The following is a 57492-nucleotide window of genomic DNA, read 5'->3' on the forward strand; positions in this document are numbered from 1 at the left end:
GCGCCGGATGTGTCGCGCCCCAACCCCTGACCCCGCCTGATGCGCCCGTGGACATCATCGTCCCCGTCTATCGCGGGCTGCAAGACACGCGCCGCTGCATCGAATCGGTGCTGGCCAGCGGCTGCAAAACAGCCTGGCGGCTCATCGTCATCAACGACGCCAGCCCGGAGCCGGAGCTGGCCGAATGGCTGCGCGCCAAGGCCGCCAGCGAGCCGCGCATCACCCTGCTGGAAAACGAGCAGAACCTGGGCTTTGTAGGCACCGTCAATCGCGGCATGGCCCTGTCTGATGCGCATGACGTGCTCTTGCTCAACAGCGACGCCGAAGTGGCTGGCGACTGGCTCGACCGCATCCGCGCCGCCGCCTATGGCGACCAGCGCGTGGCCACCGTCACGCCCTTTTCCAACAACGCCACCATTTGCAGCTACCCGCAGTTTTGCAAAGACAACGAGCTGCCCGCCGGCTACGACACCGCGCGGCTGGACGCCCTCTTTGCCCGCGCCAACGCCGGCCAGGTGGCGGACGTGCCCACCGGCGTGGGCTTTTGCATGTACATCCGCCGCGCCGCCTTGCAGGCCGTGGGCCTGTTTGACGAAGAGCACTTCGGCAAAGGCTATGGCGAAGAAAACGACTTCTGCATCCGCGCCGCCCAGGCGGGCTGGCGCAACCTGCACGCGCTCGACACCTTCGTGCGCCACTTTGGCGGCGTGAGCTTTGGCGAGGCCAAAAGCCCGCGCGAGCGCGCCGCCATGCAAACCCTGCGCCGCCTGCACCCGCGCTACGAGGGCGATGTGCTGCGCTTCGTGCAGGCCGACCCGGCCCGCCCCGCGCGCATGGCCGTGGACGTGGCCCGCATCCTCGCGCCCAACCAGGAGGGCCAGCCGCGCCCCGTCATCCTTGCCGTGCTGCACGACCGCCAGGGCGGCACCGAGCGCCACGTGCACGAGCTGGCCGCCGCCTTGCGCGAGCGCGCCCAGTTCATCGTGCTGCGCCCCCTGCCCGGCCAGCGCGTGAGCCTGCGCCTGCCCGATCCGGATGAAGGCTTCGAGCTGGTCTTTTCCTTGCAAAGCGAATACCCGCTGCTGCTGGACGTGCTGCGCCAGTTCGGCGTGTGCCACATCCACTACCACCACCTGCTGGGCCACGGCGACGAAGTGCGCCGGCTGCCGCTGCGCCTGGGCGTGGGCTACGACTTCACCGCGCACGACTTCTACCTCATCTGCCCCGAAATCACCCTCACCGGCCCCGACGGCCGCTACTGCGGCGAAGACGGCCCGCCCGGCGGCAGCCCCGCCGCGCTGGCCGCCTGGCGGCAAAGCCACATCGCTTTTGCCAACCAGGCGCGCTACCTCATCGGGCCGGGGCGCGACGTGCTCCAACGCCTGGCCCGCTACCTGCCCGGCGCCCCCCTGCGCCACGTGCCGCACACCGACATCGACCCCGCCCGCCCCCTGCCCGCGCCGCACCCCAAGCCGCTGCAAGGCGGCCGCCCGCTCAAAGTGGCCGTGGTCGGCGCGCTCAGCGCCATCAAGGGCGCCGACGTGCTGGAAGACGTGGCCGCCGCCGCCCGCAAAAGCGGCGCACCCGTCGAATTCCACCTCATCGGCTACGGCTACCGCACCCTGCGCGCGCGCCCGCGCACCCACCTCACCGTCTATGGCCGCTACGAAGAAGCCGACCTGCCCGCGCTGCTCGACTGGCTGGCGCCCGACCTCGTCTGGTTCCCCGCCCAGTGGCCCGAAACCTACAGCTACACCTTGAGCGCCTGCCTGCAGGGCGGCTGGCCCGTCGTCGCGCCTGATCTGGGCGCATTCGCCGAACGGCTGCAAGGGCGCGGCTGGACCTGGGTGCAGCCCTGGGACCAAACACCCGCCCAGTGGCTGGCCTTCTTTGAAGACATCCGCCAGCGCCACTGGCTCACCGGCCAGGCCCCGCAGCCTTGCGCCGCCGCGCAGCCCGAAGAAGCCACGCACCACATCCCGCCCGCGCCCGAGCGCCCCGTGGACTGGTATCTCACCGACTACCTGGCCCGCCTGCCCGCCGTCCAGCCCCGCCCCGGCGGCCCCGACCGCGCCGTGCTCGAAGCCCACCTGCCCGCCACCGGCCAGGCCAGCGGCCCCCGCAGCGCCGCCCTGCGCCTGCTCGCCTGGCTGCGCAGCCTGCCCGTGCTCTCCAGCCTGGCGCGCGCCGTGCCGCCGCACTGGCAAAGCCGCATCAAAAGCTGGCTGGTGAAGTAAGAAGCTGTTCAGAGCCGGGCCGCAAGGAGCAAAGGCCCGGGAACTGAGATGGCTGCACGGCGCGGAGAGATATCCGCGAATCAGCATGGGCAAGGCTGAATGGGCTGCGTCCTGCTTCAGCAGTATCTTTTGCTCTGTTATCCATAGCACAATGTCCTAGTGGATATTGCGCGAAATGGTGTTTCCTGCCCTTAAATTCGCTCTTCTTTTTGATGTATTTGGGCAAGTCCGGGCAGGCGCTCACATCCGCCAGTCGCCATACCCCAGCGTTGCGTAGATATTGATGGCCATGACCGCCAGCAGGCCCAGCGCGCCAACCAGCATGGCCCAGACGCCCGGCTTGCTCTGGCGGTATGAAAAGCCGCCCAGCAGCAAAAGGCAGCAGATGCTGACGGCGGCCATATTGAAGTGCAGAAGGTGCATGGCAGCTCTCCTCGTTTTCCATGAATGGATTGAATGCGCCCATTGTGGCCCCCGGCAGGCGCTGCCGGGCCGCATGGCAAACGGGCTGCGGCAAAGGCCAGCAGCGGGCCTGGCCCGCAAGGCGCGTGATGCCAGGCCGTGGGGAAACCCTGCCCGCGCGCGCCCTTTCCTTTTCTGCGGGCGCAAAAAAAGCTGCCCGCAGGCAGCTTTGGGAGTGGGGCGGAGCCGGGAAAAAGCCCGCAAAAAAGTCCTTAATTGCGGGACTTGTCCACCAGCTTGTTGGCCTTGATCCAGGGCATCATGGCGCGCAGCTGCTCGCCCACGATTTCGATGGGGTGCTCGGCATTGAGGCGGCGGCGGCTTTGCAGCGTGGGCGCGCCCGCCTGGTTTTCGAGAATGAAGCTCTTGGCGTATTCGCCGGTCTGGATGTCTTTGAGCGCCTGGCGCATGGCGGCCTTGGTGGCTTCGGTGACCACGCGCGGGCCGGTGACGTATTCGCCGTATTCGGCGTTGTTGCTGATGGAGTAGTTCATGTTGGCGATGCCGCCTTCATAAATCAGGTCCACGATGAGCTTGAGTTCGTGCAGGCACTCGAAGTAGGCCATTTCCGGGGCGTAGCCCGCTTCCACCAGCGTTTCAAAGCCAGCCTTGATCAGCTCCACCGCGCCGCCGCACAGCACGGCCTGCTCGCCGAACAGGTCGGTTTCGGTTTCTTCGCGGAAGCTCGTTTCGATGATGCCGGCCTTGCCGCCGCCATTGGCCATGGCGTAGGACAGGGCCAGATCACGCGCCTTGCCGCTGGGGTTTTGGTGCACGGCAATCAGGTGCGGCACGCCGCCGCCTTGCTTGTAGGTGCTGCGCACGGTGTGGCCGGGGGCCTTGGGGGCGACCATCCACACGTCCAGATCGGCGCGGGGCGCCACCTGGCCGTAATGCACGTTGAAGCCGTGCGCGAAAACCAGCGAAGCGCCCTGGCGGATGTGGGGCTCCACTTCTTCGCGGTACACCTTGGCGATGTGCTCGTCGGGCAGCAGGATCATGACCACGTCCGCCTGGCGGACGGCTTCGGCCACTTCGGCCACTTTCAGGCCCTCGCGCTCGGCCTTGGGCCAGCTTGCGCCGCCCTTGCGCAGGCCGACCACCACGTTCACGCCGCTTTCGTGCAGGTTTTGCGCGTGCGCATGGCCCTGGCTGCCGTAGCCGATGATGGCCACCGTTTTGCCCTTGATCAGGCTCAGGTCGCAGTCTTTGTCATAAAACACTTTCATGGATTTTCTCCTGGTTTGAATGGATTGATTTTCACGGGAAATCCCGTCATGAAACGGCATTTTCTGCCGCCGGTTTTCCGCTCATGGCGTTTTGCCGCCTTTTCATGGCGCGGCTGGCGGCTGGGGCTGGCCGCCCAGCTTGCGGTCGATGGATTGCAGGGCTTCGTGCATTCTGAAAAACAGAATCAGCCATTCAAAGAATATGCGCACGACAAGCAGCCCCAGGCACAGCATGACAATGCCATACCAAAAGCTGCCTTTGAACATCTGAATAAAGGACGAAACAATGACGAAGGCCGACAACAGCAGATAAACGCCTTTGGCAATCAGCGGCGTGACCATGACTTTGAAATCGAGAATATCCCGCATCTTTAATCTCCAGGTTGGTGAAAAACCGGCCGTGGGATTGGTTTGTGATTTTCTTGATTCATGGCGGGCCTTCACACCCGCAAAACGCGCTCGCCGCGCCCGATGCCGCTGGCGCCGGTGCGCACGGTTTCCAAAATGGCGCTGCGCTCAATGGCGTTCAAAAAGGCGTCGTTCTTGGACTGGTTGCCCGTGAGTTCGATGGTGTAGCTCTTGTCGGTCACGTCGATGATGCGGCCTCGGAAGATGTCGGCCATGCGCTTCATCTCTTCGCGCTCCTTGCCGATGGCGCGCACCTTGACCATCATGTGCTCGCGCTCGATGTAGCCGCCTTCGGTCAGGTCGATCACTTTCACCACTTCAATCAGGCGGTTCAGGTGCTTGGTGATTTGCTCGATCACGTCGTTGGAGCCGCGCGTTTCGATGGTCATGCGCGAGAGGCTGGCGTCTTCCGTGGGCGCGACGATGAGCGATTCGATGTTGTAGCCCCGCGCGGAAAAGAGGCCGACCACGCGCGAGAGCGCCCCGGCTTCGTTTTCAATGAGAACGGCGATGATGTGTTTCATGGTGTCTGGTTCCTCTGAAGGCCGCCGGCGCTGGCCGAAGCGCCTTGCGCTGGCGCGCCGCTGGCTTGTGGGTCATGGCCTGCGCGCGTCTGGCAAGGCCGCGCCGCAGGCTGGCAGGCCGCAGCTTCAGGCCGCGTCCGTTCTCAGCATCATTTCCGTGATGCCGCGCCCTGCGCGCACCATGGGAAAGACGTTTTCCGTGGGGTCGGTGCGGATGTCGAGAAAGACGGTGCGGTCGCGCAGCTTGCGCGCTTCGCGCAAGGCAGGCTCCACGTCTTGCGGGCGTTCGATGAGCATGCCCACGTGGCCGTAGGCTTGGGCCAGCTTCACGAAATCGGGCAGCGCGTCCATGTAGGTGTGGCTGTAGCGGCTGCTGTATTCAATTTGCTGCCACTGGCGCACCATGCCCAGGTAGCGGTTGTTCAGGGCAATGATTTTCACGTGCGCGTCGTAGTGCTTGCAGGTGGCCAGCTCCTGGATGTTCATCTGGATGGAGCCTTCGCCGGTGATGCAAAACACTTCGCTGTCGGGCCGGGCGATCTTGATGCCCACGGCAAAGGGCAGGCCCACGCCCATCGTGCCCGCGCCGCCGGAGTTGATCCAGCGCCGGGGCTCGTCGAATTTGTAGAACTGCGCCGCCCACATCTGGTGCTGGCCCACGTCGCTGGTGATGTAGGCGTCGGCGCCGCGCGTCATGTTCCACAGCGTCTCGACCACGTGCTGGGGCTTGATGACTTCGGTATTGGCGCGGTCGTATTGCAGGCAGTCGCGGCTGCGCCACTGCTCGATTTGCTTCCACCAGGCGTCCAGCGCGGCCGCGTCGGGCCGGGCCGGGTTTTCGCGCAGCATGGCAATCAGCTCCGAGAGCACTTCCCTGGCGTCGCCCACAATGGGCACGTCGGTCTTGACGCGCTTGGCAATGCTGGAAGGGTCCACGTCAATGTGGATGATCTTGCGCTCTTGCTGCGCGAAGTGTTTGACGTTGCCGATCACGCGGTCGTCAAAGCGCGCGCCCACGGCCAGCAGCACATCGCAATGCTGCATGGCGTGGTTGGCCTCCAGCGTGCCGTGCATGCCCACCATGCCCACAAAGCGCCGGTCGGTGCTGGGAAACGCGCCCAGCCCCATCAGCGTGGCGGTCACGGGCACATTGAGCAAGTCTTCCAGCTCGCGCAGCTGCTGGCAGGAATTGCCCAGCAGCACGCCGCCGCCCACGTAAATCAGCGCCCGCCTGGCCGACAAAAGCAGTTGCAGCGCCTTGCGGATTTGCCCCGCGTGGCCCTTGCGCACGGGGTTGTAGGAGCGCATCGAAACGGACTCGGGGTAGCCCGTCCAGAGCGTTTTGTTGAAGGAAACGTCTTTCGGAATGTCCACCAGCACCGGGCCGGGGCGGCCTGTGCGGGCGATGTGGAAGGCTTTTTTCATCACATCGGCCATCTGCCGCACATCCTTGACCAGAAAGTTGTGCTTGACCACGGGCCGCGTCACGCCCACGGCGTCGCACTCCTGGAAGGCGTCTTGCCCAATGAGCGGCAGCGGCACCTGCCCGCTGATGACCACCAGCGGAATCGAATCCATGTAAGCCGTGGCGATGCCCGTGATGGCATTGGTCAGGCCGGGGCCGGACGTCACCAGCGCCACGCCCACCTCGCCCGTGGCGCGCGCGTAGCCGTCAGCCGCGTGCACGGCGGCCTGCTCATGGCGCGTGAGGATGTGCTGGATGCTGTCTTGCTGGAACAGCGCGTCATAAATGTGCAAAACCGCGCCGCCCGGGTAGCCAAAAATCTGCCTGACGCCTTCGGCCTGCAAGGCCTTGATGAGAATTTCCGAACCGCGCAGCTCCTGCGGCGCGCGCTCGGACGTGTCAGACGTGCATGAGTCCATCGTGATCAACCTTTCGGAAATTTCAGTCGAGAAAAACCTTGGGTGCCCCTTGCCAGCCCTTGTGGGGCCGCGTCAGGACTTGAGGCCAGCGGCCATGGGCGGGCATGAGTGGCGCCGCCGGGCCGTGACCCGTTTGCCTTGTGTATGTGCAGCCGCGCATTATGGCACCGCCTCCTGCGGCCAGGCCGGGCGGCGGGGCTTGGCCAGGCCGGTTCATCGCCACAATCGCCGTCTTTGCCCAGCCTCTCGCTTTCGCCTGCCCGCCCATGCCGCCCCTTGCGCCTTCCGTTGATTCAGCTTTTTCTGGCAGCCAGCCCGCCGCGCCACGCCAGGCATGGTGGCAAATGGCGGCGCTGGCGTGCCTGCTCTGGGCATGGATGTCCACCGTGGCCAATGGCAATCTGGACAGCCAGTTCGACATGCTGGAGAACTACGCCTGGTCGCAATCTTTCCGCTGGGGCACGCACAAGCACCCGCCGCTATTTGCCTGGGTGGTGGGCGCGTGGTTCGCGGTGTTCCCTCAAACGGACTGGGCCTACCGCCTGCTTTCGTACGCCAATGTCTGGGTGGCGCTGGCCGGAGTGGCGGCGCTGGGCCGCCGCCTAGGGCTGGGAACGCTGGCGCAATGGGGGGCGCTGCTGCTGCTGTGGAGCTTTCCCTACACCACGCTGGCGGGCAAGTTCAACGCCAACAGCCAGCTTCTGCCGTTGTGGCCGTGGACAGCGGCGCTGCTGCTGGCCAGCTGGCGCGCCAGCGGCTGGCGCGGCGGCTGCGCCAGCGTCTTGCTGGGCCTGCTGGCAGCCGCCTGCATGCTGGGCAAGTACTACAGCGGCGTCTTCCTGGCGGGCCTGCTGGCGCCTGTTTTTTTGCACCCGCAGGGGCGGCGCTGGCTGCTCACGCCCCGGCCCTGGCTGGCGCTGGCCGTGTTCGCGCTGGCGCTGTGGCCGCATCTGGACTGGGTGGCGCAACATGGCTGGGCCACGCTGGCCTACGCGGCCGACCAGAACGGCGGCCAGACGGTATGGCGTCACGTGCTGCGCTTCGCGCTCTCGCCCCTGCTGTACTGGCTGCCCGCCTGGCTTGCGCTGTGCCTGGCGCACGCCGCAGCCGGGCGGCGCGAGGCCGGCGGCTGGCGGAGCGCGGCAGTCCGCGCGGCCTGGCAAAGCTGGCGCCCGCAAGGCTGGGGCGACACGCTGTTCTGGCTGGCTTTCGCCCCCTGGGCGCTCACATTGGGCTTTGGCGTGGCGGGCGTGGCGGAGCTGTCCATCCCCTGGGCCATACCCATCGGCTATGCCTTTTCTCTGCTATGGCTGCGCAATTTGCGCGCGCTGGACGCAGCGGCGCTGAACACGGCGCTGGCGCGCCTGCAACGCGCCTGGTGGCCCGCGCTGGCCGTGGCGCTGGCGCTGGCGCTGGGCGTGGCCGCCTTCAGGGCGCTCACGGGGCAGGCCGACTACTACCGCCCCTCGCGAGAAGCGGCGCAAGCCATCGTGCAGGACTGGCAGGCCCGCCATCCTGGCCAGCCCCTGCACTGGGCAGGCGGCGAATGGGCGGAAAACGCCATGCTCGCCTTTTACGCACAGCCCCATCTGCACACCGTGCCCGGCCTGCCTGACAGCCTGCCCGCGCGCCTGACCTGGCCTGGCCCCTGGCAAAGCCTCAATGGCCTGCTGCTTTGCCCGCTGGGGCCGCTTTCACAGGCTCCGCAGCCTGCCGCCGTGCCAGCCACCCAATGCGTGGCGCAAGCGCAAGCCTGGCTGGCCGCGCGCGGCCAGCCCGCCGCGCCGCGCGTACTGACCGCGCAGCGCCACGGCTGGGCCTTTCCCCGCGCCATGCCGTTCGCCTACGCGGTGTTTGACGTGCCTGCGGCAACGCCCGCCCCCTGAAAAGACAAGCCAGGCTGCACTCACAAGATGAGCCAATCAGAGAGGTCATGAACACCTGCCTGCGCAGTCTCTGCTGAACCCTTTAGCTATGGTTTTTGATAGCAAGCCCCTTCATCCGCCCCTGCCATGACCGAGCCTGACCGCAACGCCGAGCCGCCACAACGATTGGAACAACTGGATCGCCTGCGCGAGCTGGCGTGCAGGCGCGAAAGCGCACGCGAAGCAGGCAATGCCCCCCCGCCCGCCGCCCGCCCCGGCTGGCGCTTTTTGCGGCATCCGGCACACTGCATCGCCCTGGGCTTTGGCTCCGGGCTGGCGCCCGTGGCAGCGGGCACGGCAGGCACGCTGTGGGCCTGGGGCGTTTGGGCCTGGCTGATCGCGCCCTGGCTGTCAGCGCCCGCGCAAGGGGCGCTGGCAGCAGCGGCGCTGCCGCTGGGATGGTGGGCCTGCGCGGTGACGGCGCGCAAGCTGGGCCAGCCTGATCCGCGCGCTATCGTGTGGGATGAAGTGGCCGCTTTCTGGCTGGTGCTCTGGCTCATTCCTGCGGCCTGGGGCTGGGCTTCTCAAGCCGTGGCCTTCGCGCTGTTCCGCTTGTTTGACGCTGCCAAGCCCGGCCCCGTGCGCTGGGCCGATCAGCTCTTTCATGACCGGGGCGGCTGGCTGGGCGCGCTGGGCATCATGCTGGATGACCTGGTGGCCGCTGCCTGCACCTTGCTGGCTGTGGCGCTGGCCGCGCGCGCAGGCTGGCTGCCGTTGCACGTGTGAGGCTGCGCGTGCAGCTTGGGGCTTTTGCCTTCATTTTGCTCCTCTATCCATAGCATAATGTCCTGGTAGATATTGCGCGACCGGTTATTTAAGGCCCTTTGATTAGCTCCTTTTTTTGATGCCAATGCAGCCTCTGCTGCGGATGCTCCGCCCAGTGGCGGCGCTGCGCCCGAGCTTTACCTGCGCTTGACGGGAAGCCGCGAGAATCCGCGCCTTTCCGGGCTTTGCCCAGGCGGCCTTCTGCGGCGGCCTTTCTCTTTTTTCCCGCCATGAAAAACATCCGCATCGCCCTTTGGGCCGTTTTGCTGGGCCTGACGGGCCTGTGGCTGCTGGCCGATACGCTGTGGCCGCAGCCGTTTCACTACTTCACCTTCCGCTCGGTGGCCGTGCAGTGGACGGGGGTGCTGGCCATTGGAGCGATGAGCGTCATCCTCGTGCTGGCCGCGCGCCCGGCCTGGGCCGAGCGCTGGCTGGACGGGCTGGACAAGTCCTACCGCCTGCACAAATGGCTGGGCATTGCGGCGCTGGCCGCTTCGGTGGCGCACTGGTGGCTGGCGCTGGGCACCAAGTGGATGGTGGGCTGGGGCTGGCTGGTGCGCCCCGAGCGCGGGCCGCGCCCGAAGGTGACCGATCCGGTTCAGCTGTGGTTCAACAGCCAGAAAGGGCTGGCCGATACGCTGGGCGAATGGGCCTTTTACGGCGGCGCGGCGCTCATCGTGCTGGCGCTCATCAAGCGCTTTCCCTACCGCTGGTTTGCCAAAACGCACACGCTGCTGGCGGTGGCGTATCTGGCGCTGGTGTATCACTCGGTGATTCGCACGCGCTTTGCCTACTGGGCGCAGCCGGTGGGCTGGGTGGAGGCGGCGCTGATGCTCGCTGGCAGCGTGGCAGCGCTGATGGTGCTGGCCGGCCGCGTGGGCGCAAAGCGCCGGGTGCAGGCCACGGTGCAGGCCGCCGACTGGCTGGCACCCATACAGACGCTGCGCATGCGGCTGGCCGTGCCGCCAGGCTGGGCGGGGCACGCACCGGGGCAGTTCGCCTTTGTTTCTTTCAGCCGCGCCGAAGGGGCGCACCCGTACACCATCGCCTCGGCGTGGGACGGGCAGCGGCGCGAAATCACCCTTCTCGTCAAGGCCCTGGGCGACTACACCAGCCGCCTGCACGAGTGGCTGCGCCCGGGGCAGCGCGCCACGCTGGAGGGGCCGTATGGCTGCTTCACGTTTGAAGACGGCGCGAGCGCGCAAATCTGGGTGGGCGCGGGCATCGGCATCACCCCTTTCATGGCGCGCATGGAACACCTGGCGCGGCTGCGTGATGCGAGTGATGCTGCGGGCAGTGCAGGCGATGCAGGCGATGCAGGCGATGCAGGCGATGCAGGCGATGCAGGCGATGCAAAAGGCGCGCAAAACATCCGCCTGTTCTATTGCGTGCAGCAGCCCGATGCCGCTTTCACCAGCGAGCTTCAGGCCCTGGCCGCCCGCGCGGGCGTGACGCTGCACGTCATCGCCAGCCAAAGCGAAGGCCGCCTGACCGCCCAGCGCCTGCGCGAGCGCGCGCCCGAATGGGCCACGGCCAGCGTGTGGTTCTGCGGCCCCACGGCCTTCGGCCAGGCGCTGCAACGTGAGCTGACGGCCGCCGGCCTGCCCGCCGGGCGCTTTCATCAAGAGCTGTTCGAGATGCGCTGAAAAAACGGGCCGCTCCGTCCATCAGGCAAGATCAAAAACAGGAGCAAATTCAGGGGGCTTGAAATACCGCCTCGCGCAGCTTCCACTAGGACGTCATGCTATGGATACAGGAGCTGAATAACCGGCCAGCCGTGCCTATCCCGCCACGCCAGCGCGGCAGGTACGAGAGCGGGCATTGCAGGTGCCAGACGCTGAACAGGCTCTCAAATCCCGCGCGCGCGGTCTTCGTGAAAGCGCCGCACGAACTCGCCGAAGGCGCCTGCGTCAAGCGCGGCGCGCATTTCGGCCATCAGGTTCAGGTAGTAGTGCAGGTTGTGCACGGTGGCCAGCATGGGGCCGAGCATTTCGCCGCAGCGGTCCAGGTGGTGCAGGTAGGCGCGCGAAAAGCCTTCGCGTCCGCCTTCGGCCCAAGGCACGCCGCTGCTGCCCGCGCAGGCGTGGCAGGTGCAGGTTTCGTCGATGGGGCGCGGGTCGGCCTTGTGGCGGGCGTTGCGGATTTTCAAGTCGCCAAAGCGGGTGAAATAGTGGCCGTTGCGCGCGTTGCGCGTGGGCATGACGCAGTCGAACATGTCCACGCCCTGCTGCACGCCGAACACCAGGTCTTCGGGCGTGCCCACGCCCATGAGGTAGCGCGGCTTGTGCGCGGGCAGGCGGTGCGGGGTGTGGGCGGTGATGCGCTGCATGTCTTCCTTGGGTTCGCCCACGCTCACGCCGCCCACGGCGTAGCCGGGAAAGTCCATGGCCACCAGGGCTTCGAGCGACTCTTGCCGCAGGTGCTCGAACATGCCGCCTTGCACGATGCCAAAGAGCGCGTTGGGGTTTTGCAGCCGCGCAAACTCGGCCTGGCAGCGCCTGGCCCAGCGCAGGGAAAGCTCCATGCTGGCGCGCGCTTCGCGCTCGGTGGTGACGTGGCCTTTGGTTTCGTACGGCGTGCATTCGTCAAACTGCATGACGATGTCGCTGTTCAGCACGGTTTGAATCTGCATGCTGATTTCGGGCGTGAGAAACAGCCGGTCGCCATTGACGGGGCTGGCGAACTTCACGCCTTCTTCGCTGATCTTGCGCATCTCGCCCAGGCTCCAGACCTGAAAGCCGCCGCTGTCGGTGAGGATGGGCTTGTGCCAGTTCTCAAAGCCATGCAGGCCGCCAAAGCCTTGCAGCACGTCCAGCCCGGGCCGCATCCACAGGTGAAAGGTGTTGCCCAGGATGATTTGCGCGCCCATTTCATGCAAGCTGCGCGGCATCACGCCTTTGACGGTGCCGTAGGTGCCCACGGGCATGAACACGGGGGTTTGCACCACGCCGTGGCGCAGCACAAGGCGCGCGCGGCGGGCGTGGCTGGCCGGGTCTTGCGCCAGCAGCTCGAATTGCAGCATGGCGGCTTTACGCGGCAGCAGGGGCGCCGGCCGGCGCGGCCAGGGGCTTGCGGGCGATGACGATGAAGCCCGGCAGGGCCTTGCCGCCTTCATTGCGCAGGCTTTCCAGGTGTTCAAACTGCACTTCGTCAAACCCCGCCTCGCGGCACTGGCGCTCCACGGCGCTGGCCTTGTGCGCGTAGCGGTTGCTGCCTGGGCGCAGCACGAGATCGGCTTCGTCCTCGCTGGCGGCTTCGCAGGTGAAGATGAAATGCCCGCCCGCTTTGAGAATGCGCAAGGCGTTGGGAATGACGGGGGCCAGATCGCCCACGTAAACCAGCGCATCCAGACAGGTGATGACTTCGTAGTGGTCGGCTGGCGTGTCGCGCAGCGCATCCAGAATGTTCACGTGGTGAAAGCGCGAATAAACGCCGTGGCGGGCGGCCTGTTCAATCATCTTCTCGGACAGGTCCACACCAATCAGGTGGCCGTGCAGGCGGCCCAGGTACACGCCCAGCAGGCCCGTGCCGCAGCCCAGGTCCAGCACGTTGAAGCGCCGGTCGGGCCGCAGCGCCAGCAAGATTTGCGCCACGCGCTCGGGCGCGCGGTATTTCAGGCCGCCGACCAGGTGCCGGTCAAAGCGCTGCGCGTAGTCGTCAAACAAGCCTGTCACCGAAGCTTCGGGCTGCGTTGCCGGCGTCTGGCCGTGCGCCACGGCATGCCAGTAGCGCATCTGCTCATCATCGGGGTTGCGGATGATGAGCACATCAGCCAGGCGCTGGGCTTCGCTCTGGTCGCCCAGTTGCAAGGCGCAAGTCAGCAGGTTTCTCAGCGCGTTTTCGTTGCCGGGCTGAGCTTGCAGCACCCGGTTGTATTCGTCTTGCGCCTGCTTGTATTGCCGATCGCGGTACAGCATGCCAGCGTAATCCTGCCGAAGCGGGTGGTTTTGCGGGTCAAGCTGCAACGCCGTTCGTGCCCAGGTCAGGGCCTGCTGCCCGTCGCCAGCCACCTCAGCCACGTTGGCGGCGGAGTGCAGCACACGCGGCTCTTTCGGCGCCAGCGCCACGGCGTGGCGGGCGTGTTCCATGGCTTCGCTGAATTGCCCTTGGGCGGCCAGTTGCAGGGCCAGCTCGGTGACGGCCACGAACCAGCCCGGCTCCAGCGCCACGGCGCGGCGCGCGGCCTGCACGGCGCCCGCCAGATTGCCCGCCTGCTGCGCCAGGCGCACGCCCATCAAAGCCACCCGCACGTCCTTCGGATGCTGCGCCTGCGCCTCAGTGAGCGCCTGCGCAGCTGGCTGCAACAGCCCTTGCGCAATCCATTGGCCGATTTTCTGCAGGCGCTGGGTGAATGGGTCGTTTCGAATCTGGAGGCTCATGGCGCAACTCTGGAATGGGCAAAGCCGCGAATTATCCAGTGCCAGCCAGGGCGCTGCTAGCATTTCCGCTTCGCTTTCACCCCGCTCATGAAAGGCCCGCTCATGCCCATGCGCTTGTTGCGTTTTCCCGCCCTTGCGGCCCTGGTCAGCCTGGCTGCCAGCCTGCCTGCCGCAGCTGCCGCGCCTGAAAGCGCGGCTTCGCGCATCACCCGCGTCACGGTCTATCCGGGCGCGGCCGTTGTGGAGCGCGCCGCGCCCGTGGCCGCTGGCGCACGCCGCGTGGTGTTTGAATGCCTGCCTGCCAAGCTGGATGAACAAAGCCTGACAGCCAGCGCCAGCGCGGCCGTGCGCGTGGGTGAAATCAGCGTGCAAACCTTGCCGCGCGAGCAGGCAGCGGCCTGCGCCAGCCCGCTACAGGAACGCATTCGCGAGTTGCAGGACAAGATCGCCGCCGCTGATGCGGAAAAAGAAGCGCTGGACTTGAGCGCCGAATACCTCAAAGCCGTCATCAAAGCCGTGCAGGCCGCGCCAGACGGCGGCGAGCGCGCCCCTGCCAACGCCAGCGCCATCACCGCCACGGCGGAAGCCCTGCGCAAAAGCGGGCAGGACAACGCCCTGCGCGCCCTGCAACTGGATCGCCGCAAGGAAGACTTGCAGCGCCAGCTCAAGCCCCTGCTGGCCGAAAGCCGCCGTCTGGGCGGCAGCCGCGTGACCACCGTCACCGTGACCCTGGCCGCCGAAAAAGCGGGCGAGGCGCGCCTGAGCTACCAGGTGCGCGGCCCCGGCTGGCAGCCGGGCTACCGCGCCGCGCTCGATCCCGCAGGCCCCGGCGTGAAGCTGGAACGCCTGGCCCTCGTGGCGCAAGACACCGGCGAAGACTGGCAAGACGTGGCCCTGACCCTTTCCACCGGCCAGCCCGGCCGCGCCACGCAGGCCGAACTGCCCCGCCCCTGGACGCTGGACATCAGCCAGCCCGAACTTGAGCGCGCCCGCAGCGCCAGCTTCAGCGGCCGCTCCTACTCTCTCGCAGTGGAGCCTGCCGTGATGTCCCAGGAAGCCAGCGCTGAAGAAGCCGGCAGCGCCCCCGAAATGCCCCGCTTTGAAGTGGAAACCACGGACCGCGCCTACGCCACCGAATTCAGGGCGCCGCAACGCATCACCGTGCCCGCCAGCGGCGAGCGCGTCACCCTCACGCTGGGCAGCGTCACTGTGCCGGCGCGGCTCATCACCCGCGCCGCTCCGGCGGTGGAAGAAGCCGCCTACCTCATTGCCGAAATCACCCCGCCCGACGGCATATGGCCCGCCGGCCCCATGCAGCTCACGCGCGACGGCGCGCTGGTCGGCAGCGGACGGCTCGACTTTTCCCAGCCCGCGCCCATCGCCCTCTCATTCGGGCCTGACGAGCAAGTCAGCGTCAAGGCCGAAGCGGCGCAAGACAGGAGCGGCACCACCGGTTTCATGGGCAGCAAGGGCGAGCGCAAAACCCGCCGCGCCTTCAGCGTGCAAAACCGCCGCAAAACACCCATTGAGCTGCAAGTGATTGACGCCGCGCCCGTTTCCAAAAACGAGCGCATCACCGTGCAATCGGCCTACACGCCCAAGCCCGCTGACACTGCCTTTCTCAAACAGCCCGGCCTCATCCTCTGGCAGCAAAGCCTGGCCGCCGGCGCCACGGTCAGCTTCAGTGCCGAACACACCATCCAATGGCCCAAAGACGCGCAAATCGACGAAAGGCAATGAACGGCCCGGGTCATGGCAATCGTCAGCTCCTCTATTCATAGCATGACGTCCTAGTGGAGATTGCGCAGAGCGGCATTTATTGCCCCCTGTATCTGCTCCTGTTTTTGCTTCAGATCAAGCCTTCGAGCGGCTGCTTCGGGCTGGGCGGCGCTCATGCCGGGGCCGTCGTCTTCCATGGGCGGGCGCAGGGCGCGGAGCCGCCCCTCACACCTGCCGCGCCAGCAGCATGGCGTCGCCATAGCTGAAAAAGCGGTAGCGCTGCGCAATGGCGTGGCGGTACAGCGCCATCACGTGCGCGTGGCCTGCGAAGGCGCTCACCAGCATCATGAGCGTGCTGCGCGGCAGGTGGAAATTGGTCAGGAGCATGTCCGCCACCTGAAAGCGAAAGCCCGGCGTGATGAAGATGCGCGTGTCGCCCCTTGCCTGCCCCGTGGCCGCCCATGCCTCCAGGCTGCGCACGCTGGTGGTGCCTGCCGCCACCACGCGGCCGCCGCGCGCGCGGCAGGCGGCAATGGCCTCTTGCGTGGCGGCGGGCACGTCGTAGCGCTCGGCGTGCATCTGGTGCTCGCTCAGGCGCTCGGTTTTCACCGGCTGGAAGGTGCCCGCGCCCACGTGCAGGGTGACGAAGGCGCGCTGCACGCCGCGCGCGGCCAGCGCCTGCAAAACGGCTTCGTCAAAGTGCAGCGAAGCCGTGGGCGCGGCCACCGCGCCGGGGCGCGCGGCAAACACCGTCTGATAGCGCGCCTCATCTTCCGCGCCATCGGCATGCGTGATGTAAGGCGGCAGCGGCACGTGTCCGTGCGCGGCCATCAGCGCGTAGGCGTCGCCCGAAAAGCGCAAGTGAAACAGCGCGCCGTCCGCCTGCGGCCAGCGCCCCAGCAGCTCGGCCTCGAAGCCGCCTTGCTCCGTGCCGCCAGCCATGCGCAGCCGCGCGCCCACGGGCGGCTTTTTGCTCGCGCGCATGTGCGCGGCCACGGTGCCGTCGGCCAGCACGCGCTCGACCAGTAGCTCCAGCTTGCCGCCGCTGGGCTTTTCGCCAAACAGGCGCGCCTTGACCACTTGCGTGTCGTTGAGCACCAGCAAGTCGCCCTCGCGCAGCAGGCCGGGCAAATCGGCAAAGCGCCGGTCAGCGGGCGCTGCGCCCGTGCCGTCCAGCAGGCGCGAAGCGCTGCGCGTGGCCGCCGGGTGCTGGGCAATCAGCTGCGGCGGCAGGTCAAAGTCGAAATCGCTGGTGGCGTAGGTGCGGGGGCAAGTCATGTCAGTCGGCGCTTGGCTGGCGGCTGTTGTCATTCACGAAAGGCGGGGTTTGGATGCCATGGCGTCCAAACCCCGAAGGGCAAAATTCTTCCATGCCCGCAGCACCCTCTTCACCCCCGCCGCCGGATGCCGCCGCAAAGAAAGCGGTCAGGGCCTTGTCTGCGCCGCAAAAGGCGCTGCGCAAGCTGGGGCTGGTGCGCGATATGGATTTGGCGCTGCATTTGCCGCTGCGCTATGAGGATGAAACGCACATCACCCGCTTGCGCGATGCGCGCGAGGGCGATGAAGTGCAGATCGAGGGCGTGGTGCGCCATCAGGAAGTGGCGGCCAGCGGGCGGCGGCAGCTGCTGGTCACGCTGGATGACGGCAGCGACACGTGCCTTCTGCGCTTTTTCAACTTCTACCCTTCGCTGATGAAGCAGATGGCCGTGGGCGCGCGGCTGCGGGTGCGCGGACAGTTGCGCAGCGGGCTGGCGGGGCCGGTGATGCTGCATCCGGCCGTGCGCGCGGCCGGTGCGCCGCTGCCTGAGCGGCTCACGCCCGTGTATCCAGCCACGGCCGCGCTGGCGCAGGCGTATTTGCGCAAGGCGGTGCAGTCGGGCCTGGCGCGCGCCGATGCAAGCGGGCAGCTGGGCGAGACCGTGCCGCCCGATCTGGCGGCGGGCATGTTTGCGGGGCTGAAGGGCGCAGCGGGCGTGCCTCCGCAAAGCCCGCCGCCCACCTTGCGCGAGGCGCTGTTTTTTTTGCACCAGCCGCCGCCCGATGCGCCGCTGGCCGCTTTGCAAGAGCGCGTGCATCCGGCCTGGCTGCGCCTGAAGGCCGAGGAGCTGCTGGCCCAGCAGCTGTCGCAGTGGCGCGCGCGGCAAGAGCGCGCGGCGCTGGCCGCGCCCGCGCTGCATGTGCGCCCGGGCGGGCTGCATGAGAAGCTGCTGGCGGCGCTGCCTTTTGCGCTGACGGCGGCGCAGCGCCGCGTGAGCGAAGAAATTGCGCGCGATCTGGCCCGCCCCCAGCCCATGCACCGGCTGCTGCAAGGCGATGTGGGCGCGGGCAAAACCGTGGTGGCCGCGCTGGCCGCTTGCGTGGCGATGGACGCCAGCTGGCAGTGCGCCCTGATGGCGCCCACGGAAATTCTGGCCAGCCAGCACTTTGACAAGCTCACGCAGTGGCTTGCGCCCCTGCTGCAAGCGCGCGGCCAGCGCGTGGCGTGGCTGACGGGCAGCCAGAAGAAAAAAGAGCGCGCCGCCGCCTTGCAGGCCATTGAATCGGGCGAGGCGGCGCTGGTGGTGGGCACGCACGCCGTCATCCAGCAGCAGGTGAACTTCGCGCGGCTGGGGCTGGCCGTGATTGACGAGCAGCACCGCTTTGGCGTGGCGCAGCGCCTGGCCTTGCGGCAAAAGCTGGCCGGGCAGGAGCCGCATTTGCTGATGATGAGCGCCACGCCCATTCCGCGCACGCTGGCCATGAGCTGCTACGCCGATCTGGACGTGTCCACGCTGGACGAGCTGCCGCCCGGGCGCACGCCAGTGCTCACCAAGCTGATTGCCAGCCACCGGCGCGGCGAAGTCATCGAACGCCTGCACCAGCAGCTGCGGCGCGGCGCGCAGGCTTACTGGGTGTGCCCGCTGATCGAGGAAAGCGAGGCGCTGGACTTGCAAAGCGCCACGCAAACCCACGCCGAGCTGGCCGCCGCCCTGCCCGGCCTGAACGTGGGCCTGCTGCACTCGCGCATGCCCGCCGCCGACAAAAAAGCGGTGATGGACGCCTTTGCCAGCGGCCAGATGGCCGCGCTGGTGAGCACCACCGTGATTGAAGTGGGCGTGGACGTGCCCAATGCCAGCCTCATGGTCATCGAGCACGCCGAGCGATTTGGCCTGAGCCAGCTGCACCAGCTGCGCGGCCGCGTGGGCCGGGGCAGCGCCGCCAGCGCCTGCGTGCTGCTCTACGAAGTGCCCGAGGGCGGCCGCCTGGGCGAAGTGGCCCGCGAGCGCCTGAAGGCCATGCTGGAAACGCACGACGGCTTTGAAATCGCCCGGCGCGATCTGGCGCTGCGCGGCCCCGGCGAATTTCTGGGCGAGCGCCAAAGCGGCGCGGCCCTGCTGCGCTTTGCCGATTTGCAGCAAGACGAGCCGCTCATCGAATGGGCGCGCCAGGCCGCGCCGCAAATGCTGGCGCGCTACCCCGCCCTGGCCGGGCAGCACGTGCAGCGCTGGCTGGGCGCGCGCATGGACTATCTGAAGGCGTGATGCGGGGCTTGGGAGTGAAGGATTATTTTCGCTCCTTGATTTGTAGCATGAGGTCCTAGTAAAACGGGCGCAAGACGGCTTTTTGGGTACCTGTTTTTTGCTCCTCTTTCAAGCACTCCGCATGCATATCCCAGCCGCCCAGGCTGGCACTTGAGTGGCCGAGAACCTGTTCACGGCCTGTCCGTGAGGGCAAAAGGCGCGGCCTGAAGGCGCTCTGCGGCGTTGCAAATGCCTTGCTGGAACTCAAACCCGTCTGCGGTTTGAGCCTTGCGGCCATCCCAAGCCAGGCTTTTGCCCTACGGTCAGACCCAGAACAGGTTCTGAAAGCCTCTTGCCAAATCAAACCACGGGCAATCTGGGCCACGCTTGAGCCAAGCCATGCCGGCCTCCTCGTCCTTGCTCAGCCAGACGAAGGGCCGCTCCACAGAACAGGAGCAAAAAAACGGGCCTGAAAACCGCCAGAGCGCCCTGGATACGGGGCGCTGCCACTATTCAAACCGAATTCAGGCCAGTTTCTTGAGCTGGTAGAGCGTCTCCAGCGCCTGCCGGGGGCTGAGTTCATCGGGGTCAAGGGCGGCCAGGGCGGCTTGCAGCGCGCTGGGCGGGGCCGGTTCGGCGGCGGGCGCGGGTTCAGGCTCTGGCAGGGGCGCAAAAAGATCGGGCTGGGCCTGCTGGCTGGCGGCGGCGGTTTCCAGCCTGGCGAGCACGTGGCGGGCGTGGTTCACCACGGCGGCGGGCACGCCGGCCAGGCGGGCGACCTGGATGCCGTAGCTGCGGCTGGCAGGGCCGGGCTGGATTTCGTGCAGGAAGGCGATGGCGCCGCCTTCGCCGGTTTCTGCGGCGCTGACGTGCACGTTGATGGCGGCGTGGCAGGCGGCGGGCAGTTCGGTGAGTTCAAAGTAGTGGGTGGCAAAGAGGGTGAGGCACTGGGCCTTGTCGTGCAGCCAGGCGGCAATGGCGGTGGCCAGCGACAGGCCGTCATACGTGCTGGTGCCGCGCCCGATTTCGTCCATGAGCACCAGCGACTGCGGCGTGGCGCTGCGCAGGATTTGCGCCGCTTCGGTCATCTCCAGCATGAAGGTGGACTGGGCGTTGGCCAGATCGTCGGCCGCGCCGATGCGGGTGTGAATGGCGTCCACCGGCCCCAGGCGGCAGCTTTCGGCGGGCACGTAGCTGCCCATGCTGGCCAGCAAGGTGATGAGGGCCACTTGCCGCATGTAGGTGCTTTTGCCGCCCATGTTGGGGCCGGTGATGATTTGCAGGCGCTGGCGCGGCCCCAGGTGCGTGCTGTTGGCGATGAAAGCGCCCTGGCCGCTTTCTTGCAGGCGCGCCTGCACGACGGGGTGGCGGCCTGCGGTGATGTCAATGCCCGGCTCGCGCGTGAATTCGGGCCTGCGCCACTCCAGCGTGTGGGCGCGCTCGGCCAGGGCGGCCAGCGCGTCCAGCGCGGCCAGCGCGCGGGCAAAGCGCGTGAGGGCGGGAATGTGCGGCTGCAAGCGGCGCAGCAGCTCGTCAAACAGCCATTTTTCGCGGGCCAGCGCGCGCTCTTGCGCCGACAGGGCGCGGTCTTCAAACGCCTTGAGTTCGGGGGTGATGAAGCGTTCGGCGTTTTTCAGCGTCTGGCGGCGGCGGTAGTCGGCGGGCACTTTGGCGGCCTGGCCTTGCGTGACTTCAATGTAAAAGCCATGCACTTTGTTGAACTGCACGCGCAAATTGGCAATGCCGGTGCGCTGGCGCTCGCGCGTTTCCATCTCCAGCAAAAAGGCGTCGCAGTTGCTGGCAATGGCGCGCAGCTCATCGAGCATGGCATCGTGGCCGGGGGCGATCACGCCGCCGTCGCGCACCAGGGCGGCCGGCTCCTGGGCAATGGCCGATTGCAGCGCTTGCAGGCATTCGGCGGGCGGGGCCAGGTCTTGCGCCAGCTGCGCCAAAAGCGCCGCCTGCGCTTGCGCAGCCAGGGCGGGCAGCTCGCCTTTTTGCAGCGCCTGGCGCAAGGCGGCCAGCTCGCGCGGGCGCACTTGCGCCAGGGCGATGCGGGCCGTGACGCGCTCGACATCGCCCGTGCCTTTGAGCAGGGCGCGCAAGCGCTGCCACAGCGGGGCCGCGTCACCTTGCGGGGCCAGCAGCGCGGCAATGGCGGCGTGGCGGCCGCTGGCGGCGGCGCGGTCGCGCTGCGGCGCCAGCAGCCAGGTTTTGAGCAGGCGGCTGCCCATGCCGGTCTGGCAGGTGTCCAGCAGCGAAAACAGCGTGGGCGCGTCTTCGCCGCGCAAGGTTTGCACCAGCTCCAGATTGCGGCGCGTGACGGCGGGCAGATCGATCAAATCGCCCGCGCGCGCCACTTGCAGGCTGCGCACATGGGTGAGCGCGTGGCCTTGCGTGTGCTCGGCGTAAGCCAGCAGCGCGGCGCTGGCGGCGTGGGCCAGCGCGCAGCCCTGCGCGCCCCAGGCGGCCAGGCTGGCGGCCTGCAACTGTTCTTGCAAGCGGGCCGCGCCCAGGGCGGCGTCAAACTGCCATTCGGGGCGGCGCGTGACGGGCGCGGCCGGCTGGGCCGTTTGCAAGGCGGTTTGCAAAGCCGCTTCCAGCCGCTGCTGCTGCGCGGCGGTGAGACTGGCCGAAACCAGCACTTCGCTGGGCGCAATGCGGGCCAGCCAGGCGGGCAAGTCATCCGCCGCGCACTCGGCCAGGTTCAACTGCCCTTGCGTGACCGCCAGCCAGGCCAGCCCGCACTGCTGGCGCGGGCCGAAATGCACGGCCAGCAGCATGGACTCGCTTTTTTCCGCCATCAGCGTGCTGTCCGTCAGCGTGCCGGGCGTGACCACGCGCACCACCTTGCGCTCCACCGGCCCCTTGCCAGCGCCTGCCGCGCCTGCTTCGCCCACCTGCTCGCAAATGGCCACCGCCTCGCCCAGCCGGATGAGCCGCGCCAGATAGCTCTCCACCGAATGAAACGGCACCCCCGCCATCGGAATGGGCTGCCCCGCCGATTGCCCGCGCGTGGTCAGCGTGATGTCCAGCAGCTGCGCCGCCTTTTCCGCATCGCCATAGAACATCTCGTAAAAGTCGCCCATGCGATAGAACAGCAGCGTGTCCGGATAGTCTTTTTTCAGGCGCAGATACTGCTGCATCATCGGCGTGTGGGCGGCAAATTCATCGGGGCTGGTCACGGCAATTCCTTCAGGCAGAACAAACGATTAGACATGAGCAAAGCCTTCACCAAAGAAACCGATGGCGATGACAGCGAAGACAGCGCCCCGGCGCTGCCGCCCCTGCCGCCGGGCGGGCGCAACTACATCACGCCCGCAGGCTACGCCGCCTTGCGCGCCGAGCTGATGCAGCTGATGGACCACGAACGCCCGCAAGTGGTGGAAGCCGTGCACTGGGCCGCCAAAAATGGCGACCGCAGCGAAAACGGCGACTACCTCTACGGCAAAAAGCGTTTGCGCGAGATCGACCGGCGCATCCGCTTTCTCACGCGCCGGCTGGAAATCGCCGCCGTCACCGACCCCAGCGCCCACCACGGCAGCGACCAGGTTTTCTTCGGCGCAAGCGTGACTTACTTGGACTGCGACACGGGCGAAGAGCGGCGCGTGACCATCAAGGGCATTGATGAAGCCGAGAGCGCGCGCGGCGAGGTCAGCTGGATCAGCCCCATCGCCCGCGCCCTGCTGCGCGCCCGCGTGGGCGACGAAATCAAGCTGATCACGCCTTCAGGCGCGCGGCTGATTGAAGTGCTGGCCGTGGAATACCCGCAAGGCTGAAACGGCCCCGGGTGCTCTCGAAAAAATAGCTGCATGCGCCCATTCCATGCGGACTTGCGGGCGATTTGGCCCTCAAAACCGGGCTTGGGAGCGGGCCTTGGGCGGCTGGCCTGCCCCTATCATCAGCCAGGCTGATGCGAAACGGTGACATTCATGCTCCATTCCTCTCGATTGCTGCACCATCTCTGGCTTGATGAAGCCGATGCCCGGCGCGCTGTGCCCCCGGCTCTGGCGCAGCGGCTGGCGCGGCTGGTTGCCGAAAGCGAGGCGCGGCATGAGGGCGAAGTGCGCCTGTGCGTGGAAGGCTCGCTGCCCATCAGCTATCTGTGGCGGCACGTGCGCCGCCGCCAGCCCATGCCGCAAGTGCTGCGCGAGCGGGCGCTGATGCTGTTTGCCAAGCTGCGCGTGTGGGACACGCGCCAGCGCAACGGCGTGCTGGTGTATCTGAACCTGGCCGCGCGCGCCATTGAAATCGTGCCCGATCGCGGCCTGGCCGAGCGCGCGCCGCCGCCCGAGTGGGCCGCCGTATCTGAACGGCTGGCTGGCGCGCTGGGGGCCGGGCGCTTTGAAGAAGGGCTGACGAACGCGCTGGCTGAAGTCACGGCCCTGCTTGAAAAGCACTTTCCCGAGCCGCCGGATGCCGCCTGCCGCCCGGCGCCGGATAACCAGCTGCCCGATGCCGTAGTGCTGTGCTGACCCCCCTCTTTCCCTTCAAAACGCTTCCCGAATTCCAGCAAATCGAAAGGCAGACTGACCATGCAAGACCTCACTCCCGCCCAGGCCGCCCTGCGCGACGCCGCCCGCAACTACCACCGCCAGCCCACGCGCGGCAAAGTGGCCGTGGTGCCCACCAAGCCGCTGTCCAACCAGCATGATTTGTCGCTGGCGTATTCGCCGGGCGTGGCCTATCCGTGCCTGGACATTCAGGCCAATCCAACCCTGGCGGCCGAATACACGGCGCGCGGCAATCTGGTGGGCGTGGTCACCAACGGCACGGCCGTGCTGGGGCTGGGCGACATCGGCCCGCTGGCGGGCAAGCCGGTGATGGAAGGCAAAGGGTGCCTGTTCAAGAAGTTCGCGGGCATCGACGTGTTCGACATCGAACTGGCCGAGCGCGACCCCGACAAGCTGGTGGACATCATCGCAGCGCTGGAGCCCACGCTGGGCGGCGTGAACCTGGAAGACATCAAGGCGCCCGAGTGCTTTTACATCGAGCGCAAGCTGCGCGAGCGCATGAACATTCCGGTGTTTCATGACGACCAGCACGGCACCGCCATCATTGCGGGCGCGGCGCTGCTCAACGGGCTGGAGCTGGTGGACAAGCGCATTGAAGACGCCAAAGTGGCCGTCAGCGGCGCGGGCGCGGCAGCGCTGGCCTGCCTGGACGTGCTGGTGGGCCTGGGCGCGAAGCCGCAAAACATCTTCGTGTGCGACTCCAAAGGCGTCATCTACGAAGGCCGCCCCGGCGGCTTTGACGAATCCAAGGCCCGCTACGCACAAAAAACCGAAGCGCGCACGCTGGCCGACGTGGTGCGCGGCGCAGACGTCTTTCTGGGCTGCTCCACCGCCGGCGTGCTCAGCGCCGACATGGTCAAAAGCATGGCCGACAAGCCCGTCATCCTGGCGCTGGCCAATCCCAACCCTGAAATCGACCCCGCCGAAGCACGCCTGGCGCGGCCCGACTGCATCATCGCCACGGGCCGCAGCGATTACCCCAACCAGGTGAACAACGTGCTGTGCTTTCCCTACATCTTCCGTGGCGCGCTGGACTGCGGCGCCACCCGGATTACCGAGGAAATGAAGCTGGCCTGCGTGCGCGAAATCGCCGCGCTGGCCAAGGCCGAATCCAGCGCCGAAGTGGCCGCCGCCTACGCGGGCAAGGAACTGAACTTCGGCCCCGACTACATCATCCCCACGCCGTTTGACCCGCGCCTGATCCTGCGCATTGCCCCCGCCGTGGCCGAAGCGGCCGTGCGCTCGGGCGTGGCCACGCGGCCCATCACCGACATCGCGGCCTACCGCGCCTCGCTGGAGCGCTACATCTACCAGTCCGGCATGCTCATGCGCCCCGTCATCTCCGCCGCCCAGGCCGTGCCCGCCGCGCAAAAACGCGTGGTGTATGCCGAAGGCGAAGACGAGCGCGTGCTGCGCGCCGTGCAAAGCGTGGTGGACGACGGCCTGGCCACGCCCCTGCTCGTGGGCCGCCAGTCCGTCATTGAACGCCGCATCGCCAGAGCCGGCCTGCGCCTGAAAGTGGGGCGCGACGTGCAGGTGTGCGACCCCGAAACCGACAGCCGCTACGAAACCTGGTGGAAGGAATTTCACCGCCTGATGGCGCGCAACGGCGTCACGCAAGAAGCCGCGCGCGCCGCCGTGCGCCGCTCCACCACCGTGCTGGCCGCCCTCATGGTCCGCATGAACGACGCCGACGCCATGATCTGCGGCACCCTGGGCCGCTTTGACGTGCACTTCCAGCACGTCAGCGACATCATCGGCAAGGAACCGCACGCGCCCTGCATGGCCGCGCTCAACGCTCTCATCGCCGGCGGCCGCACCCTGTTCATTGCCGATACCTACATCAACAGCGACCCCGGCCCCGAACTGCTCGCCAGCATCGCCCGCCTGGCCGTGCAGGAAGTGCGCAACTTCGGCCTGCCGCCCAAAGTCGCCTTCCTCTCGCACTCCAACTTCGGCTCATCCACGCGCCCCTCGGCGCTGAAGATGCGCGCCGCGCGCGACCTGTTCCGCCAGCAGATGCCCGATGTGGAATGCGACGGCGAAATGCACGGCGACACCGCGCTCTCGCCCGAGCTGCGCGCCCGCAGCGTGCCCGACAGCACCTTGAGCGGCGAGGCCAACCTGCTCATCTGCCCCAGCCTGGACGCAGCCAACATCCTCTTCAACGTGCTCAAAACCACCGACGGCAATGGCGTCACCATCGGCCCCATCCTGCTGGGCGCGGCTGCGCCGGTGCATGTGCTCACGCCCAGCGCCACCGTGCGCCGCCTCATCAACATGACCGCCCTGGCCGTGGCCGAAGCGCAAAGCCGCCGCGCCGCGCACTAACGCTGGCGAACCATGAGAAAAAAAAGCGGGCCGAGGCCCGCTTTTTTCATGCCCGCAACAGCCGCCCCAAGCGCCGAGAAACCGGCATGCCGCAGACATGCAGGCGCGCCGTTTTTAGCTCCTTCATCAATAGCATGATGTCCTGATGAAACCTGCGGTGAATGGGTTTTTATCCCCCCTCAAATTCGCTACTGTTTTTGACGCCTTCTGGCAGGCGTGCCGGGACTTGCCCGGGGCTGGCCGCGAGCAGGCTTTCATGGCGGCTTCACAGCGGCCTTACAGCTGCATTTCGTGCTCGTGAAAGCGCCGCAGGCTGCTGCGGTGGGCGATGCTCACGAGGGTGAGGCCGGGCAGGTCGCGGGTGAGGCGGGCGTAGAGGCGCTCTTCGGTTTCTTCGTCCAGGGCGCTGGTGGCTTCGTCCAGAAAGAGCCAGCGGGGGCGGTGCAGCCAGATGCGGGCAAAGGCCAGGCGCTGCTGCTCGCCGGGGGAGAGCTGGCGCGCCCAGTGGGCGCTTTCGTGCAGGCGGTGCGTGAGGGCGGGCAGGCAGGCCCAGCGCAGGGCGGCCTGGCAGTCGTCGTCGCTGAAGGCGGTTTCGAGGGCGGGGTAGGCCAGGCAGGCGCGCAGGGTGCCTGCGGGCAGGTAGCTTTGCTGGGGCACGAAGAGGGTTTCGGCGCGGGGGGCTGCCGCAGCGCCGGGCGCTGTGGCTGTTTTGGGCGTTTCAGCGGTTTCGGGCGCTTCAGCGGTTCCGGGCGGGGTGGCGATGTGGCCGTGGCCGTGCGTCCACAGGCCGGCCAGGGCGCGCAGCAGGGTGCTTTTGCCTGCGCCGGAGGGGCCGCGCAGCATCCAGCGCTCGCCGGGGGCGATGCGCCAGTTCACCACGGGGGTGAGGGGCCGCCCGCCGGGGCCGAGGGCTTGCACGCCTTGCAGGGCGTAGCCGCTGGCGGCGGGGCCGCGCTGGCGGGTGATGCGGGGGGCGCTGGCCGTTGCGCCGCTGGCGGCTTGCAAGGCGGCGTCAAATTCGGCCAGGCGCGCCAGGGCCGAGCGTAGCAGGGCGAGGTCTTTGTATTTGTAGATGAACCACGAGAGGGCCACGCGCACGCGCATGAAGCTTTGGATGAGCTGGGTGAGGTCGCCCAGGGTGATGATGCCTTTGAACAGGCGCGGGCCTTGCAGCATGTAGGGCACGAGCGCGCCGACTTCGGTGTAGGTGTTGTCGGCGATGGTGATGCGCTTGGTGTAGTTCATGATGTCGCGCCAGTTGCGGCGCACGGCGGCGAAGCGGGCCGAAAGGCGCGCTCTTTCGGCGCTTTCGCCGCCGTAGAGGGCGATTTGTTCGGCGCTTTCGCGGATGCGCAGCAGCGCGGCGCGAAAGTCGGCTTCGGCCTGCTGCTGGCGGTAGTCGATTTGCACCATGCGGCCGCCGATTTTTTCAATGGCCCACGAGCCACCCAGCGCGTAGATGAAGGCCACCCAAAGCATGTAGCCGGGCACTTGCAGCGTTTGGCCCCCAAGGGTGATGGCCAGTGCGCCCGACAGGCCCCAGACGATGGCCGAGAAGGTCAAGAGGCTGACGAAGTTGCTGATCAGCCCCAGCCCCAGGGTGAGCGTGCCGCTGGCGACCATGCGCAGGTCTTCGGCCACGCGCTGGTCGGCGTTTTCAAGGCCGCCGCCGCGATGGCCGCCGCCTTCGCCCTGATCGCCCTGATCGCCCTGATCGCCCTGATCGCGCTCCAGCCGCCAGAAGGCGTTGCCCGCCAGCCAGCGGCGCAGGTGTTCTTCGGTCATCCAGGCGCGCCAGCGCATTTCCAGCGATTGCGCCAGCCAGGTGCGGGCGGTGTTGAGCACCAGCCCCGTGAGCGCCAGCGCGGCCAGCGCGGCCAGTTGCGGCCAGAAGGCGGCTTCGTTGAGCTGCTGGAGCGCGTCGTAGAAGTCTTTTTGCCAGTAGGTGATGCGCGCGGCGCGCCACACCAGCGCCAGATCCAGCGCGATGACGGCGGCCAGCAGCCGCCAGCCCGGCCCGCTGTCGGGCGAGACCCAGTAGGCGCGGATGATGGGCCACGCGCCCGCGCGCGAAGCGGGGGCGCTCATGTGCGTAGGGGCCTCGAAGGCATCAGAAGGAGGAGCAAATTCAAGGGGGTAGAAACCCCGTTTTGCGCAGTATCCACTAGGACCTCATGCTATTGATAAAGAAGCGAATTCAGAGATGAAAAACGCCCCGCAAGCGGGGCGCGGGCGCTCAGGGCCTGCCCATGATCTGGCCGCGAGGGGCGAAGGCGCGGATCGGAATGGACTGCGAGGCAGCAGACCGCCCGGATCCGCACCCCATCCATGCTTTCCGCCCCCACGGACTGCGAGCGGGTTTTCAGAACTGCGCGCGCAGCGTGAGCTGGAAGTTGCGCGGATCGCCGTAGGTGTTGTAGGTGCCCAAGCCGCCCAGGCGGGTGTAGTAGGTGCGGTCAAACAGGTTGTTGGCGTTGAGCTGCACGTCCCAGTGGCTGTTGATGCGGTAGCGCGCCATCAGGCTGGCGACGGCGTAGCCGCCCTGGCGGCGTTGTGAATTGGCCTCGGAGGCGCTGGCGCTGTAGGCATTGACGCCCAGCCCCACGCTCAGGCCCTGGAGCGGGCCGGATTCAAAGTGCCGCATGCCCCAGAGCTTGAGGATGTGGCGCGGCTCCCAGAAACGGAATTTCAGGCCCTGGTTGCGCGCGTCTTTGGTGTATTTGGAGTTCTGGCGCGTGTAACCGGCCTGCACTTCCCAGCCGGGCGCGGGGCGGCCCACCACTTCCACGTCCCAGCCCCGGCTTTGCACTTCGCCGTCATTGACGTAGTAGTCGGGGTTTTGCAAATCGGTGCGCGCGCGATTGACATCGCGCATGTCGTACACCGAGGCCGTCAGCAGCAAGCGCCCGTCCATGAATCCGGCCTTGGCGCCCAGTTCAAACTGGCGGCCTTCGCGCGGCTTGAGTGTTTCGCCACTGACGGTTTGCTCGTCTTGCGGAGCGAAGATGTCGGAAAAGCTGGCATACGCTGTCCAGACCGGGTTGATGTCATACAGCACGGCGGCATAGGGCGTGAAGTGGCCGCTGACGCGCTCGCCGCCCGCTTCCCAGGGCGTGGGCGTGGCGGGCCAGTTGCTGCGGCTGCGCGTTTTGTACCAACTCCAGCGCCCGCCCAGCACGACGGTCAGCGGCTCGGCCGCGCGCAGGCGAAGCTGGCCATACACGCCGCTTTGGCGCGTGTCGGTATCGCCGCCCTGGGTGTAGGGGCGGCGCGGGTCGGGCACGAGGTCGTGGCGGCCAAAGGGCACGTTGTCCGTGACGATGCGCTGACGCCCCAGGCCAAAGCCCTGGTAAGACTGATCCCACTTCTCGCTCTGGTAGCCAAACAGGGCGCGGTGCTCGCGGCCCCACAGGGTGAAGGGGCCGCTGGCATACACATCCACGGAATGGCGGGTGTTTTCGTAGTCGCCATAGCGGCTGCGGTAGCTGAGGGTATGGGTGGCGGGATTCACGCCCGACCAGGTGAAGGCGTCATGAAAGAACTGGTCTTGCTCCAGCCGCATCAGGCGCGCCGTGGCTTGCCAGCCGCTGGCAAAGCGGTGCTGCGCGTCGGCCACGAACATGCGGTGCGTCCAGCCGCTGCGGTTCCAGTCCGGCGAGGTGTTGGTGCTGCGCGGCACGTTCAGCAGGCCGCCCGAAGTCCATGCGGGCAGGCCCGACATGCCCGCCCGCAGGCGGTCGCGCTGGTAAGCGGCGGAGAGCGACAGGGTGGTTTGCGGCGTGGCGTCCCAATCCAGCGTGGCGTAGCCCACTTGCTTGCTGGTATGCGCGCGCTCGATGGACCAGCCCTTGTCGGTGAGCGCCAGCACGGCGCGGCCGCGCAGCGTGCCGGCGGCGTTCAACGGCCCCGTCACGTCCACGCTGGCCTGGTGGTTGCGCCAGGTGCCCGTGCCCACGCTGCCTTCCAAGGCAAATGCGTTTTTGGCGCGCTTGCGCACCAGATTCACCGTGCCGCCCATATCGCCGCCCGAGTTGCCCGCGAACACGCCCGCCGGGCCGCGCAGCACTTCGGCGCGCTCGTAAATGGTCATGTCCAGCTGCTGCACGCCGGAAAACGAGTTGTAGGAAGGCACGCCGTCGTAGCTGACGTTCATGTGATAGCCGCGCGAGAGGAACTGGCTCTGGTGCATGTCGTTGCTGATCACCGTCACGCCGGTGACCATGTTCAGCGCCTCCGTCACCGTGGCGGCGTTCTGGTCGCGCACGCGCTCGCTGGTGATGACGGAAACCGACTGCGGCACTTCGCGCGCGCTCAGCCGCTCTTTGCCGCCCACGGTGGTTTTGCTGATGTAGCCGGACGATTCGGCGCTGTCGGTCACGCGCACTTCTTCCAGCGTCTGAATCTTCTTGGGGTCTTGCGCCTGCTCGTCGGCCACGGATGCCTGCGCCGCCGCCAGCGCGGGAAGGGCCAGCGCCAACGCCAGCGTCAGGGGCCTGAGAGCCAGGCGCGAGGGGGTTTGATGGAAATTCATGATGGGTATCCGGAGGCGCGCGCGGCGCCCCTCTTGTGAAATGGAATGGAAAAGGAATGGAAAAGCGGATCGCCGCGCGCCTGGGCGCATCAGCCCATGCCGCGCAGGCGCGTGATGCCTTGCAGGCCCGCGCGGCCGCCGCAAGGGCGCGCTGGCAGTCAGCAAGCGTCAGGGGAAAGTCAGCGGAAAAGAGGGTTTGAGAGGAGGCGCAGACTGGCGCACAGCGGCCAGCGGCCCCGCTTCGCCCAAAAAGGCCGTCAAAGGGGCGGCCCGCGCCCTGGCAAGGCGCGCAGGTGGCGCGCTGCCTCCACGGGCGGCCGCCATGCGGGCGCGGTCAGCACGCGAACCAGGCGCGCCGCGCTGGCTCGCGCCAGCGCCCCCGCAGGCGCGGGCGGCGCAGGCAGCAGCAGCTGCATGAAGACGCACCACGGGCAGCCCGCAAGCGCAGACTGGGCCAGCGGCTGGAAAGGAGCGCCGTCCTGGGCTTCGCCTGCCACGGCCACCCACTCCATGCCTTGCGCCGTGCACAGCAGCACCCGCTCGCCCGCCGCTGCGTTCAGCAGGGCCGGATGCGCCGCCGCCCAGAGTACGAGCAGCGCCGCCGCCAGCGCCCAGAAGCGCCGGGCGGAGACAGGCAGGCGGCACAGCACGCCAGGCCGGGAAAATGCACGAACAGTCAAGAAAAGCCCCGAAAACTGCAACAAGACTTGGAAAAAGGTGGCGCAGTGTAGGGGCATGCGCGCCAAAAATCCAGCGTCCGCAAGCTGCCTGCAAGCCGCCCGAGTGCGGCGTTTGGAACCTGTTCAGCGTCTGGCCGTGAGGGGGATGCACGAACCTCGCGCTCCGGCAGGGCGTTCGCAAGGCTCCAGAGCGCCCAAGCCCGTGCTTTTCGTGCTTTTCACGCCTGCGGCGCAGCTTGCACGCAGGCATCTGAAAACGCCGCCGCGCGCCGCTGGCGCTGCTTGCAGTTTTCTTGATTCAAGATAAGAAGAAAGGCGGCGCGCGGTGTGCCTGCAACAGCACGGCCAGCTCGCCCATGTGGGCGAGCACACGCGACGCGCCTGCGGCCCGCAGCGGGTGCGGGCTGGCGTGCGGATCGTCTGGCGGGCAGTAGGCCCAGACGGTGCAGCCAGCGGCCACGCCGGCGGTGATGCCGGGCACGGTGTCTTCCACGACCAGGCAGCGCCCGGGGCTGACGCGCAAGTGGCGGGCGGCGGCCAGATAGACGTCAGGCGCGGGCTTGCTGGCGGGCATTTCGTGGCCGCTGAAAACGGCGGAGCCAAACAAAGGCGCAAGGCCGGTTTGGACCAGCTGCATTTGCACTTTCTGCCGGTCAGCGCCGGAGGCGCAGGCGATGCGGCCGCCAGTGCGGGCGTGGGCGGCGTGCACGGCTTCGCGCGCGCCGGGCACGGCTTGCAGGCGCGCGGCCAGCTCGGCATTGCGGCGGGCGTAGAAAGCCTGCATCCACGCCTCCGTCAGGGGCTGGCCGGTGTGCCGCTCGATGACGGTGCGCTGGCTGCGCACGGTGACGCCCAGAAAGCGCGCGCGGCATTCGGCTTCGCTCATGGCCCCCCCCCCCCCCGCCAAAAATACACCCACCCACCCCCCGGCGCCCGCCCTCTTTCCCCTTTCCCCCCCCCCCCACCCGACTCCCCTCCCCCAACCCTGCCTCTTGCTGTCATACAACAAAAAAAAATAGACAATCTCACACAACATATTCTCTACCTTTCTTTTATACACATGTCCTATCCTCATGCAACGNGGGCGGGCGAGGGGCGGGCGGGGCGGAAGACATGAAAAAGAGGAGCGAATTCAAGGCCATCAAAAACGGCTTTTGCGCACGTTCGGCTAGGAGGTCATGCTACGAAGTAAGGAGCAAAATAAGGCCGCGAAATGAGGCCGCAGCCGCTCACGCCGTCAGCCGTTTGACGCCGGGCAGCTCGCAGGCGTAGATGGCGTTGCGCAGGGCGGCAATGGCTTCGTAACGGGTGAAGCTGCGCCGCCAGGCAAGGACGATGCGGCGGGTGGGCGCTTGCTGGCCTTCGCCGCGGGCGACAACGGGCAGGTAGCGCACATGGGGGTGCATGAAGCTGGTGCGCACGGCGTGGGCCTTCGCGCGCCGGCCTCGCGCGGGCGCGTCCGGCGCGTTGGATGCGTTTGGCGGCTGCCAGTCTTTGGGCGCGGCCATGCGGGGCACGAGGGTGATGCCCATGCCGGCGGCCACCATGTGCTGAATGGTTTCGAGCGAGGAGCCTTCAAAGCTCTTGCTGATGCCCTCGGCGTTGCTGGAAAAAAGGGCGTGCTCGGGGCAGACCTGGAGCACGTGGTCGCGAAAGCAGTGGCCTGCGCCCAGCAAAAGCATGGTTTCGTTCTTGAGCTGGCGGGTGGTCACGCTGGGCAGCGCGGCCAGCGGATGCGATTCGGGCACGGCGGCCAGGAAAGGCTCGTCGTACAGGGGCGCGATGGCCAGGCCCGCGTCAGGGAAAGGCTCGGCCAGGATGGCGCAGTCGATATCGCCCGTGCGCAGCATCTCCAGCAGGCGCACGGTGAAGGTTTCCTGCAACAGCAGGGGCATTTGCGGCGAGAGGCGAATGTTTTGCTGCACCAGATCGGGCAGCAGGTAGGGGCCGATGGTGGGAATGACGCCGAGCTTGAGCGGGCCGCTCAGGGGGTTTTTGCCGCGCTTGGCAATTTCGCGCACCCCGTTAGCCTGCTCCAGCACGCTTTGGGCCTGGCGCACGATTTCTTCGCCCAGCGGGGTGACGGTGACTTCTCCCGCGCCGCGCTCGAAAATTTTGACGTCCAGCTCTTCTTCCAGCTTTCTGACGGAAACCGATAGCGTGGGCTGCGAGACGTGGCAGGCCTCGGCGGCCTTGCCAAAGTGCTTGTGACGGGCCAGTGCGACGATGTATTTGAGTTCAATCAGGGTCATGGAGGGGCTGTTTTTCTGCGCTTGCCGCCATTTTCGGCGGTGCGCAGGGCGGCGAGCGCCAGAAAGCGTCTGCAAGAAAGGCAGCCGCCGTGGCTTCAGCGCCCTGGCCCTGGCTGCCGCAGCTCTCCGGAAGCTGCCCCGGGCTGTCCGGAATACGCGCGGCGGCGGCGTGCCCTCCGCGCCCTGTGCAAGAGGAGCAGGAAAAGCGCCGGGCGCGCAGCCCACAGGTTCGGCCCACTAAAAAAAAGGAGCAAATTCAAGGGGCCAAAACAGTGCCTTGCGCAATCTCCACCAGGACCTCATGCTCCAAATAGAGGAGCAAATGTTTTGCTCCTCTTGCCCCGCCTGGGGCCAGCCCTTGCGCCGTCTCTCAAAGGCTGGCAAACAAGTCGTTGAGCGCCTCGCTCATGGTGGGGTGGGTGAAGATCTGGCTTTTGACGTAGCTGGCGGGCACGCGGTGGTCGATGGCCATCTTGAAGAGGTTGATGATTTCGTGCGATTCGGCGCACAGCAGGGTGACGCCCAGAATTTCACCCGTGCCGGCATCGGTCACGGCCTTGAGCAGGCCGTCGGTCTGGCCCAGGATTTTGGCTTTCGGAATGGCCTCGGCCTTGAGCGTGGCGACTTTGATGTTGCGGCCCGCCTGGCGCGCGGCGGTTTCTGTCATGCCGATGTGCGCCAGCGGCGGCTGGGTGAAGACGGCCGTGGGAAACGGCGCGCGGTCTGCCGTGCTGCGCTGGCCCTGGCCAAAGAGCTGATCGCGCACGATGCGCCAGTCATCCAGCGAGATGTAGGTGAACTGCGGGCTGCCCGCCACGTCGCCCATGGCCCAGATATGCGGGGCGGCGCGCAGGTGTTCATCCACCTGGATGAAGCCGCGCTCGGTCACGGCCACGCCTGCTTTCTCAAGCGCCAGGCCGTCGGTATTGGGGCGGCGGCCCGTGGCCAGCAAGATGGCGTCGGCGTCAAAACGGCCTTTGGAGGTGACGGCGGTGGTGTGCTGCGCGCCCTCTTCAAAGCGCTGCGTGGCCGCGCCCAGCACCAGGCGCACGCCTTTGGCCTCCAGAATGCGCTGCATTTCGGCGGCGATGTCGCGGTCTTCGCGCGGCAGGAAGGTTTCGCCTGCATCCAGCACGGTGACTTCGCTGCCGAAGGCGCGGTACATGAAAGCAAATTCCAGCCCGATATAGCCGCCGCCGACGATGAGCAGGCGCTGCGGGCGCTCGGCCAGGGAGAGCGCGCCGGTGCTGTCGTAAATGCGCTTGCCGTCCACGCCTTCGATGCGGGGCACAACGGGCAGGCTGCCGGTGTTGATGAAGATGCGATCAGCCGTCACGCGCAGCTCGCCTTCGGGGCCGCTCAACATGACGGTGTGCGCGTCTTCAAAGCGGGCGCGGGCATTGATGACGCGGGCGCGTTCCAGGCCATCGAGCTTGGCGAAGTTGGCGGCGCGCAGTTTGGGAATGAGGCCGTTTTTGGCCTGCATGGCGGCGCCGAACACGGCGGCCTTGTCGGCTTCCAGCGCGCGGCGTTCGCCCTCGGCGATGAGTTTTTTGGAAGGGATGCAGCCCACATTGATGCAGGTGCCGCCGTACATCTGGGCAGATGCCTCGGCCAGGAGAACGTTCTGCCCGTGCTGGGCCAAATCAGCGGCCAGCGTTTTGCCAGCCTTGCCAAAGCCGATAACGAGATTGGGTGTGTGCAGGGTTTGCATGAAGCGCCTTTTTGAGAAAAGCTTTCGCCAAATAAAAGAAGAAATGAAGGAGAAAACGCTGCTTTTTCTAGCTGCCGCCATGCAGCCCGGCCCGTGCAGGAGCTGAAACAGGCGCGGCGGCAGAAGCCGGGGCAGGCTTTTTGGCGGCCAGCTGGTCAAGAAGCCGCTTATTGACGCTGTGCACGGCTTCGAGTTCCTGCTTCATGGCCTTGGTCACCTGCATGAGCGCGGACAGCTTGCGGTTGGATTCGCGCAAATGCTCCGCCATGCGCTGCGAGAGCGTCATCAGCAAATGCACAGCCACCTTGGGCTGCTCTTGCGTGAGCTGCAAAAGCGTGTCGCGCGTGAGCACGGCCAGCGCCAGGTCTGTGGCGGCTATGCAGGTGGCCGAGCGGGGCACATCGGCAATGAAGCCCATCTCGCCAATCAGGCTGCCAGGGCCAAGAATGGTGACGACCACGCTTTCGTCAGAGGCGGAGGCGCTTTCCACGGTAACTTCGCCATCAACCACCAGGGCCATGAAGCCGCTGCCCGCAGCTTCGCCCTCGCGAATCAGCACTTCGCCCGCATTGACCAGCTGCGGGTGCATGTAGCCCACGATCAGGCGCGCCTCAGCCAGGCTCAATCCCAGCCGCGCGCCGCCCGATACCAGCAGCTGCGCGGCTCTTTCCTGCGCGGAATCACTCATCATCCCAGCCTCCAAAACCTGAAAACCTGTTCACAACCCATCCTGATCCGCCCCTGGGCCACGCACGGACAGACGGTGAACAGGTTCTAGCACAGGCCATATCCGCCAACGCGGCGCATGCCAGACGAAATCAGAAACGCCGCCAGCGGCCAAGGCGCAAGGGTTTTTCCCATTCCCATGATACATGGCAAGTTTTCTTTAACCAACGGGCATGTATTTTCCGATAAATCGAATTATTTTCCCAAAGCGTTCTTCGTGAATCATGAGCGGCAAGACATGCTTGCCGCATTCTCCCGCAAAACATCTGCCCCGGTCATTTTACGCCTGCGCGAAAAATAGCTTGCAGATCCCAAAGCGGTGCCTCATGGCGTTCGTATTAAACAAAATTCTTGCGCCAATCTCACCTGCTGGACAAGCATATTTCGTTTACAAATAAAAAGCCCCGCATAAAATGCGGGGCCTTATCGTTTATATAAGCCATTTGGCATCGAATCTCGATCTGTTCACATTAACGCAAGGATTGAGTCGCACGCACCGAATGAAAAGACTCCATCGAACAGCGCGCATTATTTGATTGATATCGACGCCTGGCTTATTTTCAAACAGAATCAACGTTTTTGACGGTACTTGCGCAGGGCCGCAATTTCAGCGGCCAATACCGCCAACTCGGATGTGGCGCGGGCCATATCGATTTCACTCTTGGCATTGCGCAGGTTTTCTTCCGCTTCTTTTTTGGCGGCCTGGACTTTTTTGTCGTCCAGGTCTTTTCCGCGAATGGCCGTGTCGGACAGCACCGTCACGCGATCGGGTTGCACTTCCAGAATGCCGCCTGCCACGAAAATGAATTCTTCCCCTTTGCTGGTGTGAATGCGCACCGACCCCGGCCGGATGCGGCTGATCAACGGCGTATGACGGGGATAGATGCCCAGCTCTCCCAATTCGCCCGGTAGCGCCACGAAAGTAGCCGTGCCGGAAAAGATGGACTCTTCCGCGCTGACCACATCGACATGAAAGGTTTCAGCCATGCTTGCTCCTGTGCTGGGGCGCGGGCTATCTGGCCGCAAGCCAGGGCTTTGCCCTTTCTTGCGCCACGCACCCGCGCCAGTCGCTGGATTTCCGGCAGGAAATCAGATCTTCTGGGCCTTTTCCATCGCCTCGTCAATCGTGCCAACCATGTAGAACGCCTGCTCAGGCAAATGGTCGCACTCGCCATTGACGATCATTTTGAAGCCGCGAATGGTTTCTTTCAGTGGCACATATTTGCCGGGCGATCCCGTGAACACTTCCGCCACGTGGAATGGCTGGGACAAAAAGCGCTGAATCTTGCGGGCGCGGGCCACGGCCAGCTTGTCTTCAGGGCTGAGTTCGTCCATACCCAAAATGGCAATGATGTCGCGCAGCTCCTTGTAGCGTTGCAGCGTGCCCTGCACCTGGCGCGCCACGTTGTAATGCTCTTCGCCCACAACAAGCGGATCCAGCTGGCGGCTGGTGGAATCCAGCGGATCAACTGCGGGGTAAATACCCAGCGCGGCAATGTCGCGCGACAGCACCACCGTGGAATCCAGGTGGGCAAACGTGGTGGCGGGCGACGGGTCGGTCAAGTCATCCGCTGGCACATACACCGCCTGGATGGACGTGATGGACCCCACTTTGGTGGAGGTGATGCGCTCTTGCAGGCGCCCCATTTCTTCGGCCAGTGTTGGCTGATAGCCCACGGCGGAAGGCATGCGGCCCAGCAGGGCGGACACTTCCGTTCCCGCCAGGGTGTAGCGGTAGATGTTGTCCACGAAAAACAGCACGTCACGCCCTTCGTCGCGGAAGGATTCGGCAATGGTCAGCCCTGTCAGCGCCACGCGCAGGCGGTTGCCGGGCGGTTCGTTCATCTGGCCGTACACCATCGAAACCTTGGACTCGCCCAGGTTCTGCTGATTGACCACGCCCGCGTCGGACATTTCGTGATAGAAGTCATTGCCTTCGCGGGTGCGTTCGCCCACGCCAGCAAACACCGACAAGCCGGAGTGCGCCTTGGCAATGTTGTTGATGAGCTCCATCATGTTCACGGTTTTGCCCACGCCCGCACCGCCGAACAAACCCACCTTGCCACCCTTGGCAAAGGGGCAAACCAAGTCAATCACCTTGATGCCCGTTTCCAGCACTTCCTGTGAAGGCGAAAGCTCGTCATAGGCAGGCGCCTTGCGGTGAATGGAGGCCGTCATCGTCTGTTCGATGGGGCCTCGCTCGTCGATGGGATTGCCCAGCACATCCATGATGCGGCCCAGCGTGGCTTTGCCTACAGGCACCGTAATGGGGTGGCTGGTATTGCTAACCACCATGCCACGGCGCAGGCCGTCAGACGATCCCAGCGCGATGGTGCGGACGATGCCGTCACCCAGCTGCTGCTGAACTTCAAGCGTCAGCGCAGAACCCTCCATCTTGAGGGCGTCATACACCTTGGGCATGTGCGTGCGCGGAAACTCGACGTCCACGACAGCACCGATGCACTGAACAATTTTTCCTTGAACTTGGGCCATATTTGCTCCAATACTGAATTTCTTTATATAGATGCGGTACGGGGCTTTCCCGAAATCAAACGGCTGCTGCGCCTGCCACGATTTCAGTCAGCTCGGTCGTAATGGCCGCCTGGCGCGTCTTGTTGTAGACCAGCTTCAATTCATTGATGACATTGCCCGCGTTGTCTGTTGCCGCTTTCATGGCGACCATGCGGGCGGACTGCTCGGACGCCATGTTTTCAGCGACGGATTGATAAACCAGCGCCTCAACGTAGCGAACGAGCAGATCGTCAATCACGGACTGGGCATCAGGCTCGTAGATGTAATCCCAATTGATATTGCGCACATTGCTGTCGCGCGCCTGCTGCTGCATTCGTTCGGCTGACAGGGGCAGCAATTGCTCAACCACCGCTTCCTGCTTCATGGTATTAATGAAGCGCGTATAGGCAATATGGACCGCCTGCAATTCACCCGCTGCGTACTGATCCAACAGCACTTTTACTGGGCCAATAAGCTTCTCGAGATGAGGCGTATCGCCCAGTTGAGTAACCTGCGCCACCACAGGCGCCCCAATGCGATTTAGAAAGCCCAGGCCTTTATTGCCAATAGCCACGGCTTGCGCAGCAACGCCCTCACTTTGAAGCTCGCGCAGCTTGCCCGTGATCAGACGCATGACATTGGTATTCAGACCGCCGCACAACCCTTTGTCAGTCGTGACAACGATCAGCCCCACAGCGGAAGCCTTATTGATTTGCATAAAAGGGTGCACATAATCTGGATGCGCCTGCCCCAGATTAATGGCTATATTGCGCACCTTCTCCGCGTAAGGGCGCGCCGCACGCATGCGGTCCTGCGCTTTGCGCATCTTGCTGGCGGCCACCATTTCCATGGCCTTAGTGATCTTTTTGGTGTTTTCCACCGATTTGATCTTGCCGCGTATTTCCTTGCCAACTGCCATTGCTGCTTCCTTGTATCAGGCCCAGCCTGGTCAGGCAAAGGTTTTCTTGAACGCCTGAATGGCCGCACTCAATTCGGCTTCTGCATCAATGCACAGCTTCTTGAACGCCTTTTTCTCGTCGCTATCAGAGTCTTTGGCAGGCTTGGCATCCCATTTGGCGCCGTTCTTTTCAATGGTTTCAAGCAATGCAGCATGCTTATCTTTCAGATAAGCGTGCAAGCCGCTTTCAAACGCCAATACTTTTTTGACGTCCACATCGTCCATGAAATTATTGTTCACGGCGAAAAGCGAAGCTCCCATCAGACTGATAGGCAGAGGGCTATATTGGGGCTGCTTGAGCAATTCAGTCACCCGTGCACCACGATCCAACTGCTTGCGAGTCGCCTCGTCCAGGTCAGAGGCAAACTGGGCAAACGCCGCCAATTCGCGATATTGCGCCAGATTGGTGCGGATACCGCCCGACAAACCTTTAATCCAGTTGGTTTGCGCCGCGCCGCCCACACGAGAAACGGAGATACCCGCATTGATGGCAGGACGGATGCCAGCGTTGAACAAATTAGTTTCAAGGAAAATTTGCCCATCCGTGATCGAAATCACATTTGTCGGAACAAAGGCAGACACGTCACCCGCCTGCGTTTCAATAATGGGCAAAGCAGTCAGAGACCCCGTTTTGCCTTTCACTTCCCCTTTGGTGAAAGCCTCAACATAGTCCGCATTCACACGGGCTGCGCGCTCGAGCAAACGGCTATGCAGATAAAACACATCGCCCGGGAAGGCCTCGCGCCCAGGCGGGCGGCGCAACAAGAGGGAAACCTGACGATAAGCCACGGCCTGCTTGGACAAATCGTCATAAACAATCAGCGCATCCTGTCCGCGATCACGGAAATATTCGCCCATGGTGCAGCCAGAATACGCGGCCACATACTGCATGGCGGCAGATTCAGAAGCTGACGCTGCCACCACGATGGTGTATTCCATGGCTCCGGCCTGTTCAAGCGCGCGCACCACATTCTTGATGCTGGACGCCTTTTGCCCAATCGCCACATACACGCAGGTCATATTCTGACCTTTCTGATTGATGATGGCATCAATGGCTACGGCCGTTTTACCAGTCTGGCGGTCGCCAATAATCAGTTCGCGCTGACCGCGTCCCACAGGCACCATGGAATCAATCGCTTTCAAGCCAGATTGAACAGGCTGACTGACGCTCTGACGCGCAATCACGCCAGGAGCCACTTTTTCAATAACGTCCGTCAATTTGGCGTCGATTGGACCTTTACCGTCAATTGGCTGCCCCAGCGCATTGACCACGCGTCCAATCAATTCAGGTCCCACGGGCACTTCCAGAATGCGTCCCGTGCATTTGACGGTATCACCCTCCGAAATATGTTCATAGCCCCCCAAGATCACGGCGCCAACGGAATCGCGTTCCAGATTCAGCGCCAAACCAAAAGTGGCTTGGCCATCAGGCGCCACGGGAAACTCCAGCATCTCGCCCTGCATGGCATCGGAGAGGCCATGAATGCGAACAATGCCATCAGTGACAGAGACTACTGTGCCTTGGTTGCGAATTTCGGAGCCAACGCCCAGCCCTTCAATACGGCTTTTGATAAGTTCAGAAATTTCGGCTGGATTGAGCTGCATGACTCTTTCCTTTGTTCATTGGGTTATCGGTCCGCTTGCGCCGTCAGGCGGAAAGGGCCATCTTCATTTGCTGCAAGCGTGCGCGCACTGAGGTGTCAAGCACTTCGTCGCCCACCTTGACTCGGATGCCGCCAATCAAATCCGGCATTTGCTCTACTCGTAGCCGCAATTGGCAGCCAAAGCGTTTTTCGAGTGTTAATTTGAGCGCCTTCAGATCCGGCTCGGCAATAGGAAATGCGCTGTAAACAACTGCATCGACCTCTCCCGTCACACTGCTGGTCAGCGCACGGAACTGTCGCGCCACTTCCGGCAGCGCTGCCAAACGTTCGTTGTTAATGACTACGCGCAGAAAATTTGCTCCGCGCTCAGGCAAGGCTTTGGGAAGCAACCCCAACACAAGCTGAAAAACCTGCTGCGCATCGACACGCGGATCAGCTGCGAACTCAAGCAGCTGACCATCAGCTGCAACGGCAGCCAATGCATCAAGCCACTCCTGAGCCGCAGATAAATCTGACCGCTCCGCCTGAAACAACGCTTCCGCATACGGACGCGCAATAGTGGCTAGTTCAGCCATGAGCACTCCTCGCTTTTCAGATCACAGCTCAGCCTTCAGGCGATTCAACAAATCCGCATGAACGCTGGCATTCACCTCTTTGCGCAGGATTTGCTCCGCCCCCTTGACTGCCAATGCGGCCACATCTTCCCGCAAAGCCTCGCGCACACGGACGGCCTGTTGCTCGGCTTCAGCTTTGGCGGCAGCCAGGATTTTGTTGCTTTCTTCTGCCGCCCTGGCTTTGGCCTCTTCTATGATGGCTTGCGCCCGGCGATCGGCATCTGCCAAGCGTTGCGTCGTTTCATTGCGCGAAGCAGCCAGCTCTTTCTCGACACGTTGATTGGCGGCAGCCAACTCGGTTTTTGCCTTATCGGCGGCGGCCAGTCCGTCGGCAATTTTCTGGGCACGTTCGTCCAGCGCTTTTGTGATCGGCGGCCACACGAACTTCATCGTGAACCAAACCAGGATCGCAAAAACAACGGCCTGCAGAAACAGGGTCGCGTTGATATTCACGGTTCAACTCCTTTCATCCCGGAAAGGGAGAACCGGTCAAGCGGCGATCTGGAAAGGATTGGCAAATGCGAACAACAGAGCAACAGCGACGCCAATCAGAAAAGCGGCGTCAATCAGCCCTGCCAAAATGAACATTTTGGTTTGCAGCTCATTCATCAGTTCGGGCTGACGGGCAGAGGATTCAAGAAACTTGCCGCCCATGAGCGCAATGCCAATAGAGGCGCCAATGGCGCCCAGGCCCACAATAAATCCACAAGCCAAAGCGACGAGGCCGAGAATGTTTTCCATGATTGCTCCTGATAAGAAAAGGAAAAGAAAAAGGAAATCGTTGAGACTCAGTGCGAGTCGTGCGCCTGCCCCACATAAATTAACGTCAGCATCATGAAGATGAACGCCTGCAGGGTAATCACCAAAATATGAAAGATAGCCCAAGCGGAACCCGCAATCACGTGTCCTACCGCCAGCCAGAAACCACCGGAAACGGGATTGAACTGCCACGCCCACGCACCGCCCATCAAAGCCACCAGCATGAACACCAGTTCGCCCGCGAACATATTGCCAAACAGCCGCATGCCATGCGAAACCGTCTTGGCGATGAATTCGATAATCTGCATCACGAAGTTGATTGGATACAAAAATACCTTGTCGCCAAACGGCGCTGCTACCAGCTCATGCGCCCAGCCGCCCACGCCCTTGATTTTTACGTTATAGAACAGGCAAACAAGAAGAACGCTGACTGACAGACCCAGCGTGGTAGAAAGATCGGCTGTTGGAACGACGCGCATGTAATCCTTGTAACCCATCGCCGGGCCTGCCGAATGCCACATGGCGGGTATCCAGTCAACTGGCAGCATATCCATGGCATTCATCATGAAAATCCAGACAAACACGGTAAGCGCCAGGGGAGAAACCAGTTTACGGCTCTTGGCATTATGAATCACGCCTTTCGCCTGATTCTCAACCATTTCAGCCAGTATTTCGACAGCCGCCTGAAAGCGGCCCGGAACACCAGAAGTAGCCTTTCGCGCCCCCAGCCACAACAGCCAGCAACCGAGTGCGCCACAAACAATAGACCAAATCAACGAATCGACATTGAAGAGACTGAAATCGACAATGCTCTTTTGCGAGGCGGCCTCAAAAGAGAAATTGCTTTGCAGATGATGCAAGTGATGCTGGATGTATTGCCCAGCTGATGGCGCGTGCCCAACAGTTTCAGAAGCCATGTTGATCCGTCACAAACCTTGTTTTCTCATGCCCTTTAAGACATCGCTTTCCGGCGCGCCGACTGCCACCAAAGAGATAACCAGTACGACTTGATCACCAGCACGAAACCAGCCAGCAGCGCCAGCCAGTCAAGTTGCGATCCCAGCAGCCGGGGCGCCATGCACAACATGGCTACCGTTAGCGCAATCTTGGCACCTTCCCAGACAAAAAGACGAAGAAGCGACACGCCCGCCAGCGGGGCCTGCGACCGCCACAGGCCCGTTGTGCCAAAGGCAAACAGCGCTGCCGGCAACACTACCGCCGCGCTGCCATATGCGACTGATCCAGCCGCACTGCGCGATTGCGTCAGCGCCCAGACCAACAAGCTCACAAACGCGCCGGCAGTCATCTGCATCAGCAGCGTGCCTGTCAGCGACAGAGACCGGTGGTTCTTGCGCCATTGCTGCGCCTGCTGGGCAGTCAATGGGGGCGGTGTTGTCTCGACTCCATCCTCATCAGGAAAACTTGCGAATTCCACTTCAGACGACGCCTGCGCGGCACATTCAGCCATCTCAACGTCTCCTTCAAGGTTTTCGCAAACTTTTGCAATTATATGGACAATCTTTTGCCCTTCCGCCTCCTTTTGAACCCTTATTCAAAGCAGCAGATGGGGCGCGCTTCCGCTTCTTTCTTTTAGTTAGGCCAAGGACCGTCACCCAGGCGCAGATTGGTTTGCACGGGCGCATCGGGATCAATCAGCGGCTGCGGACGCGGGCCGGGGCGGGCCATCGCAGCGACCGGGCTGTTTTGGGTTTCGTCGCGTTCGCAGAAAACGGGAGCGGGAATGCCTGTGTAATGCAGCGCCACCAAGCGTTTGTGCAACCCCAGGCCGAATTCGGCCCGTAGCGTTTCATCGGCATACTGCAGCGCGCCAGCATCCGCACCGGCCTGGCGCTCCAGCACGACAAAGCCGCGCAGCCCCTCCACAATGGCCATGTCCTGATACAGGCGGGCCTCAAATTGCAGCTCGTACGGACAGTGGTAGCGCAAACGCGGTGCATCGAGCATGGCGGCACATCCTGGCAGCGCAGCAGCTATCAGAACCATAGCTGCACGGGCTGTATTGACGGGGACTTGCGGCATTTTTTAATCTGATCCGCAACCCCGCTTCACCGGGGCCAAAGCGCCCACATGCGCAGCGGCTGCTTCAGCCGTCCGGCCAATGCGCCCGCTTCCTCGCCCCAGCCTGCAAAGTAGTCGGCCCGAACTGCGCCCGTAATGGCGCTGCCCGTGTCTTGCGCCAGTACCAGCCGGTTGAGCTGCGCTTGCGGCCCCGAACTGGAAATCCACACGGGCGTGCCATAAGGAATGCTTTGCGGATCCACGGCGATGGAGCGCCCGGGTGTCAGCGGCACGCCTTGCGCGCCGCGCGGACCAAAGTTCGCATCCAGCTCGCTCATGGCTTCCTCGCGAAAAAAAGTCACGCGCGGATTGCTCCACAGCATCTCCTGCTGGCGATGCGGGTTCTGCGCCGCCCATGCCTTGATGCCCGGCCAGGTCGCGTCTGACACTGCTCCTTGGTCCAGCAACCAGCGGCCCACGCTCTTGTAAGGATGACCGTTCGTGGCAGCGTAGGCCAGCCGCACCAGCCGCTGGCTGCCATCTGGCTCGCTCACCACAGCCCGGCCCGATCCTTGTATTTGCAGCATCAGCGCATCCACCGGATCGGCCAGCCACATCAGCTCCTGCCCGGCCAGCGCCGCGCGCGCCTGCGGCAGCTGCTCCATCTGCTGGCGCGAATACCACGGCCCGCGCGCGCTCACGCCTGGCGGCGGGCGATGCAGCGGCACGGCAAAACCCGGGCGCTGCACGCGCGAAGCTCGCACCACCGGCTCAAAGTAGCTCGTCAGCAGACCCTCGCTGCTCGCACTGGCAAGCGCCTCCACGCGATAGGGCCGCAGCCGCGCGCGCATCCATTGCTGCTGCTCCTGCGGCGTCGCCAGTGTCAGGCGGCGCACTTCATCGCACAGCGGCGCAAAAACTGGGCCAGGGCGCTCGCAGCTTTGCAGCCATGCATACCAGGCTTGATTGGTATCGTCTTGCTCAAAGCCGGGCAGCTCGGCCCAGCGCACCGGCGTCCAGCGGCTGCGCGCGCGAATCATGGGCGGCGGCAGCGGGGCTAAATCCGCAGGGTCATACGCCATAGGCGGCAACGGAGGCGCCAGCTCGCTTTCATCAGGATGAGGGACGCTGGCACAGCCAGCCAGCCACGCGGCCAGCGCCAGCATCATCAGCCAGGCGCTGAAATGGGTTGTTTGAGGCATGGGGCGCGATTGTGCGCAAAGGCATGCAAGGCGGCGTTTCTTGCTGCAACGCGCTCAGAACTCGCCCTCAAACACAAAGCCCCGCCAGCAAAGTTGGCTCATCCATTCAATCAAGCGGTCTGGCATGGCAGGCCATGCGCGCCAATGTGGCGCAGCTGCTAGATGTGCGAGTGTGTTATCCGTCAGCCGCGCTTGCGCCTTGTCGCCCACGTCCGCTTTTCCGCGCTTACTGGCGCGCCGTGGACAGGTTTTCACATGCGGCCAAAGGCCCAGCCGATGGCGGCGGGCGCGCCTTCCACCTGATCAAGCAGGCGCAGCAGCGGAGTCAGTTCAGCGTAGCGGCCAGCGGTGTGGCGGATGTAGGCCAGAAAGCGCGGGGCGTCGGCCAAATATTGGGGCTTGCCGTCGCGCAAGGTGAGGCGCGCGAAGATGCCAGCCACTTTCAGATGGCGCTGCAAACCCATCCACTCCACGGCGCGCCAGAAGCTGGCGAAGTCGGCATGCCAGTCTTCAAAGTCCATCAGGCCGGCCTTGCGCGCCTGCTCCCAGTAGCGGATGGTGATATCGAGCACGAATTCCTCGTCCCAGCTCATGAAAGCATCGCGCATGAGGCTGGCGATGTCATAGGTGACCGGGCCGCAGACGGCATCCTGAAAGTCCAGCACGCCCAGCGGGCCGCCGGCCTGCGCGGGGAGCATGAGGTTGCGGGGCATGTAGTCACGGTGCACAAAGACTTGCGGTGCTGCAAGGTTGCGGGCGGTGATGAGGCTGAAAACGCCATCCAGCGTCTGGCGCATGGCGCCGTCCACGGCCACGCCCTTGTGCCGGGCCAGATACCACTCGGGAAAGAGTTCCAGCTCGCGCCGCAGCAAAGCCGCGTCATACGGCGGCAGCGCGCCGGGGCGGCTGGCGGCCTGCCAGCGGATGAGGCTTTCAACGGCGGCCATGAACAGCGGGCGGGCGGCGTCCGCGCGGGTTTCGGGCGGGGTGGCCTCCAGCGCCTGAAGCATGGTTTGCGCGCCCAGGTCAGTCAGCAGCATGAAGCCGTCTTCCTGCGCCCAGTCCAGCACGCGGGGCACGTGCAGGCCCGCCGCCTGCGTGAGCGCGGCCACGTGTACGAAGGGAGCGCAGTTTTCGTGCGCGGGCGGCGCGTCCATCACGATGAAAGAGCCGCCGTCTGCCGCATCCACGCGCAGATAGCGGCGAAAACTGGCATCCGTTGAAGCCAGACGCGCGGAAGCGGGCAGCAGGCCGTGGGCCGGGGCCACGCGGGCCAGCCAGGCGTCAAAAGCGGCATGGCGGGCGGCGTCAGGCCACGCAACGGCGGGCAGAGAAGCGGAATCGGCAGTCATGGAGCGGACGGTGCAAGAAAAGAAAGAAAAAAGGAGAAAGCGGGGCGGCCACGTGACAGCGTTGAAAGCGTTGAAAAGGTGCGAAACGGAGAAAAACGCCGTGAAAGGCAAGCCGGGAAACCGGCAGGCGGCCGGAAAGGGGGACGGGCAAAAGCAGGCCAAAGAGGAGCCCAAAGGGTGCTCATGGATAATTCAAATTCATTCTACGAACGCTGCGCTGCCCGCCCCGGGCGGCTTTTTCCTGCCCCCGCCGTGCCGAAAGCGCCCCTTCCTTCTTTTCTTCATGCCGCTTCACGCCTTGCGCCGCTGGCTTGCGCCGCTTTTTTCTGTGCGGCGGCGGCTGCGCAAGGCTCTAAAAGCAGCGCGCTGCTGGCCTTGCGCGCCACGCCGCAATTGCGCGAAGCCCTGCCGCCCAGCGGCGCGGCGCTGCCCGTGGCGGTGCGCGCTGACGCGTTCACAGGGCAAAGCCGCCAGCGTGTGACTTTGCAAGGCAACGCCGAACTGCGCCGACCGGGCCTGACGATCAAGGCCGACTGGCTGGAATACGACCAGGTGAGCGACACCGCCCGCGCCCGGGGCCATTTGCGCATCAACCGCGCGGGCGACCGCTACACAGGCAGCGAAGGGCAGATGCAAGTGGAGGCTTTTGAGGGCCATGTTCTGGAGCCAGGCTACGAGCTGCTGGCCACGGGCGCGCACGGGCAGGCGGCGCGGCTGGACTTTCTGGATCAGGACCGCTTCACCGTGCAGCAGGGCGACTACACCACCTGCCAGCGCGGCGGCCCCGATTGGGCGCCCGACTGGCTGCTGCGCGCTGACGTGCTGGAGATCGACCAGGAAGAAGAGATGGGCCACGCAAAAGGCGCGGTGCTGCGCTTCAAGGGCGTGCCGCTGCTGCCGCTGCCTTCCATGAGCTTCGCGCTGGGCAGCCAGCGCAAATCAGGCTGGCTGCCGCCCACCGTGGGGCTGGACAGCACGTCGGGCCTGAACCTGATGGTTCCCTACTACTGGAACATCGCCCCCAACCGTGACGCCACCGTCACCCCCGCGCTGATGAGCAAGCGCGGGCTGGATTTGGCCGGGCAGTTCCGCTACCTGGAAAGCGACTACGCGGGCGAAATCAATGCCAATGTGCTGCCCAATGACCGCCTGCGCGGCCGCACGCGCTGGGGCCTGTTCACGCGCCACAGCGGCACGCTGCGCGCGCCATTGGCCGCAGGCGGGCCTATCGGGCTGTACATGAACATCAACCGCGTGAGCGACAACGATTTCTGGCGCGACTTCACGCACCGTGGCGTGTCGCTTTCCACGCGCCTGCTGGCCACCGACGGGGGGCTGAGCTGGTCGCGCGGCCATTTTTCACTCACCGCCCGCGCCCTGAAGTGGCAGACGCTGCAAGACGCCGACTCGCCCATCGTCCCCCCTTACGACCGCCTGCCGCAGCTGGCCGCCCGCTGGGCGCGCACCAGCGACGCCGGGGCGCTGGACTACTCCGTGGAAGCCGACTTCACCCGCTTTCGCGCGCTGGCCCATCTCACCGGCCAGCCCAATGCCAGCCGCGCCTACATTCACGCGCAGGCGGCCCGGCCCTGGACGGCGGCCTGGGGCTTTTTCACCCCCCGGCTGCAAGTGCACGCCACCAGCTACCAGTTTGACGGCGAGCTGGGCAATGGCCGCCGCAGCGCCAGCCGGGCGCTGCCCACCGCCAGCCTGGACGGCGGCCTCATCTTCGAGCGCCGCGCCAGCTACTTTGGCCGCGCCTTCCGCCAGACGCTGGAGCCGAGGCTGATGTACGTCTACACCCCGTTTCGCGACCAGAGCCATCTGCCCAATTACGACTCGGGTCTGTACGACTTCAACTTCGCCACCATCTGGGCCGCCAACGCCTTTGCGGGCCATGACCGCGTGGTGGACAACAACCTCGTCACCTTTGGCCTCACCAGCCGCCTGCTGGCCGCTGACAGCGGCGCCGAAACCGTGCGCCTGGCCGTGGCGCAGCGCTACCGCTTCGCGCCCCAGCGCGTTACCCTGCCCCACGGCACGGGCACCAACAAGGGCCTGTCTGACGTGATGCTGGGCGCCAGCACCCGCTGGCAGACCGATGGCGGCGCGCGCTGGATTTTTGACGCCGTGGCGCAATACAACCTCGACAAGCACGAATCCACCCGCACCACCGTCTCGGCCCGCTACACGCCTGGCGAATACCGCACCGTCAACGTGGCCTGGCGGCGCGAGCGCGATCTCGGCTCCCAGCAAATCGACCTGGGCTGGCAATGGCCGCTGGACCGCATCTGGCAGCACGAAAGCTGGCGCGGCCAGGCCAGCGCCGCCAGCGGCTGCAACACGGGCCGCTGGTACGGCGTGGGCCGCATGAACTACAGCGTGCCCGACCGCAAGCTGGTCGATGCCGTGCTCGGCGTGGAGTACGCCGCCGGCTGCTGGATAGGCCGCGTGGTCATGAGCCGCCTGCAAACCAACACCACATCGGCCACCAAGAGCCTGATGTTCCAGCTCGAATTCACCGGGCTGGCGCGCATCGGCAACAACAACCCGCTGCAAACCCTGCGCAACAACATACCTGGCTACCAGACCTTGCGCGACGAAACCGTGGCTCCCAGCCGCTTTACACGCTATGACTAACTCCTTCCTGCGCCGCCGCCCCCAGCGGGCGGCCCTCGCTGCCGCCTTGCTGGCCCTGCCCCTGCTGGCCCTGCCCGCCCGCGCCACTGACGCCGCCGCCGATACACAGCCCGGCAAGGCGCAGACAAACAAGCCCGCCCAAAAAGCGGCCTCAAAGCCCGCCCGGCGCGCTCCCAAGCCTGCCAAGGCCGCTGCCCCAAAACCTGCGGCCAAACCTGCCGCAAAACCGGCGACAAAACCGGCAACGAAGCCCGCCGCCAAACCGGCTGCGGCAAAGCCCGCCGCGCCCGCCGCTTCCGCAGCGCCCGAACCCGCCAGGCCTGCCGCCGCGCAACAGGCCGATTTCATCGTGGCCGTGGTCAATGACGAACCAGTCACCAACAACGAGCTGCGCGGCCGCATGGCCCGCGCCGAGCGCCAGCTCCGGTCTCGCGGCGGCGATGCGCCAGGCGAAGCCGAACTGCGCCGCGAAATGCTGGAGCGCCTCATCGCCGAACGCGCCCAGCTTCAGTACGCCAAGGAAACCGGGCTGGAAGTGGACGAAGGCGCGCTCAAGCAGGCCGAGCTGTCCATCGCCCGCCAGAACCAGCTGCCCGACGTGGCCGCCCTGCACCGCCAGCTCGCGCAGGAAGGCATCGCCGTCAAGGACTTTCAAAACAGCGTGCGCGAGCAGGTGCTGCTGGCACGCCTGCGCGAGCGCGAAATCGAGCCGCGCGTGCGTGTGACCGACAAGGAAGTCGATGCCTACATTCAGGAACAAACCGGCCAGAAAGCCACGCCGCAGCAGGCCCTGAACCTGGCCATGATCCTCGTGGCCGTGCCCGAAAACGCCAGCGCCGAAGAAACGGCCCGCCTGCAAAAGCGCGCCGAAGAAGTGGCCCGCCGCGCCCGCTCGGGCGAAGACTTCGCGGCCCTGGCGCGCGAGTTTTCCGACGCCAACAACCGGGGCAGCGACGGCGGCGTGCTCGGCCTGCGCGATGAAGACCGCTACCCCGCCTTGTTCGTGGACAGCGTGCGCCGCGCCCGCGTAGGCGACATCGTTGGCCCCGTGCGCTCCGGCGCGGGCTTTCACATCCTCAAGCTGCTGGAGCGCAAGCGCAGCGAAACCCTGCCGGAAGTGACCATTCCCCAGACCCGTGCGCGCCACATCCTGCTGCAAACCGGCCCCACGCAAAGCGAGCAGGTTGCCAAATCGCGCCTGGCCGACTTCAGGCGCCGCATCCTCTCCGGCCAGGCCAGCTTCGAGCAGCTCGCGCGCGAAAACTCGCAAGACGGCAGCGCCGCCGAAGGCGGCGACCTCGGCTGGGCCACGCCCGGCCAGTACGTGCCCGAATTCGAGCAGGCCATGAACAACCTTGACGTGGGCGGCATCAGCGAGCCTGTCGTCAGCCGCTTTGGCGTGCACCTGATCAAAGTGGAAGACCGCCGCCAGGCATCGCTGTCTGCCGCCGAGCAGCGCCAGCTGGCCCGCAACGTGCTGCGCGAGCGCAAGGCCGAAGAAGCCTTCGACACCTGGGCGCGCGAAGTGCGCGGCCGCGCCTACGTGGAATACCGCGAGGCCCCGCGCTGAAAGCCGCTTCCAGGGGCTGTATTTCGCTCCTCTATCAATAGCATGATGTCCTACTGGAATGGGTGCAGAAGCTGTTTCTGGCACCTCTGAATTTGCTCCTCTTTCTGAATCCATTCGCCCGGGCGCCAGACTGGCGCTTTCCCTGAACAGCTTCTCGGCGGGCCGCCCCGGCGCGGCCCGCGCTTTTGGCGCAGGCCCGAAGCCGCCCGCCCCATGACCCGCGTCCCATCGCCCACGTCCAATCACTGAAATACCCCAAATGCCCGCGACTGCCTTCCTGCCCCTTCTGCCCGGCCAGATCATTGAAGGCCGCCCCGCCACGCTCGGCGTGCTCGGCGGCGGCCAGCTGGGCCGCATGTTCGTGCGCGCCGCGCAGGCGCTCGGCTTTGAAACCGTGGTGCTCGACCCTGACCCCGCCAGCCCCGCCGGACGCTCCTGCCACCACTTCATCCAGGCGGCTTACGAAGACGCCGAGGCCCTGCGCGAAATGGCGCGCCTGGCCCACGCCATCACCACCGAATTTGAAAACGTGCCTGCCGCCTCCTTGCGCGAACTGGCCCGCCTGCGCCCCGTCACCCCGTCGGCGGACACCGTTGCCATCGCGCAAGACCGCATCCGTGAAAAAGCCTGCTTCGCCCAATGCGCCGCGCAAAGCGGCGTGCCCCCTGCGCCCCACGCCGTGATCGAAACAGAGGCTGACCTGGCTGCCGCTGCTGAAAACCTGCTGCCCGGCGTGCTCAAAACCGCCCGCCTGGGATACGACGGCAAAGGCCAGGCGCGCGTGGGCACGCGCCAGGAGCTGGCCGACGCCTGGCACGGCATGGGCCGCCGCGCCTGCGTGCTTGAAAAACGCCTGCCGCTGGCTGCCGAATGCTCCGTTATCGTCGCGCGCGGGCGCGACGGCCAGACGGTCTCCCTGCCCGTGCAGCGCAACCTGCACCGCAACGGCATCCTCGCCGTCTCCGAAATCCACGAAGGCAACATCCCCTCTCCGCTGGCCGCCCAGGCGCAGGCCGCCACCTGCCACCTGGCCCACGAGCTGGGCTACGTGGGCGTGCTCTGCGTCGAATACTTCGTGCTGGAGGACGGCTCGCTCATCGTCAATGAAATGGCGCCGCGCCCGCACAACAGCGGCCACTACAGCATCGACGCCTGCGACCTCTCCCAGTTCGAGCTGCAAGCGCGCGCCCTGGCCGGCCTGCCCCTGCCCGCACCGCGCCAGCACAGCCCCGCCATCATGCTCAACCTGCTGGGCGATCTCTGGCTCGACGCCGCCGGCCAGCCGCGCCAGCCCCCCTGGCGCCAAATCCTGGCCCTGCCCGGCGCCCACCTGCACCTCTACGGCAAAACCGAAGCGCGCCCCGGCCGCAAGATGGGCCACCTCACCTTCACCGGCCCCACCCCCCAGGCCGCCCGCGCCAACGCCCAGACCGCCGCCGCCCTGCTGGGCATCGAGGCTTTCTGAAAGCCTGCTTGCAGTCTGCCCATGAGGGGCCAAGGCAGGATGCGCCGCAAGGTGCAAGCCATTCGGGGCTGCGCCGTTCGCACGCAAGACGGGGAGCTGAAACGCCGGGCTGAATGCTGAATGTGCGGCGTTATTCAGCTCCTTTATCAATAGCAATATGTCCTAGTAGATATTGCGCGAAACGGCATTTTCACCCTATCGAATCCGCTCCTGTTTTTAATGTTTCCTGGCGAGCGAGGCTGGTGCCGCCTTCGTTTTGCGAGCAGTCCGCTTTTTATTCTTGCGCTTCAGGCGCAAAGCGCGGGTCGGCGGAAGCGCCGCCGCATTCGGCCTGCTGCGCGCCGCGAATGTGTTCGTAGATGGCGTGAATCAGAGGCTGGCAGCCTTCGCGCGTGAGGGCGGAAATTTCGTAAACCGGGCCTTTCCAGCGCAGGCGGCGCACAAAGTCCTGCACGCGGGCCGCGCGCTCTTGTGGCGGCACCATGTCCAGCTTGTTGAGCACCAGCCAGCGCGGTTTTTCGTACAGCGCCTGGTCGTACTTTTTCAGCTCCTGCACGATGGCGCGGGCCTGCTCCACGGGGTCGGTCTCCTCATCAAACGGGGCCAGATCGACGATGTGCAGCAAAAGCCGCGTGCGCTGCAAGTGGCGCAGAAACTGGTGGCCCAGGCCCGCGCCTTCGCTGGCGCCTTCGATGAGGCCGGGAATGTCAGCTACCACGAAACTTTGCTGCGGCCCCACGCGCACCACGCCCAGGTTGGGGTAGAGGGTGGTGAAGGGGTAGTCGGCGATCTTGGGGCGCGCGTTGCTGACGGCGGCGATGAAGGTGGATTTGCCCGCGTTGGGCATGCCCAGCAGGCCCACGTCGGCCAGCACTTTCAGCTCCAGCTTCAGGCTTTTTTGCTCGCCGGGCTTGCCGGGCGTTTTCTGGCGCGGGGCGCGGTTGATGGCGCTTTTGAAGCGCAGGTTGCCGTGGCCGCCTTCGCCGCCTTTGGCGATCATGATTTTTTCGCCGGGCCGCAAAAGCTCGTGCAGCACTTCGCCCGTCTGCGCGTCGCAGATGAGGGTGCCGACGGGCATTTTCAGCGTCACGTCTTCGCCTGCCGCGCCAAAGCGGTCAGACCCCATGCCGTGCTGGCCGCGTTTGGCTTCGTGGCGGCGGGCATAGCGGTAGTCCACCAGCGTGTTCAGGTTGGCATCGGCCACGGCGTAAACGTGGCCGCCGCGCCCGCCGTCGCCGCCATCGGGGCCGCCGAATTCCTTGTATTTCTCGTGGCGGAATGACACGCAGCCATTGCCGCCATCGCCTGCCGCCACATCGATCAGGGCTTCATCAACGAATTTCATGGAAATTGCTCCGGCTGCGAAAACAAAAAAGCCCCGCAGGCAGCGCTGCGGGGCCGGGCATTGTGCCTTTGGCGAAAGCCTGAACCGGCTCTTGGAACGGGTTTTCAGGCCGCCAGGGGCGTGACCACCACGGTGTGGCGGTTCAGCGCGCCTTTGGTCACGAAAGAGACTTTGCCATCCACCAGCGCGAACAGGGTGTGGTCCTTGCCCACGCCCACATTGGCGCCCGGATGGAATTTGGTGCCGCGCTGGCGCACGATGATGGAGCCGGCGGGAATGCTTTGGCCGCCAAACACCTTCACGCCCAGCATCTTCGGTTTGGAATCGCGGCCGTTGCGTGTGGAGCCGCCGCCTTTTTTGTGTGCCATGTCTGTTTCTCCTATTGGGTCAGAAAGACTGTGTATGCCTGTTTGCCTGAAGCGCAGCTCAGGCGGCGATGGCGCCGATTTCCAGCTCGGTAAACAGCTGGCGGTGGCCCTGGCGCTTTTGATAGTGCTTGCGGCGGCGCATCTTGAAGATGCGCACTTTGTCGTGCTTGCCGTGCGCCAGCACTTTGGCCTTGACGCTCGCGCCGGCCACCAGCGGCGTGCCGAGCTTGACGGTGTCGCCGTCGAACACGGCCACCACTTGCTCCAGCACGATTTCCTGGCCAACGTCCGCAGCAATCTGTTCTACCTTGATCTTGTCGCCGGCGGCCACGCGGTATTGCTTGCCTCCGGTTTTTACGACTGCGTACATGGAAAAAATCCTCTCAGTGAAATGAAAAGCTCCGTTTGGAAAGCGCCCGTGCGGGCCAAACGGAACCGCGCATTCTATCTGCCCCGCCCGTATTTCGCCAAACGCCTGTCGCGCAAGCAGATAATTCGCGGCCATGAGCACTCCCTACGCCTCCTTTCCCGCAGGCCGCCCGCGCCGCCTGCGCCGCGATGACTTCACCCGCCGCCTGGTGCGCGAAAACCGCTTGAGCGCCGATGACTTCATCTACCCCGTGTTTGTGCTGCAAGGCCAGGGCCGCCGCGAGGCCGTGCCCTCCATGCCCGGCGTGGAGCGCCTCTCGCTCGATTTGCTGCTGCCCGTGGCCGAGGAATGCCTGGCGCTGGGCATCCCGGCGCTGGCCCTTTTTCCCGTGATTGACGCCAGCCTGAAAGACGCGCAAGGCAGCGAAGCCGCCAACCCCGAGGGCCTCATTCCCGCCGCCGTGCGCGGCCTGAAAGCGCGCTTTCCCGAGCTGGGCGTGATGACCGATGTGGCGCTTGACCCCTACACCAGCCACGGCCAGGACGGCCTGCTCGATGAAAGCGGCTACATCCTCAACGACCCCACCGTCGCCCAGCTCGTGAAGCAGGCCCTGGCGCATGCCGCAGCGGGCGCGGACATCGTTGCGCCCAGCGACATGATGGATGGCCGCATCGGCGCGGTGCGCCAGGCGCTGGAAGCCGCCGGCCACATCCACACCCGCATCATGGCCTACAGCGCCAAATACGCCAGCGCCTTCTACGGCCCTTTCCGCGATGCCGTGGGCAGCGCCGCCAGCCTGGGCAAAAGCAACAAAAAGGTCTATCAGATGGACCCGGCCAACAGCAACGAGGCGCTGCGCGAAGTGGCGTTGGACATTGCCGAAGGCGCCGACATGGTCATGGTCAAGCCCGGCCTGCCGTATCTGGACGTGCTGCGCCGCGTGAAGGACGAATTCGCCATGCCCACTTTTGCCTACCAGGTCAGCGGCGAATACGCCATGCTCAAGGCCGCCGCCCAAAACGGCTGGCTCGCGCACGATGCCGCCATGCTGGAAAGCCTGCTGGCCTTCAAGCGCGCCGGCGCCGATGGCGTGCTCACCTACTTCGCCCGCGAAGCCGCCCGGCTGCTCAAAAGCGGCGCGCCCTATTGATTCATGGCCTCCGGCCTGCCGTGGCCCGTGGACAATCCCGCGCCATGACTGCCCCCGCAACCCTGACTCTGACCCGCCCCGATGATTGGCACTTGCACGTGCGCGATGGCGCTGTGCTGCCGCTGCTGATGCGGCATGCCGCCGCGCAGTTTGGCCGTGCCATCATCATGCCCAATCTGCGCCCGCCCGTGACCACCGTCGCGCAGGCGCAGGCCTACCGCGAGCGCATCTTGCAAGCCCTGCCCGAAGGCGCGGCCTTCGAGCCGCTGATGACGCTTTACCTGACCGACAACACCCCGCCTGCGGAGATTGAGCGCGCGCGCGAAGCCGGCATACACGCCCTCAAGCTCTACCCCGCCGGCGCCACCACCAACAGCGACGCGGGCGTGACCGATCTGCGCAAAACCTGGCCCGCGCTGGAGGCCATGCAGCGCCTGGGGCTGAAGCTGCTCATGCACGGCGAAGTGACCGACCCGGCCGTGGACCTGTTTGACCGCGAGGCTGTCTTCATCGAACGCGTGCTCGCGCCGCTGCGGCGCGACTTTCCGGCGCTGCCCATCGTGTTCGAGCACATCACCACCCAAGACGCCGCCCAGTACGTGGCGCAGGCTGATGAAGGGCTGGCCGCCACCATCACCGCCCACCACCTGCTCTACAACCGCAACGCCATCTTCACCGGCGGCATCCGCCCGCATTACTACTGCCTGCCCGTGCTCAAGCGCGAGGAGCACCGCCAGGCGCTGCTACAAGCGGCCACCAGCGGCAACCCGCGCTTTTTCCTGGGCACCGACTCGGCCCCCCACGCCGCGCATCTGAAAGAGTGCGCCAGCGGCTGCGCGGGCTGCTACACAGCCTACGCCGCGCTGGAGATGTATGCCGAAGCCTTTGAAGCCGCAGGCGCGCTGCACCGCCTGGAAGCCTTCGCCAGCTTCCACGGGCCAGACTTTTACGGCCTGCCGCGCAACAGCAGCCAGATCACGCTCGCGCGCGAGAGCTGGACGGCGCCCGAGAGCTTCGCCTGGGGCGAAGGCTCGCTCAAGCCCCTGCGCGCGGGCGAGGCGCTGGCCTGGCGGCGCGTGGGCTGAGAGCCTGCTCGCGTCCAGCCTGCCTGCGTTGCATCAGAAACAGGAGCAAATATCAGGAGGCTGAAATGCCGCCTAGCGCAGTTTCTACCAGGACATCACGCTACGGATAAAGGAGCAAAAAAGACGGCTCAACCGCTGGCTGGCAGGCCCAGCTTCTGGCGCGTGGCGGCGTCGGGCGGCTGCAGAAAGGCCAGCGCGCCCACTTCCAGATTGCCTGTGGCGATGTACACGTTGGCAAAGCCTGCGGCGCGCAGCGTCTTGTTCATCAGCGCGGGGCTGAAGCCGGTTTTGTGGGCGAAAAAGTCCACGCCGCTGCGGGCGATCTGCGCGCCCCAGCCGTAGAGCACGTCCAGCACCTGAATGGGGCCGCTGGCGCTTTGGTAGAGCACATCGTCCGGCTCCAGGCGGCGCTCGACGGCGATGCGCATCACTTCCTGAATGTCAGGCACGCGGATGAAGGCAAAACCCTGCGGCTTGAGCACGTGGATGAAGCCCGCCAACACCCTGGGCACGTCGTGGCGGAAGTAGTGCTCCAGGTTGTGGGAGCAGTAAACGGCGTCGTACTGGGCGGCGGGCGTGCTGGTCAGCTCGCGTGCATCGCACAGCAAATCGGGCTTGCCGGTAGGGTCTATGTCCAGCAGCAGATGCTCGTAGCCGTCAAAAATGGGCGGCAGGGCAATGGCTTTGGAGTTGCCGCCGA

47 protein-coding genes (1 of these 47 cut by a window edge) are annotated in these 57492 nt (G+C 65.3%); 15 read left to right on the plus strand and 32 right to left on the minus strand.

What is annotated here, in order from left to right; genetic code table 11:
* On the plus strand, positions 1–2237 hold a 2237-nt coding region (locus C1720_RS04475), incomplete at its 5' end, for a glycosyltransferase (protein WP_158241744.1).
* Positions 2238–2477: 240 nt separating this feature from the next.
* Here C1720_RS04475 and C1720_RS04480 read toward each other — a convergent pair.
* The 5 genes from C1720_RS04480 to C1720_RS04500 form a co-directional block, all read right to left on the minus strand.
* A complete protein-coding gene (locus C1720_RS04480) occupies positions 2478–2660 on the minus strand; it encodes a hypothetical protein (protein ID WP_102283373.1) in 183 nt (60 codons plus the stop codon).
* Between the two features lie 251 nt (positions 2661–2911).
* Positions 2912–3928 (minus strand): ketol-acid reductoisomerase, encoded by a 1017-nt coding sequence (gene ilvC / locus C1720_RS04485; RefSeq protein WP_050715421.1) that lies wholly within the window; start codon positions 3926–3928, stop codon positions 2912–2914.
* A 102-nt stretch (positions 3929–4030) separates the two neighbouring features.
* Complete coding sequence (locus C1720_RS14555) at positions 4031–4297, minus strand: DUF4282 domain-containing protein (RefSeq protein WP_102283374.1); 267 nt, start codon at positions 4295–4297, stop codon at positions 4031–4033.
* 71 nt (positions 4298–4368) lie between these two features.
* The gene (ilvN, locus tag C1720_RS04495; protein WP_050715419.1) at positions 4369–4860 is read right to left on the minus strand and encodes an acetolactate synthase small subunit; all 492 of its coding nucleotides are present in this window, start codon (positions 4858–4860) and stop codon (positions 4369–4371) included.
* Between the two features lie 126 nt (positions 4861–4986).
* Positions 4987–6744 carry an acetolactate synthase 3 catalytic subunit gene (locus C1720_RS04500; RefSeq protein ID WP_102283375.1) on the minus strand — a complete coding sequence of 586 codons (1758 nt, stop codon included), beginning with the start codon at positions 6742–6744 and terminating at the stop codon, positions 4987–4989.
* A gap of 266 nt (positions 6745–7010) precedes the next feature.
* Between C1720_RS04500 and C1720_RS04505 the strand changes: the two genes are divergently transcribed.
* From C1720_RS04505 to C1720_RS04515, 3 genes are all read left to right on the plus strand, one after another.
* Entirely contained in the window at positions 7011–8630 is a 1620-nt protein-coding gene (locus tag C1720_RS04505; protein ID WP_102283376.1) for a glycosyltransferase family 39 protein, read from the plus strand.
* 126 nt (positions 8631–8756) lie between these two features.
* A complete protein-coding gene (locus tag C1720_RS04510) occupies positions 8757–9395 on the plus strand; it encodes a phosphatidylglycerophosphatase A family protein (RefSeq protein ID WP_102283377.1) in 639 nt (212 codons plus the stop codon).
* 269 nt (positions 9396–9664) lie between these two features.
* Entirely contained in the window at positions 9665–11080 is a 1416-nt protein-coding gene (locus tag C1720_RS04515; protein WP_102284496.1) for a ferredoxin reductase family protein, read from the plus strand.
* A 203-nt stretch (positions 11081–11283) separates the two neighbouring features.
* Here the strand turns inward: C1720_RS04515 and tgt are convergent, their stop codons facing one another.
* Together tgt and C1720_RS04525 are read right to left on the minus strand one after the other, a co-directional pair.
* On the minus strand, positions 11284–12456 hold the full coding sequence (gene tgt / locus C1720_RS04520) for a tRNA guanosine(34) transglycosylase Tgt (RefSeq protein WP_102283378.1): 1173 nt from the start codon (positions 12454–12456) through the stop codon (positions 11284–11286).
* Between the two features lie 7 nt (positions 12457–12463).
* Entirely contained in the window at positions 12464–13813 is a 1350-nt protein-coding gene (locus tag C1720_RS04525) for a methyltransferase domain-containing protein (RefSeq protein WP_102283379.1), read from the minus strand.
* Between the two features lie 87 nt (positions 13814–13900).
* Here C1720_RS04525 and C1720_RS04530 point away from each other — a divergent pair, with 87 nt between their 5' ends.
* On the plus strand, positions 13901–15553 hold the full coding sequence (locus tag C1720_RS04530) for a DUF4139 domain-containing protein (RefSeq protein WP_233199803.1): 1653 nt from the start codon (positions 13901–13903) through the stop codon (positions 15551–15553).
* 204 nt (positions 15554–15757) lie between these two features.
* Here C1720_RS04530 and queA read toward each other — a convergent pair whose 3' ends face one another.
* Positions 15758–16810: a tRNA preQ1(34) S-adenosylmethionine ribosyltransferase-isomerase QueA gene (gene queA, locus C1720_RS04540; protein ID WP_102284498.1), complete on the minus strand. Its 1053-nt coding sequence runs from the start codon at positions 16808–16810 to the stop codon at positions 15758–15760.
* 92 nt (positions 16811–16902) lie between these two features.
* Here queA and recG point away from each other — a divergent pair, with 92 nt between their 5' ends.
* Positions 16903–19053 carry an ATP-dependent DNA helicase RecG gene (recG, locus tag C1720_RS04545; RefSeq protein WP_102283381.1) on the plus strand — a complete coding sequence of 717 codons (2151 nt, stop codon included), beginning with the start codon at positions 16903–16905 and terminating at the stop codon, positions 19051–19053.
* Positions 19054–19556: 503 nt separating this feature from the next.
* Here recG and mutS read toward each other — a convergent pair.
* The gene (gene mutS, locus C1720_RS04550) at positions 19557–22181 is read right to left on the minus strand and encodes a DNA mismatch repair protein MutS (RefSeq protein WP_102284499.1); all 2625 of its coding nucleotides are present in this window, start codon (positions 22179–22181) and stop codon (positions 19557–19559) included.
* Between the two features lie 69 nt (positions 22182–22250).
* On the opposite strand from mutS, the gene greB reads away from it, so the two are divergent.
* The 3 genes from greB to C1720_RS04565 all read left to right on the plus strand — a co-directional run bounded on the left by greB (position 22251) and on the right by C1720_RS04565 (position 25877).
* Positions 22251–22811 carry a transcription elongation factor GreB gene (greB, locus tag C1720_RS04555; RefSeq protein WP_102283382.1) on the plus strand — a complete coding sequence of 187 codons (561 nt, stop codon included), beginning with the start codon at positions 22251–22253 and terminating at the stop codon, positions 22809–22811.
* Positions 22812–22964: 153 nt separating this feature from the next.
* Entirely contained in the window at positions 22965–23507 is a 543-nt protein-coding gene (locus C1720_RS04560; RefSeq protein WP_102283383.1) for a TPM domain-containing protein, read from the plus strand.
* Positions 23508–23567: 60 nt separating this feature from the next.
* Entirely contained in the window at positions 23568–25877 is a 2310-nt protein-coding gene (locus tag C1720_RS04565; RefSeq protein ID WP_102283384.1) for an NADP-dependent malic enzyme, read from the plus strand.
* Between the two features lie 276 nt (positions 25878–26153).
* Here the strand turns inward: C1720_RS04565 and C1720_RS04570 are convergent, their stop codons facing one another.
* The 7 genes from C1720_RS04570 to C1720_RS04605 all read right to left on the minus strand — a co-directional run bounded on the left by C1720_RS04570 (position 26154) and on the right by C1720_RS04605 (position 35742).
* Positions 26154–27965, minus strand: coding sequence for an ABC transporter ATP-binding protein/permease (locus C1720_RS04570; RefSeq protein ID WP_102283385.1), 1812 nt, complete (start codon positions 27963–27965; stop codon positions 26154–26156).
* 274 nt (positions 27966–28239) lie between these two features.
* On the minus strand, positions 28240–30408 hold the full coding sequence (locus C1720_RS04575; RefSeq protein WP_199170953.1) for a TonB-dependent siderophore receptor: 2169 nt from the start codon (positions 30406–30408) through the stop codon (positions 28240–28242).
* A gap of 257 nt (positions 30409–30665) precedes the next feature.
* On the minus strand, positions 30666–31088 hold the full coding sequence (locus C1720_RS04580) for a DUF2946 family protein (protein WP_199170954.1): 423 nt from the start codon (positions 31086–31088) through the stop codon (positions 30666–30668).
* Positions 31089–31386: 298 nt separating this feature from the next.
* Positions 31387–31974 (minus strand): HAD family hydrolase, encoded by a 588-nt coding sequence (locus C1720_RS04585; protein WP_102283387.1) that lies wholly within the window; start codon positions 31972–31974, stop codon positions 31387–31389.
* A gap of 343 nt (positions 31975–32317) precedes the next feature.
* On the minus strand, positions 32318–33340 hold the full coding sequence (locus C1720_RS04595) for a LysR substrate-binding domain-containing protein (protein ID WP_102284501.1): 1023 nt from the start codon (positions 33338–33340) through the stop codon (positions 32318–32320).
* A 370-nt stretch (positions 33341–33710) separates the two neighbouring features.
* Entirely contained in the window at positions 33711–35054 is a 1344-nt protein-coding gene (locus tag C1720_RS04600; protein ID WP_199170955.1) for an FAD-dependent oxidoreductase, read from the minus strand.
* A gap of 67 nt (positions 35055–35121) precedes the next feature.
* On the minus strand, positions 35122–35742 hold the full coding sequence (locus C1720_RS04605) for a cyclic nucleotide-binding domain-containing protein (RefSeq protein WP_158241629.1): 621 nt from the start codon (positions 35740–35742) through the stop codon (positions 35122–35124).
* 117 nt (positions 35743–35859) lie between these two features.
* On the opposite strand from C1720_RS04605, the gene C1720_RS04610 reads away from it, so the two are divergent.
* Positions 35860–36081 carry a hypothetical protein gene (locus C1720_RS04610; protein ID WP_102283388.1) on the plus strand — a complete coding sequence of 74 codons (222 nt, stop codon included), beginning with the start codon at positions 35860–35862 and terminating at the stop codon, positions 36079–36081.
* Positions 36082–36350: 269 nt separating this feature from the next.
* On the opposite strand, the gene C1720_RS04615 is transcribed toward C1720_RS04610, so the two are convergent.
* The 12 genes from C1720_RS04615 to C1720_RS04670 all read right to left on the minus strand — a co-directional run bounded on the left by C1720_RS04615 (position 36351) and on the right by C1720_RS04670 (position 46799).
* The gene (locus C1720_RS04615; protein ID WP_050715354.1) at positions 36351–36767 is read right to left on the minus strand and encodes a F0F1 ATP synthase subunit epsilon; all 417 of its coding nucleotides are present in this window, start codon (positions 36765–36767) and stop codon (positions 36351–36353) included.
* Between the two features lie 102 nt (positions 36768–36869).
* Positions 36870–38273, minus strand: a complete 1404-nt coding sequence (atpD, locus tag C1720_RS04620; protein WP_050715353.1) for a F0F1 ATP synthase subunit beta — start codon at positions 38271–38273, stop codon at positions 36870–36872.
* Between the two features lie 55 nt (positions 38274–38328).
* Complete coding sequence (gene atpG / locus C1720_RS04625) at positions 38329–39210, minus strand: F0F1 ATP synthase subunit gamma (RefSeq protein ID WP_050715352.1); 882 nt, start codon at positions 39208–39210, stop codon at positions 38329–38331.
* A gap of 30 nt (positions 39211–39240) precedes the next feature.
* Complete coding sequence (gene atpA, locus C1720_RS04630; protein WP_102283389.1) at positions 39241–40854, minus strand: F0F1 ATP synthase subunit alpha; 1614 nt, start codon at positions 40852–40854, stop codon at positions 39241–39243.
* Positions 40855–40897: 43 nt separating this feature from the next.
* Positions 40898–41428, minus strand: a complete 531-nt coding sequence (locus C1720_RS04635; protein WP_102283390.1) for a F0F1 ATP synthase subunit delta — start codon at positions 41426–41428, stop codon at positions 40898–40900.
* 21 nt (positions 41429–41449) lie between these two features.
* A complete protein-coding gene (locus tag C1720_RS04640; RefSeq protein ID WP_102283391.1) occupies positions 41450–41920 on the minus strand; it encodes a F0F1 ATP synthase subunit B in 471 nt (156 codons plus the stop codon).
* A gap of 36 nt (positions 41921–41956) precedes the next feature.
* A complete protein-coding gene (gene atpE / locus C1720_RS04645) occupies positions 41957–42208 on the minus strand; it encodes a F0F1 ATP synthase subunit C (RefSeq protein WP_050715348.1) in 252 nt (83 codons plus the stop codon).
* A 47-nt stretch (positions 42209–42255) separates the two neighbouring features.
* The gene (gene atpB / locus C1720_RS04650; protein ID WP_102283392.1) at positions 42256–43143 is read right to left on the minus strand and encodes a F0F1 ATP synthase subunit A; all 888 of its coding nucleotides are present in this window, start codon (positions 43141–43143) and stop codon (positions 42256–42258) included.
* A 35-nt stretch (positions 43144–43178) separates the two neighbouring features.
* A complete protein-coding gene (locus C1720_RS04655; RefSeq protein WP_102283393.1) occupies positions 43179–43694 on the minus strand; it encodes an ATP synthase subunit I in 516 nt (171 codons plus the stop codon).
* 122 nt (positions 43695–43816) lie between these two features.
* Positions 43817–44191 (minus strand): hypothetical protein, encoded by a 375-nt coding sequence (locus C1720_RS04660; RefSeq protein WP_102283394.1) that lies wholly within the window; start codon positions 44189–44191, stop codon positions 43817–43819.
* A 101-nt stretch (positions 44192–44292) separates the two neighbouring features.
* Positions 44293–45447, minus strand: coding sequence for a murein transglycosylase A (mltA, locus tag C1720_RS04665; protein ID WP_102283395.1), 1155 nt, complete (start codon positions 45445–45447; stop codon positions 44293–44295).
* Positions 45448–45698: 251 nt separating this feature from the next.
* Positions 45699–46799 (minus strand): aminoglycoside phosphotransferase family protein, encoded by a 1101-nt coding sequence (locus tag C1720_RS04670; protein ID WP_102284503.1) that lies wholly within the window; start codon positions 46797–46799, stop codon positions 45699–45701.
* 252 nt (positions 46800–47051) lie between these two features.
* Here C1720_RS04670 and C1720_RS04675 point away from each other — a divergent pair, with 252 nt between their 5' ends.
* The 3 genes from C1720_RS04675 (at position 47052) to C1720_RS04685 (ending at position 52474) form a co-directional block, all read left to right on the plus strand.
* Positions 47052–49439, plus strand: coding sequence for an LPS-assembly protein LptD (locus C1720_RS04675; RefSeq protein ID WP_158241630.1), 2388 nt, complete (start codon positions 47052–47054; stop codon positions 49437–49439).
* Positions 49432–51009, plus strand: a complete 1578-nt coding sequence (locus C1720_RS04680) for a peptidylprolyl isomerase (RefSeq protein ID WP_102283397.1) — start codon at positions 49432–49434, stop codon at positions 51007–51009. Before C1720_RS04675 ends, C1720_RS04680 begins: the two co-directional genes overlap by 8 nt.
* A 259-nt stretch (positions 51010–51268) precedes the next feature.
* Positions 51269–52474 carry a 5-(carboxyamino)imidazole ribonucleotide synthase gene (locus tag C1720_RS04685; protein WP_102283398.1) on the plus strand — a complete coding sequence of 402 codons (1206 nt, stop codon included), beginning with the start codon at positions 51269–51271 and terminating at the stop codon, positions 52472–52474.
* Between the two features lie 274 nt (positions 52475–52748).
* Here C1720_RS04685 and cgtA read toward each other — a convergent pair whose 3' ends face one another.
* The 3 genes from cgtA to rplU all read right to left on the minus strand — a co-directional run bounded on the left by cgtA (position 52749) and on the right by rplU (position 54557).
* Positions 52749–53819: an Obg family GTPase CgtA gene (cgtA, locus tag C1720_RS04690; RefSeq protein WP_102283399.1), complete on the minus strand. Its 1071-nt coding sequence runs from the start codon at positions 53817–53819 to the stop codon at positions 52749–52751.
* 104 nt (positions 53820–53923) lie between these two features.
* Positions 53924–54187: a 50S ribosomal protein L27 gene (gene rpmA, locus C1720_RS04695; protein ID WP_050715341.1), complete on the minus strand. Its 264-nt coding sequence runs from the start codon at positions 54185–54187 to the stop codon at positions 53924–53926.
* Between the two features lie 58 nt (positions 54188–54245).
* Positions 54246–54557 carry a 50S ribosomal protein L21 gene (rplU, locus tag C1720_RS04700; protein WP_050715340.1) on the minus strand — a complete coding sequence of 104 codons (312 nt, stop codon included), beginning with the start codon at positions 54555–54557 and terminating at the stop codon, positions 54246–54248.
* Between the two features lie 133 nt (positions 54558–54690).
* Between rplU and hemB the strand changes: the two genes are divergently transcribed.
* On the plus strand, positions 54691–55707 hold the full coding sequence (gene hemB, locus C1720_RS04705; protein WP_102283400.1) for a porphobilinogen synthase: 1017 nt from the start codon (positions 54691–54693) through the stop codon (positions 55705–55707).
* Positions 55708–55751: 44 nt separating this feature from the next.
* The gene (gene pyrC, locus C1720_RS04710; RefSeq protein WP_102283401.1) at positions 55752–56792 is read left to right on the plus strand and encodes a dihydroorotase; all 1041 of its coding nucleotides are present in this window, start codon (positions 55752–55754) and stop codon (positions 56790–56792) included.
* 128 nt (positions 56793–56920) lie between these two features.
* Here pyrC and C1720_RS04715 read toward each other — a convergent pair whose 3' ends face one another.
* Positions 56921–57492, minus strand: the 3' portion of a protein-coding gene (locus tag C1720_RS04715; RefSeq protein ID WP_050715337.1) for a class I SAM-dependent methyltransferase. It continues 25 nt past the right edge of the window; 572 of the gene's 597 nt are visible here — the last part of the coding sequence; its start codon lies off the right edge, out of view — the gene reads right to left on this strand; its stop codon occupies positions 56921–56923.

The organism is Ottowia massiliensis (assembly GCF_900240305.1).
Lineage (GTDB): Bacteria > Pseudomonadota > Gammaproteobacteria > Burkholderiales > Burkholderiaceae_C > Ottowia > Ottowia massiliensis.

Bases quoted from the DNA above. Each gene is read 5' to 3' on its own strand.
- C1720_RS04480 (WP_102283373.1), bottom strand. From the start codon at position 2,660: ATGCACCTTCTGCACTTCAATATGGCCGCCGTCAGCATCTGCTGCCTT.
- ilvC (WP_050715421.1), bottom strand. From the start codon at position 3,928: ATGAAAGTGTTTTATGACAAAGACTGCGACCTGAGCCTGATCAAGGGC.
- C1720_RS14555 (WP_102283374.1), bottom strand. From the start codon at position 4,297: ATGCGGGATATTCTCGATTTCAAAGTCATGGTCACGCCGCTGATTGCC.
- ilvN (WP_050715419.1), bottom strand. From the start codon at position 4,860: ATGAAACACATCATCGCCGTTCTCATTGAAAACGAAGCCGGGGCGCTC.
- C1720_RS04500 (WP_102283375.1), bottom strand. From the start codon at position 6,744: ATGGACTCATGCACGTCTGACACGTCCGAGCGCGCGCCGCAGGAGCTG.
- C1720_RS04505 (WP_102283376.1), top strand. From the start codon at position 7,011: ATGCCGCCCCTTGCGCCTTCCGTTGATTCAGCTTTTTCTGGCAGCCAG.
- C1720_RS04510 (WP_102283377.1), top strand. From the start codon at position 8,757: ATGACCGAGCCTGACCGCAACGCCGAGCCGCCACAACGATTGGAACAA.
- C1720_RS04515 (WP_102284496.1), top strand. From the start codon at position 9,665: ATGAAAAACATCCGCATCGCCCTTTGGGCCGTTTTGCTGGGCCTGACG.
- tgt (WP_102283378.1), bottom strand. From the start codon at position 12,456: ATGCTGCAATTCGAGCTGCTGGCGCAAGACCCGGCCAGCCACGCCCGC.
- C1720_RS04525 (WP_102283379.1), bottom strand. From the start codon at position 13,813: ATGAGCCTCCAGATTCGAAACGACCCATTCACCCAGCGCCTGCAGAAA.
- C1720_RS04530 (WP_233199803.1), top strand. From the start codon at position 13,901: ATGAAAGGCCCGCTCATGCCCATGCGCTTGTTGCGTTTTCCCGCCCTT.
- queA (WP_102284498.1), bottom strand. From the start codon at position 16,810: ATGACTTGCCCCCGCACCTACGCCACCAGCGATTTCGACTTTGACCTG.
- recG (WP_102283381.1), top strand. From the start codon at position 16,903: ATGCCCGCAGCACCCTCTTCACCCCCGCCGCCGGATGCCGCCGCAAAG.
- mutS (WP_102284499.1), bottom strand. From the start codon at position 22,181: ATGATGCAGCAGTATCTGCGCCTGAAAAAAGACTATCCGGACACGCTG.
- greB (WP_102283382.1), top strand. From the start codon at position 22,251: ATGAGCAAAGCCTTCACCAAAGAAACCGATGGCGATGACAGCGAAGAC.
- C1720_RS04560 (WP_102283383.1), top strand. From the start codon at position 22,965: ATGCTCCATTCCTCTCGATTGCTGCACCATCTCTGGCTTGATGAAGCC.
- C1720_RS04565 (WP_102283384.1), top strand. From the start codon at position 23,568: ATGCAAGACCTCACTCCCGCCCAGGCCGCCCTGCGCGACGCCGCCCGC.
- C1720_RS04570 (WP_102283385.1), bottom strand. From the start codon at position 27,965: ATGAGCGCCCCCGCTTCGCGCGCGGGCGCGTGGCCCATCATCCGCGCC.
- C1720_RS04575 (WP_199170953.1), bottom strand. From the start codon at position 30,408: ATGAATTTCCATCAAACCCCCTCGCGCCTGGCTCTCAGGCCCCTGACG.
- C1720_RS04585 (WP_102283387.1), bottom strand. From the start codon at position 31,974: ATGAGCGAAGCCGAATGCCGCGCGCGCTTTCTGGGCGTCACCGTGCGC.
- C1720_RS04595 (WP_102284501.1), bottom strand. From the start codon at position 33,340: ATGACCCTGATTGAACTCAAATACATCGTCGCACTGGCCCGTCACAAG.
- C1720_RS04600 (WP_199170955.1), bottom strand. From the start codon at position 35,054: ATGCAAACCCTGCACACACCCAATCTCGTTATCGGCTTTGGCAAGGCT.
- C1720_RS04605 (WP_158241629.1), bottom strand. From the start codon at position 35,742: ATGAGTGATTCCGCGCAGGAAAGAGCCGCGCAGCTGCTGGTATCGGGC.
- C1720_RS04610 (WP_102283388.1), top strand. From the start codon at position 35,860: ATGCCAGACGAAATCAGAAACGCCGCCAGCGGCCAAGGCGCAAGGGTT.
- C1720_RS04615 (WP_050715354.1), bottom strand. From the start codon at position 36,767: ATGGCTGAAACCTTTCATGTCGATGTGGTCAGCGCGGAAGAGTCCATC.
- atpD (WP_050715353.1), bottom strand. From the start codon at position 38,273: ATGGCCCAAGTTCAAGGAAAAATTGTTCAGTGCATCGGTGCTGTCGTG.
- atpG (WP_050715352.1), bottom strand. From the start codon at position 39,210: ATGGCAGTTGGCAAGGAAATACGCGGCAAGATCAAATCGGTGGAAAAC.
- atpA (WP_102283389.1), bottom strand. From the start codon at position 40,854: ATGCAGCTCAATCCAGCCGAAATTTCTGAACTTATCAAAAGCCGTATT.
- C1720_RS04635 (WP_102283390.1), bottom strand. From the start codon at position 41,428: ATGGCTGAACTAGCCACTATTGCGCGTCCGTATGCGGAAGCGTTGTTT.
- atpE (WP_050715348.1), bottom strand. From the start codon at position 42,208: ATGGAAAACATTCTCGGCCTCGTCGCTTTGGCTTGTGGATTTATTGTG.
- atpB (WP_102283392.1), bottom strand. From the start codon at position 43,143: ATGGCTTCTGAAACTGTTGGGCACGCGCCATCAGCTGGGCAATACATC.
- C1720_RS04655 (WP_102283393.1), bottom strand. From the start codon at position 43,694: ATGGCTGAATGTGCCGCGCAGGCGTCGTCTGAAGTGGAATTCGCAAGT.
- C1720_RS04660 (WP_102283394.1), bottom strand. From the start codon at position 44,191: ATGCTCGATGCACCGCGTTTGCGCTACCACTGTCCGTACGAGCTGCAA.
- mltA (WP_102283395.1), bottom strand. From the start codon at position 45,447: ATGCCTCAAACAACCCATTTCAGCGCCTGGCTGATGATGCTGGCGCTG.
- C1720_RS04670 (WP_102284503.1), bottom strand. From the start codon at position 46,799: ATGACTGCCGATTCCGCTTCTCTGCCCGCCGTTGCGTGGCCTGACGCC.
- C1720_RS04680 (WP_102283397.1), top strand. From the start codon at position 49,432: ATGACTAACTCCTTCCTGCGCCGCCGCCCCCAGCGGGCGGCCCTCGCT.
- C1720_RS04685 (WP_102283398.1), top strand. From the start codon at position 51,269: ATGCCCGCGACTGCCTTCCTGCCCCTTCTGCCCGGCCAGATCATTGAA.
- cgtA (WP_102283399.1), bottom strand. From the start codon at position 53,819: ATGAAATTCGTTGATGAAGCCCTGATCGATGTGGCGGCAGGCGATGGC.
- rpmA (WP_050715341.1), bottom strand. From the start codon at position 54,187: ATGGCACACAAAAAAGGCGGCGGCTCCACACGCAACGGCCGCGATTCC.
- rplU (WP_050715340.1), bottom strand. From the start codon at position 54,557: ATGTACGCAGTCGTAAAAACCGGAGGCAAGCAATACCGCGTGGCCGCC.
- hemB (WP_102283400.1), top strand. From the start codon at position 54,691: ATGAGCACTCCCTACGCCTCCTTTCCCGCAGGCCGCCCGCGCCGCCTG.
- pyrC (WP_102283401.1), top strand. From the start codon at position 55,752: ATGACTGCCCCCGCAACCCTGACTCTGACCCGCCCCGATGATTGGCAC.